38 protein-coding genes, 2 tRNA genes, 2 rRNA genes, 1 pseudogene and 1 riboswitch (1 of these 44 running past the window's edge) are annotated in these 57,671 nt (G+C 40.3%); of the genes and pseudogenes, 11 read left to right on the top strand and 32 right to left on the bottom strand.

Going from position 1 to position 57,671, the window contains the following annotated elements; all coding sequences use genetic code 11:
* The 19 genes from I6758_RS07665 to thrS form a co-directional block, all read right to left on the bottom strand.
* Nucleotides 1-9: the start of a nickel pincer cofactor-dependent isomerase, group 22 gene (locus tag I6758_RS07665; RefSeq protein WP_196604625.1), read on the bottom strand. 1,227 nt of this gene lie to the left of the window's left edge; the window shows 9 of its 1,236 coding nt (coding positions 1-9); its start codon is at nt 7-9; the stop codon falls past the left edge of the window.
* Between the two features lie 370 nt (nt 10-379).
* Nucleotides 380-886 (bottom strand): SMC-Scp complex subunit ScpB, encoded by a 507-nt coding sequence (scpB, locus tag I6758_RS07660; RefSeq protein WP_196604624.1) that lies wholly within the window; start codon nt 884-886, stop codon nt 380-382.
* Nucleotides 876-1,613: a segregation and condensation protein A gene (locus I6758_RS07655; RefSeq protein ID WP_196604623.1), complete on the bottom strand. Its 738-nt coding sequence runs from the start codon at nt 1,611-1,613 to the stop codon at nt 876-878. Before I6758_RS07655 ends, scpB begins: the two co-directional genes overlap by 11 nt.
* 83 nt (nt 1,614-1,696) lie before the next feature.
* Nucleotides 1,697-2,326 (bottom strand): site-2 protease family protein, encoded by a 630-nt coding sequence (locus I6758_RS07650; protein ID WP_196604622.1) that lies wholly within the window; start codon nt 2,324-2,326, stop codon nt 1,697-1,699.
* 23 nt (nt 2,327-2,349) lie between these two features.
* Nucleotides 2,350-2,901: an NUDIX domain-containing protein gene (locus tag I6758_RS07645; RefSeq protein WP_196604629.1), complete on the bottom strand. Its 552-nt coding sequence runs from the start codon at nt 2,899-2,901 to the stop codon at nt 2,350-2,352.
* A 54-nt stretch (nt 2,902-2,955) separates the two neighbouring features.
* On the bottom strand, nt 2,956-4,650 hold the full coding sequence (gene recN, locus I6758_RS07640) for a DNA repair protein RecN (protein ID WP_196604621.1): 1,695 nt from the start codon (nt 4,648-4,650) through the stop codon (nt 2,956-2,958).
* Nucleotides 4,651-4,678: 28 nt separating this feature from the next.
* The gene (gene argR / locus I6758_RS07635) at nt 4,679-5,131 is read right to left on the bottom strand and encodes an arginine repressor (protein ID WP_196604620.1); all 453 of its coding nucleotides are present in this window, start codon (nt 5,129-5,131) and stop codon (nt 4,679-4,681) included.
* A gap of 6 nt (nt 5,132-5,137) precedes the next feature.
* Complete coding sequence (locus I6758_RS07630) at nt 5,138-5,692, bottom strand: tRNA (mnm(5)s(2)U34)-methyltransferase (protein ID WP_196604619.1); 555 nt, start codon at nt 5,690-5,692, stop codon at nt 5,138-5,140.
* Nucleotides 5,676-6,542 (bottom strand): NAD(+)/NADH kinase, encoded by an 867-nt coding sequence (locus tag I6758_RS07625; protein WP_196604618.1) that lies wholly within the window; start codon nt 6,540-6,542, stop codon nt 5,676-5,678. Before I6758_RS07625 ends, I6758_RS07630 begins: the two co-directional genes overlap by 17 nt.
* Before the next feature lie 16 nt (nt 6,543-6,558).
* Nucleotides 6,559-7,374: a TlyA family RNA methyltransferase gene (locus tag I6758_RS07620; protein WP_196604617.1), complete on the bottom strand. Its 816-nt coding sequence runs from the start codon at nt 7,372-7,374 to the stop codon at nt 6,559-6,561.
* Between the two features lie 47 nt (nt 7,375-7,421).
* Entirely contained in the window at nt 7,422-9,299 is a 1,878-nt protein-coding gene (dxs, locus tag I6758_RS07615; protein ID WP_196604616.1) for a 1-deoxy-D-xylulose-5-phosphate synthase, read from the bottom strand.
* 14 nt (nt 9,300-9,313) lie between these two features.
* Entirely contained in the window at nt 9,314-10,189 is an 876-nt protein-coding gene (locus I6758_RS07610; RefSeq protein WP_196604615.1) for a polyprenyl synthetase family protein, read from the bottom strand.
* The gene (gene xseB, locus I6758_RS07605) at nt 10,182-10,430 is read right to left on the bottom strand and encodes an exodeoxyribonuclease VII small subunit (protein WP_196604614.1); all 249 of its coding nucleotides are present in this window, start codon (nt 10,428-10,430) and stop codon (nt 10,182-10,184) included. Before xseB ends, I6758_RS07610 begins: the two co-directional genes overlap by 8 nt.
* The gene (gene xseA, locus I6758_RS07600) at nt 10,405-11,637 is read right to left on the bottom strand and encodes an exodeoxyribonuclease VII large subunit (protein WP_196604613.1); all 1,233 of its coding nucleotides are present in this window, start codon (nt 11,635-11,637) and stop codon (nt 10,405-10,407) included. The genes xseB and xseA overlap by 26 nt, the downstream gene beginning before the upstream one ends.
* Before the next feature lie 46 nt (nt 11,638-11,683).
* Entirely contained in the window at nt 11,684-12,088 is a 405-nt protein-coding gene (gene nusB, locus I6758_RS07595; protein WP_196604612.1) for a transcription antitermination factor NusB, read from the bottom strand.
* A gap of 18 nt (nt 12,089-12,106) precedes the next feature.
* A complete protein-coding gene (locus I6758_RS07590; RefSeq protein ID WP_196604611.1) occupies nt 12,107-12,367 on the bottom strand; it encodes a DUF2273 domain-containing protein in 261 nt (86 codons plus the stop codon).
* A gap of 30 nt (nt 12,368-12,397) precedes the next feature.
* Nucleotides 12,398-12,967 (bottom strand): alkaline shock response membrane anchor protein AmaP, encoded by a 570-nt coding sequence (gene amaP / locus I6758_RS07585; RefSeq protein WP_196604610.1) that lies wholly within the window; start codon nt 12,965-12,967, stop codon nt 12,398-12,400.
* 15 nt (nt 12,968-12,982) lie between these two features.
* Nucleotides 12,983-13,396, bottom strand: coding sequence for an Asp23/Gls24 family envelope stress response protein (locus tag I6758_RS07580; protein WP_370871638.1), 414 nt, complete (start codon nt 13,394-13,396; stop codon nt 12,983-12,985).
* A 209-nt stretch (nt 13,397-13,605) separates the two neighbouring features.
* On the bottom strand, nt 13,606-15,516 hold the full coding sequence (gene thrS, locus I6758_RS07575) for a threonine--tRNA ligase (RefSeq protein ID WP_196604608.1): 1,911 nt from the start codon (nt 15,514-15,516) through the stop codon (nt 13,606-13,608).
* 476 nt (nt 15,517-15,992) lie between these two features.
* On the opposite strand from thrS, the gene miaB reads away from it, so the two are divergent.
* The 4 genes from miaB to I6758_RS07555 are packed head-to-tail and all read left to right on the top strand — an operon-like array spanning nt 15,993 to nt 22,634.
* The gene (gene miaB, locus I6758_RS07570) at nt 15,993-17,324 is read left to right on the top strand and encodes a tRNA (N6-isopentenyl adenosine(37)-C2)-methylthiotransferase MiaB (RefSeq protein WP_196604607.1); all 1,332 of its coding nucleotides are present in this window, start codon (nt 15,993-15,995) and stop codon (nt 17,322-17,324) included.
* Nucleotides 17,308-19,920, top strand: a complete 2,613-nt coding sequence (gene mutS, locus I6758_RS07565; protein ID WP_231038581.1) for a DNA mismatch repair protein MutS — start codon at nt 17,308-17,310, stop codon at nt 19,918-19,920. The genes miaB and mutS overlap by 17 nt, the downstream gene beginning before the upstream one ends.
* A complete protein-coding gene (gene mutL / locus I6758_RS07560; RefSeq protein ID WP_196604606.1) occupies nt 19,917-21,800 on the top strand; it encodes a DNA mismatch repair endonuclease MutL in 1,884 nt (627 codons plus the stop codon). Before mutS ends, mutL begins: the two co-directional genes overlap by 4 nt.
* Nucleotides 21,801-21,845: 45 nt before the next feature.
* On the top strand, nt 21,846-22,634 hold the full coding sequence (locus I6758_RS07555) for a class I SAM-dependent methyltransferase (RefSeq protein WP_196604605.1): 789 nt from the start codon (nt 21,846-21,848) through the stop codon (nt 22,632-22,634).
* Nucleotides 22,635-22,703: 69 nt separating this feature from the next.
* Here the strand turns inward: I6758_RS07555 and I6758_RS07550 are convergent, their stop codons facing one another.
* From I6758_RS07550 to I6758_RS07530, 5 genes and pseudogenes are all read right to left on the bottom strand, one after another.
* The gene (locus tag I6758_RS07550; protein WP_196604604.1) at nt 22,704-24,590 is read right to left on the bottom strand and encodes a type I glutamate--ammonia ligase; all 1,887 of its coding nucleotides are present in this window, start codon (nt 24,588-24,590) and stop codon (nt 22,704-22,706) included.
* A gap of 325 nt (nt 24,591-24,915) precedes the next feature.
* On the bottom strand, nt 24,916-26,250 hold the full coding sequence (locus tag I6758_RS07545; protein ID WP_196604603.1) for an MATE family efflux transporter: 1,335 nt from the start codon (nt 26,248-26,250) through the stop codon (nt 24,916-24,918).
* Nucleotides 26,251-26,381: 131 nt separating this feature from the next.
* Nucleotides 26,382-26,666, bottom strand: a pseudogene (locus I6758_RS15215) (TSUP family transporter); the annotation flags it as partial.
* A gap of 656 nt (nt 26,667-27,322) precedes the next feature.
* Nucleotides 27,323-28,249 carry a sensor domain-containing diguanylate cyclase gene (locus I6758_RS07535; RefSeq protein WP_196604601.1) on the bottom strand — a complete coding sequence of 309 codons (927 nt, stop codon included), beginning with the start codon at nt 28,247-28,249 and terminating at the stop codon, nt 27,323-27,325.
* Nucleotides 28,250-28,835: 586 nt separating this feature from the next.
* Nucleotides 28,836-29,093 (bottom strand): helix-turn-helix transcriptional regulator, encoded by a 258-nt coding sequence (locus I6758_RS07530; protein WP_196604600.1) that lies wholly within the window; start codon nt 29,091-29,093, stop codon nt 28,836-28,838.
* Between the two features lie 126 nt (nt 29,094-29,219).
* Between I6758_RS07530 and I6758_RS07525 the strand changes: the two genes are divergently transcribed.
* A complete protein-coding gene (locus I6758_RS07525) occupies nt 29,220-29,630 on the top strand; it encodes a helix-turn-helix domain-containing protein (protein ID WP_196604599.1) in 411 nt (136 codons plus the stop codon).
* Nucleotides 29,631-29,867: 237 nt separating this feature from the next.
* Complete coding sequence (locus I6758_RS07520) at nt 29,868-31,010, top strand: IS256 family transposase (protein WP_407947359.1); 1,143 nt, start codon at nt 29,868-29,870, stop codon at nt 31,008-31,010.
* Between the two features lie 1,372 nt (nt 31,011-32,382).
* On the opposite strand, the gene I6758_RS07515 is transcribed toward I6758_RS07520, so the two are convergent.
* The 3 genes from I6758_RS07515 to fba form a co-directional block, all read right to left on the bottom strand.
* Entirely contained in the window at nt 32,383-33,687 is a 1,305-nt protein-coding gene (locus tag I6758_RS07515) for an RNA-binding domain-containing protein (protein ID WP_196604598.1), read from the bottom strand.
* Between the two features lie 1,018 nt (nt 33,688-34,705).
* Nucleotides 34,706-36,247, bottom strand: a complete 1,542-nt coding sequence (gene guaA / locus I6758_RS07510; protein WP_307225345.1) for a glutamine-hydrolyzing GMP synthase — start codon at nt 36,245-36,247, stop codon at nt 34,706-34,708.
* A 218-nt stretch (nt 36,248-36,465) separates the two neighbouring features.
* Nucleotides 36,466-37,431, bottom strand: a complete 966-nt coding sequence (gene fba, locus I6758_RS07505; protein WP_196604596.1) for a class II fructose-1,6-bisphosphate aldolase — start codon at nt 37,429-37,431, stop codon at nt 36,466-36,468.
* Between the two features lie 296 nt (nt 37,432-37,727).
* Between fba and typA the strand changes: the two genes are divergently transcribed.
* The 5 genes from typA (at nt 37,728) to rpoC (ending at nt 50,083) form a co-directional block, all read left to right on the top strand.
* Entirely contained in the window at nt 37,728-39,542 is a 1,815-nt protein-coding gene (gene typA / locus I6758_RS07500; protein WP_196604595.1) for a translational GTPase TypA, read from the top strand.
* Nucleotides 39,543-39,648: 106 nt separating this feature from the next.
* Nucleotides 39,649-40,149, top strand: a complete 501-nt coding sequence (locus I6758_RS07495; RefSeq protein WP_196604594.1) for a cell division protein SepF — start codon at nt 39,649-39,651, stop codon at nt 40,147-40,149.
* Between the two features lie 188 nt (nt 40,150-40,337).
* Nucleotides 40,338-40,421: riboswitch (cyclic di-GMP riboswitch) on the top strand.
* Between the two features lie 52 nt (nt 40,422-40,473).
* Nucleotides 40,474-42,153, top strand: coding sequence for a diguanylate cyclase (locus I6758_RS07490; RefSeq protein ID WP_196604593.1), 1,680 nt, complete (start codon nt 40,474-40,476; stop codon nt 42,151-42,153).
* Between the two features lie 224 nt (nt 42,154-42,377).
* A complete protein-coding gene (gene rpoB, locus I6758_RS07485) occupies nt 42,378-46,103 on the top strand; it encodes a DNA-directed RNA polymerase subunit beta (RefSeq protein ID WP_196604592.1) in 3,726 nt (1,241 codons plus the stop codon).
* Between the two features lie 17 nt (nt 46,104-46,120).
* A complete protein-coding gene (rpoC, locus tag I6758_RS07480; RefSeq protein ID WP_196604591.1) occupies nt 46,121-50,083 on the top strand; it encodes a DNA-directed RNA polymerase subunit beta' in 3,963 nt (1,320 codons plus the stop codon).
* A 117-nt stretch (nt 50,084-50,200) separates the two neighbouring features.
* On the opposite strand, the gene addB is transcribed toward rpoC, so the two are convergent.
* From addB to I6758_RS07455, 5 genes are all read right to left on the bottom strand, one after another.
* A complete protein-coding gene (addB, locus tag I6758_RS07475; RefSeq protein ID WP_196604590.1) occupies nt 50,201-53,638 on the bottom strand; it encodes a helicase-exonuclease AddAB subunit AddB in 3,438 nt (1,145 codons plus the stop codon).
* A gap of 95 nt (nt 53,639-53,733) precedes the next feature.
* Nucleotides 53,734-53,809 (bottom strand) — tRNA-Lys (locus tag I6758_RS07470).
* Between the two features lie 6 nt (nt 53,810-53,815).
* Nucleotides 53,816-53,890 (bottom strand) — tRNA-Gln (locus tag I6758_RS07465).
* A 63-nt stretch (nt 53,891-53,953) separates the two neighbouring features.
* A 5S ribosomal RNA gene (gene rrf / locus I6758_RS07460) occupies nt 53,954-54,070 on the bottom strand.
* A gap of 366 nt (nt 54,071-54,436) precedes the next feature.
* A 23S ribosomal RNA gene (locus I6758_RS07455) occupies nt 54,437-57,360 on the bottom strand.
* Nucleotides 57,361-57,671: the final 311 nt, after the last annotated feature.

Below are 57,671 nucleotides of genomic sequence, written 5' to 3'. Positions count from 1 at the left end.
AACAGCCATAACATCCTCCTGAAAATTTATAAAATGATAAAAATACTCAGCAGTAATTACTGCAGACTCTTATCTTATACAGTTAATTTGCTCCTTTTTCACCCCAAAATCAGGATGCCTTTTGCAGGTTAAGCTCATATATCATTGAGATTAATATAATTTACGTTTCACAATGAATAATATTTTCATTTATATGGGGATGAAAAAAATGGCCCTTATCTGATGAGATAAGCACCATTGCTTGTATATGGTCATTATATACAGGTACATAATAATTGTCAATTAAATTTTACTCATCATATTTCTCAAAAGCATATATATTATTCTCTCATTTGCTAAAAAAATAATTTTTCATTAATATAACCGAGTTTTTCATTAATTAAAAAGAAAGTGCCGGCAGCTGTCCAAGATTTGTCAACCCGAAACATTTTAAAAAAGTATTTGTCGTCCCATACATAATAGGACGGCCAACTACTTTCTTACGGCCTACTTCCTGCACTAATTCACGTTCTAAAAGTTTATTTATTATACTGTCCACCCGTACGCCACGGATATTTTCAATTTCCTGCTTTGTTATTGGTTGTTTAAAAGCAATTATAGACAGTGTTTCCAATGCGGGTGCAGACAATTTTTTATCTGTTACTTCTGTTAATTTATTCAGATAAACGGCCATTTCCGGTTTTGTACACATCTGATATGCATCCGCTATTTTTTTTATCATCAGGCCGCTTTTATTTCTATTCATGTCTTCCTGAAGTTCATTGATTAATGCCTCCGCATTTTCCCTGTCAATCTGCAGTATAGCCTCTATCTGCTTGCAGGATAGCGGCTCAGCAGATATAAACAGCATTGCCTCAAGAGGTGCCTTCAGTTTTTCATAAAACATTTTCTTCATCATTCCTCAAAAAAATATATATGGATGAAAAAGAATAATCCTGCCTTATATATATTCTTTTTAATTTTATCAATTCCAGCATAGCCAAAAAAGTGACGATCAGCTCCGCCCGATCAGCATCAGCATCGAATGCCTCTGTAAAAAGTGCGCATTCTTTTTCATTATTTCCAAGCAATGTCAATATTATCAACATCTTATCCTGCACGCTGAATTTATCTTTTGCGACTTTCTGGATTTTTTTATCGGACAGCTGTCCTTCCATAACATTCTGAAAAGCTATCCATAAAGTTTTTATATCCATATTCTGGGGAGGCAGATGCTGAACAGGTCCCAGCTCTGTTTCCCGATAAAAAATCTGCCCCTGTGCTATTGCCATTTCGTCAAGTACATTACTAATTTCCTTAAATTTTCTGTATTCCAAAAGTCGTTCTACCAAATCCTGCCGGGGATCATCTTCCTGTTGATCATCTGTTTCACTTACCAGTTCCGGCAGCAGAATGCGCGATTTTATACGCAGTAATTCCGCAGCCATAAGCAGAAATTCACTTGCTATATCAATATTGAATTCACGGAATTGATCTAAGTATATAAGATACTGTTCTGTTAGAACAGCAACAGGTATATCGTAAATATCAATTTTATTTTTTTCGATCAAATGGAGCAACAAATCCAACGGCCCTTCAAAGGCCTTTAGATGCACTTTATACTCTAAAGACATAAATTTCATCCTGTACTACAATATTACACAGGTTCTCATTTCGCACAAAAATCTGTGTAATATTTTTAATTTAATGAGCTAAATCAAATCAGCAGTGCCATAACTAATCTGATCAAGCTCATAATAGGTATGGTAAACATGCTGAGAAAACTTCCCAGTATATGCGTATTGGCCAACAACAGAAAAATTATAAAAATTGCCATGCTGTACCGTTCAATCTGTGCGTACTGCCTGGCAAGTTCATAAGGCAATATATTCATCAATACTTTTGATCCGTCAAGAGGCGGAATAGGAAGCATATTAAATACCGCAAAATTGACATTATAGATCATCGTCATCAATAAAACCTGCTGTATCCATTGCTGCATATAGCCGAATTTATACAAAAAAGCCAATAATATGCCCGCAGCAAAAGCCGCTGCAATATTAGATGCCGGTCCGGCGAGCGAAACAAGAATATCATCCCGACGCATATTGCGGAAATTTCTTGGATTTATCATTACTGGTCTGGCCCAGCCAAATTTGAATATAAACAAAGCAATCAATCCCCACGGATCAATATGTGCAACAGGATTAAGTGTAAGCCGTCCCTGCAGCCGCGGTGTAAAATCACCGCAATACACCGCCACTCTGGCATGTGCATATTCATGAACCGTCAACGCAATGATAAGACCCGGAATCCCGTAAATCATCTCAGGGCCGAAACCAAACATAAGGACCTCCTATCGCTGAACACTCAGCATTCTTTATTTTTGATCATATTGACCAAGAGTATAGCCGACACAGACTTTGCATCGATTATTTCACCATTATATACCATTTGCACTGCCTTTGCCAAAGGAATCGTCAGCAAATTAAGAAATTCATCCTCATCCGGGTGCATCTGTCCCGCCTTTAGTTCTTCCGCTAAATAAATGTGTATATATTCATTGGAAAAGCCGACAGTAGTCGCCAAGGTCAAAAGCTTTGTATATTTTTCAGAGGTATATCCAGTTTCTTCACTAAGCTCCCGTTTTGCGCATGCCAATGGATCTTCCCCTTTTAAATCAAGTTTTCCTGCCGGTATTTCCAAGGTCACCTGCCTTACGGGATAACGATACTGACGGACCATAATTATATTACCATCAGCTGTATACGGTATAACAGCAGATGCTCCTGGATGTTCTATCCATTCTCTGCTCGCATAGCGTCCATTAGGCAGTTCAACTTCGTCTTTTTTTACATGGAGGAGGTCTCCGTCAAAAACATTTACAGAAGCTATTTTTTTTTCAATAAGATCTTCATACATATATTTCATCTCCAAATCAAATATATTTTTCATTATATGCTGCTTATAAGAAAGTTATTTTTCCATTCTTTTTTTCTTCAGTCTGGCATTATTAAGCATTTCCATGGCATTATCAAGAGAAGCTGCTGTGATATCGATACCTGATGCCATGCGAGCTATCTCATTGAGCTGCTCTCCCGATGAAAGTTTCTTAATGCGTGTAACTGTATGTTCTTTTTGGACAGTTTTATCAATATAAAAATGGGCATCAGCCATACAGGCTATCTGAGGCAGGTGAGTTATACACAGCACCTGTTTGAATGCTGCTATCTTGGCTATTCTTTCAGCTACCATTTGCGCGGTCTTCCCGCCTATGCCCGCATCGATTTCATCAAATACCATCACACCGACATGATCGTCTGCCGCAGTCACGGTTTTTATTGCCAAGGCAATACGTGATAATTCACCTCCGGAAGCCGTCCTTTGAAGCGGCTTACATTCTTCGCCAACATTAGCGCAGAATAATATCTGAGCTGTTTCTGTACCTGTTTTACTATATTCCTGTGTATCTTTAAACTGGATAGCAAACTGTGCATTATGCATTCCCAGATCAAGCAGCTGTTCTTTCACTCGTTTGGAAAGCTCATCTGCAGCTTTTTTGCGTACAGCTTTGAGTTCAGCAGCGGCTTTTTCAAGTTCTTTCTCTGCTAAATCAGCATCCGACTGCATATCCTTTATTATGACATCGTAATTTTCCATTTCATCCAGTTCATCTTTTATCTTTTTTTGATAAGCCAGAACATTATCAACTTCCGGTCCATACTTCCGGCAAAGTCTTTCAATATCATCACTGCGCCGTAAAAGCATGTTTAAGACAGTCGGATCATAATCAATATCATCGATGTAATCGCGTACTTCGTAGCTGATTTCCTGAAGCTGTATATATGCATCATCCGCTATTTTTTTAGCAGTCGCAAAATTTTTATCATATTTCAAGAGTGCATCAAGATTCTTCTTAATGCCTGACAGTGCAATTAAAACTGTCTCTCCATTATTGTCATCGGCAAGCAGCGAGTAGGTGGATTTTACTAAATTGGCTATTTTTTCCGTATTAGTTATCTTTTTTATTTTTTCTTCAATTTCCCTATCTTCATCCGGCTGGATCGCGATTGCTTCTATTTCATCATTTTGCCAGCGCAGCATCTCCATATGTTCCGTATAATTTTGAGAAGCCGCTTTTTTTTCATTCAGTTTTTTTGTAATCTCCCTATATTGCCCATATGCTTTTATATATGTTTCCATATATTTTTCAAAATCCGGCACTGCCCTGTCAACTAAGGCAAGCTGTTCTTCCGGCCGCAGAAGGGATTGATTTTCATTTTGTCCGTGAATATCGATCATAAGCTCACTAAGTGCCTTCAACGCCGCTGCAGTGACCTGACAGCCATTTATCTGAATTATATTTCTCCCGTTTCTGTTTATCTGCCTGACTATAATCAGCTCATTTGCTTCATCAAGGATAGCATTATTTTCAAGAAAGCTGTGTACGTCATCATTATCAATGGTACAAACAGCTTCAATACGCAAATAACTGCCGCCATTCCTTATAACATCAATATTAGAACGCTGCCCCATAAGCAATCCCAGTGCACCAAGCAGCAGTGATTTGCCGGCCCCGGTTTCACCAGTCAGTATATTAAGCCCATCGTCAAAATTGACTTGCAAATGATCAATAAGCGCAAGATTCCATACAGTCAATGTTTTCAGCATGCTGACCTATCCCTCTTTACAAAATACATCAAGATATAAATTTTTCCAGTTTTTTCATCACTTTTTCCACGGCAGATAACGGTTTTATAATAACCAATATATTATCGTCACCTGCGACAGTCCCGATTATCTCTGGCCACTTTGCATAATCTAAAGTCGAAGCAACAGCGTTTGCCGCTCCCGGCAGTGTCTTTACTACAATTATATTTTCACTGTAATCTATGTTGATGACACTGTCATGAAAAATACGTTCCATACGGTTCTTTGAAAAAAAGAATTTTTTGTCGGAAGGACAGGCATACCTATAGCGTCCGTCATCAGTAGGTATTTTTATCAGCATCATTTCCTTGATATCTCTCGAAACAGTAGCCTGCGTAACGTCAATATGGTGATTTCGCAATGCTTCGGCCAGCTCTTCCTGTGTTTCAATAATCGAGTTTTCTATAATGCTTTTAATTTTTTCATGTCTCAGTGATTTCACGTAAATTCACCCCTGTTTTTCTATCCAGCACATCGCCGGAGCATTAGTATGGTTATGCAATTTATACCAGCACGCCGTAAAAATATGCTTATCCATCATCTTCGTATATTCAAGCAGCTTCAAATATTCATTATACCCTTCTGCATGTCCGGGATAGGCCAAAATTGAAATTATGCCGTTGATTTTCAACAAATCTTTTACCGCATCTATAGTTTTCAATACTGTATCTGCATGTGTGGTTATTTCGTGCGATGCCCCAGGTAAATATCCCAGATTAAAAATCACCGCATCAGCCTTGTGCTTCACATATTTTTTCATATTTATATGCGAATCACATATGTAAGATATATTTTTCTCATATTTCTTAGTTTTTTCCTTTGTTTTTTCTATAGCTTCTTTTTGGATATCAAAAGCATAAATATGTGCATACTTGGCATTATTTGCTAGAAACAACGTGTCGGACCCATTGCCGCAGGTGGCATCTACAAGAAGATCTGCGTTTTTTACCGCTTCTTTCAGAAGACATTGGTTGATTTGAATAGCATTACTGAGCATCTGCATTTGTATTGCTCCGAATTAACTTATTCAAAAGTATTTTATAATAATTTTTATCATCAAATTTAATGATTTTAGCAGAAAAAGGCGCTCTGCATATCATCACCTGTTCATCCGATGAAATAGGATATACGTCTTGTCCGTCAAAAGTCAGTATTACATCCTGACTGGTATCTTTCACCTTTATATTTATCTCTTCTGTTTCATTTATTATCATTGGTCTCACATAAAAGGTATGCGGGCATATAGGGGTGACTAAAAGCACCTTTACTTTCGGATTTATTATTGGTCCTCCCGCTGAAAGGGAATAAGCGGTAGACCCTGTGGCAGTGGATACAATCAGACCATCGGCACGATAACTCGGTACCTTGTAAGAATCAAATTCCAATTCAAGCCCCACCATCCTGGCCACCCCTGCACTTGTCAAAACGATATCGTTTACTGCATAACCCGCCAGTTTGAGTGCATTGTCCTTCTTTATGTAACCGGCGAGCATAAGACGCTGCTCAATGTTATAATTGCCGTTCAATATCTTGATCAGTTTATTTTCCAGCTCGCTCACTTCAATGTCCGCCAGAAACCCTAAAGTTCCTATGTTTATCCCACATACGGGTATATCGTGAGGTGCAAGCAGCCTGCACACTCCCAGCAGCGTCCCGTCTCCGCCTATACTGATGCCGACATCGATATCCGCATTAAGAATATTTTTTACGCCAATATCTTTGCAGCTGAAAAGCTCTGCCATTTCCTGGGGCAGAAACACATCGGCATTTTGTTTTTCAAAAAATATCCTCATTCTGTCAAGAATATCTTTGCTGGCCTTTTTTTTACAATTCGGGAAAATACCTATTCTCATTTTTTTGCCTCTATTATTATTTTATATCAAGCATCTTATGCGCCTCTGAAACAACACAGCTTATACTGTCATCATTAAGGACACATCTTGTCGGCATATCAGCATTATTCAGATATATAAGATATTCTATATTACCTTCCGGCCCCTTAACCGGTGAAAAAGTTATTCCTTCAATTTTAAGGCCTGTCTCTACAGCAAAATCAGCTATTTTTCTTATAACATTCTCATGGATGCGCGGGTCCTTAACCACGCCTTTTTTACCGACGTTTTCCCGCCCTGCCTCAAACTGAGGTTTTATAAGGGCCGCTATCTTCCCATTTTCAACGAGCAGAGTCTTTGCCACAGGAAGCACCTTGGTAAGCGATATGAATGCCACATCAATAGATGCGAAGTCCGCGTATTCCCCCAAATCAGCCGGTTTAACAAAACGTATATTTGTTCTTTCCATATTTACTACACGATCATCTGTACGCAGACACCACGCCAGCTGCCCGTAGCCAACATCAATAGCAAACACCTTTTTTGCACCATTCTTCAATGCACAATCCGTAAAACCGCCAGTCGACGCACCTATATCAATACATACTTTATCAGTCAATTCTATCGAAAAAGCCTCTATAGCCTTTTCCAGCTTCAGCCCGCCCCGGCTCACATAACCTATATTGTCTCCCAGTATACGTATCGGCAGTTCCGGATCTATCAGCGTACCTGCTTTATCTATCTTCCGCTCATCTACCAAGACCAGCCCTGCCATTATGGTTGTCTTAGCTCTCTCGCGACTTTGGACCAATCCCTTTTCGACCAAGACAACATCTAATCTTTGCTTGCTCATCAACTCTATCCTCTCCGATATATTTATATACAGGGAGATAAGCCCCTTTACTTTATCGAATTTTCCCTTATCACGGAAATTATTCCCTCAGCTGTGAGATTATTTTCCTGCAAAAGTTCGCTGCGCGCTCCCTGGCAAATGAATTGGTCGGGCAACCCCATACATTTTATCTTAGGCGGCATTGCATCATTTCTGCTTAAAATTTCCAATACAGCCGATCCAAACCCTCCTGCCAGTACGTTTTCTTCCACAGTAAGGATAAACCGCTTTGTTCTTCCCAGCTCCGCAAACATATTTTCATCCATCGGTTTAATAAATCTGGCATTCACTACACTGCAGGCGATCCCCTCGTCAGATAATTTTTGTGCGGCCTTTCTTGCCGGATGTACCATCGTTCCTACAGCTATTATAACGGTATCACCTGCTGACTCAGTTATAATTTCTGCCTTGCCAATATCGACAGTCTGCACACCAGCGTCTAAGTTCACTCCACAGGCCTGCCCCCGCGGATATCGGATCACCGCCGGACTTTTACAGCCCGCAGCCGTATACATCATACGGCGCAATTCATTTTCATCTTTAGGAGCCATCATCAATATGCCTGGGATATTTCGCAGAAAAGAATAGTCAAATACGCCATGATGTGTCGGTCCGTCCTCTCCCACTATGCCCGCCCGGTCCAAACAAATGGTAACAGGCAGATTCTGTAAGCAGATATCATGTAAAATCTGATCATAGCCTCGCTGCGCAAATGTGGAATAAAGTGCCACAAACGGTTTCTTCCCTGCGGCGGCCAGCCCGGCAGCCATAGTGAGAGCATGTTCCTCTGCTATGCCCACATCAAAAAAACGTTCAGGATATTTTTGCGAAAAAGGAGTCAGCCCGGTTCCTCCCGGCATAGCGGCAGTAATAGCTACTATATCCTTATCCACTTCCGCCATTTTCAATAACATCTCACTGAAAATCTGTGTATATGTTGGTATATTTGAAATTTTTCCCAGCGATTCGCCTGTTTGAATGTCAAAACGTCCTATGCCGTGAAATTTATCCGGTTTCTTTTCCGCCGGCATATACCCTTTTCCTTTTTTAGTGATGACATGCAGCAATACCGGTCCCTGCATATTATTTATTCCCTGCAGCACCTCTATAAGCTTTGGCATATCATTTCCGTCGACAGGACCTATATATGACAATCCCATTTCCTCGAAAAGATTTCCTGCGACCAGAACATTCTTGATACTGTCTTTAAGCAAGCTGGCAGTTTTATAAACTCTATCGCCTACTTTAGGTAAATGCTGCAGCAGAGTGCCAACATCTTTTTTCACTTTCGTATATTCAGGCGCAATTCGTATTTTGTCCAGATAACGGGAAAGAGCTCCGACATTTTTTGATATAGACATTTCATTATCGTTTAAAATAATAACAATATCTTTTTTTAAGGCGCCGGCATTATTCAACGCCTCAAAGGCCTCTCCTCCCGTCAAAGCTCCGTCGCCGATTACAGCGACGACCTTGTATGTTTGTCTGTCAATATCTCTGGCACAGGCCATGCCAAGTGCAGCAGAAATGGATGTACTCGCGTGACCCGTGCCAAAAGCATCATATTTACTCTCAGTTATCTTAGGGAAACCTGTTATTCCGCCTTTTTTCCTTAATGTATGAAATTTATCACGCCGTCCGGTCAGAATCTTATGTGCATAAGCCTGATGACCCACATCCCAGATAATTTTATCCGTGGGAAAATCAAATACCTTATAAAGCGCTATTGTTAATTCGACAACTCCCAGACTGGATGCAAGATGACCTCCATTTTCAGCTGCCACATCAATAATCAGCTTACGTATCTCCTCTGCGAGCTGCAATAGTTGATTTTGTAAAAGCAGTTTCAAATCATCGGGCTGCTTTATGTTATTTAAAATATCCAAGAGCGCACTTCCTTTTAATTTTGCCTGTCCAACAGCTTTTTTACCAATCCGCGGAGGAATTCAGCTTTACTGCCAAATGGTTCCAGGGCTTCTACAGCATTGGCTATAGATTTTTCTGCCATTTTCCTTGCTTCACTCAGAGAAAGTAGTGATACATAAGTGGATTTGTGATTTTTTTCATCACTGCCCACCGGTTTGCCAATTTTTTCATCGTCTCCGATTACATCCAGTATGTCGTCAGTAATTTGGAAAGCCAGTCCAAATTCATCGGCATATCTTGTGAGCGACGCCAATTCATTCTGATCCGCTTTGGCCAAAATACCGCCTGTTCTTATCGCCGCACGAAACAATGCACCTGTTTTTGCAGAATGCAGTTTTCTCAATTCGTCCAATTCAATATGCCTGTTTTCCGCCGACAGATCAAGAGCCTGCCCGCCTACCATGCCTTCCGGCCCTGCAGCTCTGCTTATTTCTAAAGATATCCGCAGCAGAACAGAAGGATCTACGGCATGCTCAGAAGCAATTACTTCAAATGCCATTGTCAGCAATGCATCGCCCGCCAGAACAGCCATCGCATCACCGTATACTTTATGATTTGTCAGCTTACCGCGGCGGTAATCATCATTATCCATTGCAGGAAGATCATCATGGATAAGAGAATATGTATGAATCATTTCCATGGCGCAGGCAATACGCACATACTTATCACCATTCGCGCCCACAGCATCAGCCGCGGCCATCAGCATAACCGGTCTAAGCCTTTTCCCGCCGGCTTTCAGGCTATAATTCATGGAATCTGCCAGAACTGCATTCAATGCTGTTTTTTCTGAATATAAATGCGACAATGCCTCATTTATTAAAGAAACTTTATGCTGCATATATTCATTCATTATCATTTTCTCCCGCGTCTATATTGACGGGAACTTGTTCACCGGAAGCACTCAATTCCCAAAGGCCGCTTATTTCTTTATCGGCATTTTCAAGTTCACCGCGGCAAAATTTGATAAGATCAGTGCTTTCCCTGTACTTTTTCAAAATATCATCCAAAGCCAGTTCCCCTTTTTCCAATTCATTTACCAAACCCTCAAGTCTGTCAACAGCTTCCTCAAAGCTTTTCTTTTTCCTTGCCATTATATTGCATATCCTTCACTATATCTTCAACAGAAGTTAAAACCTGCCCATCTGCCAAAATAATTTTCAGTTTATCATTTTTACTCAAGAGAGAAACACTGTTTATGATCACCTTATCTTTATATATCAAAGAATATCCTCTCTTCATAGCAGCCTCCGGGTCTAGCAGAGAAGCCTTCCCTTCTAAGACAGCCAATGCACTTTTTTTTATTTCCATCTGCCTGCGCAATGAATTGTCTAATCCGGCAAAGAGCTGATCCATCTGCTGATGTCTGCTGCCTAAAAGATAATAGCTGTCTTTAAAAACAATGCTGTTAATGCATTTGTTCAAGCGTTCATGCAGGACAGTAAAATTTTTGCGCATAATATTCATTATATTTTTTTCCAGAAAGGATAATCTTTGCAGCCATTCTTCCCTGGAGGGGATGCACAATTCAGCGGCATGCGACGGTGTTGCCGCACGAACATCACTGACAAAATCAATCAGTGTGAAATCAGTTTCATGCCCAACCGCAGAAATAACGGGTACAGCGGAAGAGTATACTGCTCGTACTACACCTTCATCATTGAACGGCCACAAATCTTCCATTGAACCGCCTCCGCGCCCGATTATAATAACATCACACAGATTTCTATGCTGATTGAAATACTTCAGGGCGGCAACCAGCTGTTCAGATGAAGCCTTTCCTTGAACAGGGACCGGGAAAAGCAGCAATTTCACAGAGGGATCACGTCTGAAAGCCACACGGAATATATCATGAAGTACCGCTCCGGTTTTCGACGTAATAATGCCAACACATTTAGGATGCACTGGCAGGTTTTTTTTATGGGCGGGAGAAAACAAACCTTCCTCTTCCAACTGATTTTTCAGCTGCTCATACCGCACACTCAAAGCACCGGCACCATCTGCTATCAATTGCTCTATATATAACTGATAAGTACCATCCCGTTCATATACGCTGATACTGCCACACGCTATGACCATTAGACCATTTTCAGGCCTGAACCGCAGTTTCTGCGCAAAACGGCGAAAAATGACACTTTTTATGGCAGCTTTATCATCTTTCAAAGTAAGATAGCAATGCCCGGACGAATGCAGTTTGAAATTTGATATTTCACCACGTATCATTACCTTTTTTAAATTATCATCAGCAGACATTATCTCACTGATATAAGAATTTATTTGACTAACACTATAAACAGCCATAAATATTCCTTTTAAGCAAAAAGCCGGGCTTCTGCCCGGCTTTAATTCATTTTCTGACGATAGAACCCAAAACGCCGTTAATAAAACGACTGGAATCATCTGTTCCAAATTGTTTGGCCAGTTCAACAGCCTCATTTATTATTATTTTGGGAGTCAAATCCGCACTGCCAAATTCCAGTTCATAAACAGCGATGCGCAGGATATTTCTGTCCACCGCCGGCATTCTGTCAAGATGCCAGTCCCCTGATACTGCACCTATTTTACTGTCAATATATGCCTTATTGTCTATTGTTCCGTCCACTAGATTATGCATATACAAAAAATCCCGCTCTTTCAGAACCTTTGTAAGACCCAAAACACCGTCAATAGCATTTTCCTTGTTAAGGATGCTGTTAAGATCAAGCTGAAACAGCGTTTGCAAAGCTACACAGCGAGCCTGCCTTCGACTCATAAATAAAAATTTCTCCTTTTAGCGACGAAATACAGGCGGAATAAATTTTTGTATATAATCAAGAATATTTTCCGCAGTTTCTAATAAATCGTCATTTCTGTCTATTTTATTGCCTATGAACAATCCTATTCCGATAAAAAACAAAACAAAAAGTGTTTTAAAAAAACCAAAAATTAAAATGGATAAACTTATTATCAAACCCAGAAAAATTCCCAAACTTTTTCCGCGGTGATTATCCCAAAGGAATTTTATACATTTTTTCCAAGAAAAGTTTTCCATAATTTACTCCAAGTCAATTATCAAGCCATATCAAATTACACGTTTCTTTTTGCTGCCGCTGGCGGATATATTATCTATAATTATATCCATAGAAACATCATCCAGTCCCATGTAAAGCGCTAACTGACTCTTAATGTTCTTTTGTATCTCATCAGATATATCAACAGCACTGTACTCCTGCCCAAGCATCAGCTTTATTTTAAGATCCGTAGTCAAATCATCATGGTCTGCTTTTTTCAAAAACCTGACTTTCACCTTCACATCGCGTACTCCGGGCATACCAGAACATAGCTTTGTGCAAAAACCAAGTATAGCTCCTTTGGAAATTTTCACATCACCCTGCGCGCCGTGTACAATGATCCCTTCACCGCCCAGATCTCTATCTCTTTTTGATGCAAAACAATTTCCCATAAGTTCAATACTGATAAGAAAAACCAAGGCAGCAGCGACTATCGTTTCTGCCCGTCCCAGAATATAAAGCAGATCGTTCCATAAATCATCAGGCGGAACAACACCTGTACATAAAACAATAACTCCCAGTGACAGCAAAGCGATACATGCGGTGTAAAAAAACAATAAGAATCGATTTATAATCCCCATTGAAAAGCCTCTTTCTCAGCGGACACGAACGACTTCTTCCCTTTCTTCCTTTTCTTCAGGAGGAAAGCCTACGCCCTGTACATGAATATTTATTTCTACTACATGCAGTCCTGTCATCATTTCAATAGCCTTTTTAACATTTTCTTGTACAAGCAGAGCGATATCAGGAATACGCGCACCATATTTTACAATAAGATATAAATCAACAGCAGCTTCCTGTTCCCCTACTTCAACCTTAACACCTTTAGAAAAATTCTTTCTGCCGAGCATCTCAGCTATTCCGCCGACCAGACCGCCGCTCATGCCGTCAACGCCCTCTATTTCTGTTGCTGCGAGACCTGCAATAATGCTGACGACCTCATCAGCTATACGGATGGAACCCAAGCCTGTTTTCTTATCTTTTTTGTCTGCAATAGTATCCATTGTCATCTCTCCTTTTACACTTGACGTATATTATTCCTGCCTTATTATATCAAATGCTGTATGAATATACAACTTCATTCTGTTTTTATAAAAAAGATTCCATATAATTATACACGCTTCATGTTAAACAGAAAATGACACAGACATCTTGCCTGCGTCATTTCCTGCTTAGAAAAAAAAGATGAAGAAAACCGTATTTTTCTTTCAGACGGCAATCACTTTTTTTCCTCTATTTGTTTCTGCAGCATTGCTATAAATTCATCTGTCTGCATCGTTTCTGTCGACTGTTCACCGTGTTTTCGTACAGACACATTATTTTCTTCAAGTTCCTTATCGCCGACGATCAAAATATACGGAATTTTTTTCACCTGACATTCCCGCATTTTATAACCGACTTTTTCATTTCTATCATCGACTTCTACCCGAAGTCCAAGATCAAACATTTTCTTTTTCAACGAATATGCATAATCAGCATTTTTATCGGTAATCGGCAGGATCTTTATCTGAACAGGTGCAAGCCATGCGGGAAAAGCACCAGCGTAGTGTTCGATCAATATCCCGATAAAGCGTTCAATACTTCCATATACTACACGATGAACCATAACAGGACGATGCTTCTGTCCGTCTTCACCGGTATATGTCATTTCAAATTTCTCCGGCATGAGCATATCAAGCTGTATTGTGCCGCACTGCCATGTACGTCCAAGTGAATCAGTAAGATGAAAATCGATCTTCGGTCCGTAAAAAGCACCGTCACCTTCATTGACCACATACTCCAGTCCGCGGTGTTCAAGTGCGCTTTTCAGTGCCGCCGTTGATTTTTCCCACACTTCATCCGACCCCATAGAATCATCGGGACGCGTGCTCAATTCGGCATGATAAGACAACCCAAATGTGCTGTATACTTCGTCAAACAAATCTATCGTATGCTGTATTTCCTCTTCAATTTGTGATGGTAGCATAAATATGTGCGCATCATCCTGCGTGAAGTTGCGAACGCGCATCAAACCGTGCAAAGCTCCTGACAATTCATGTCTGTGCACCAGCCCCAGCTCCGCGGTTCTGAGTGGCAGCTCACGATAACTGTGCGGCTGAGTCTTATAAATGAGTATCCCGCCGGGACAATTCATAGGTTTTATTGCATAATCTTCATCATCGATTTTCGTAAAATACATATTTTCTTTGTAATGGTCCCAATGACCGGATTGTTCCCATAAATGTCGGTTTAAAATTATCGGGGTTTTGATTTCCTGATAGCCATAACGGCGATGAACTGAACGCCAGTAATTGATAAGCTCATTTCTTATGACCATTCCGTTTGGATGAAAAAAGGGAAAACCCGGACCTTCTTCATGCAGGCTGAACAGATCCAGCTCCTTGCCAAGCTTCCTGTGGTCGCGCCGCGCTGCTTCTTCAAGCATATGCAAATATGCATCAAGATCCGCTTTCTTTTCAAATGCCGTTCCGTAGATACGCTGAAGCATTTTATTTTTTGCATCACCGCGCCAATATGCACCGGTGACATTCTGCAGTTTAATTGCTTTTATTTTTCCTGTCGAAACGAGATGAGGGCCTGCGCAAAGATCAGTAAATTCCCCCTGCGTATATAAAGTTATCAGTGCGTCTTCCGGTAAATCCTTTATGAGCATTACCTTATATATCTCGCCTTTTTCTTCAAACATTCTTATTGCTTCTGCTCTTTGCACTTCACTTCTTACAATCGGCAGGTTTTCTTTGACTATTTTTTCCATTTCTTTCTGGATTTTGTCCAAATCAGCCTGCCCAAGCTGTTTTTCCATATCTATATCATAATAAAATCCGTTATCAATTGCAGGTCCAATGGCCAGCTGCACATTTTTATCTCCATAAATACGCTTTACGGCTTGTGCCAGAACATGAGAAGCACTATGTCTTAATGCCCAGCGTCCATCCGCATCATCAAATGTCATAAATTCAACACGGCAGTCCCTTGTAAGCGGCGTCATCAAATCCGAATTACTGCCGTCTATCTTTGCGGACAATACCTTTTTTGCCAGACTGTTGCTGATTTTTTTCAGAAACTCCAGAACCGTTGTATTCTTCTCGATCTCTTTTACACTGCCGTCTTTTAATGTAATTTTTATCATTATCTTCTGCCTCCCGTTATAATCAAATAACTTTTTTTTAAATCTAAAATAAAAAATCCCCGTCTCCATATGAATAATATTCATGCAGAGACGAGGTTGTATTCACTCGCGGTCCCACTCTGCTTGCCGTCTAAAATCAACGGCCAGCTCATGCATCTTCTAACGATGATGAATCGATGCGGCATACTTAAATTTCCCCCGCATAGCTTAAAAGTGGTAATTCAGCAGATATTTTAAGGTACTCGCAGCAAACGCACCTCTCTCTGAAAAATATCACCGCTTAATCATGTCTTTCGCATATCTGATTACTGTATTATTTGATTGTTGATTATAGCACCTGCATATATTGATGTCAATTCATAATCAAAAATTTTCAACGAACGTGCATTTTTTATATATTGCATTCCATATAATATCTAGTTTATAATAATATATTACGAAGAAATTAAAGTAAGAACCTGCAGGGGTAATAATTAATGATACACTATAAATATATGATCTTAACTTACGGCTGTCAAATGAATGAAAGCGATTCGCAAAGGATGGGAACACAGCTCGAAATACTGGGCTATGAAAAGACACTAGTCTTAGATGAAGCCGATGTAATACTACTCAATACCTGCTGCGTCAGAGAAAGCGCAGAAAATAAAATATACGGAAAAATCGGCGAAATAAAGCATTTAAAACAGGCTAAACACGAACTTATTTTCGGTATAGTCGGCTGCATGGCACAAAAAGAAGGTGAAGCCTTATTCAAAAGAGCGCCGCATATAGATTTCGTTTTAGGCACAAATAATATTCATGAACTTAACAATATCATAAACGATATCAAGCTGTCCCGCCACCATATGACCAAGCTGGCACCAGCCGACGGCGGTATACCTCAGGAAGTTTTACCGCCTTCCGGAAATTCACTTTCGGTATGGATCCCTATTATGTACGGCTGCAATAATTTTTGTACCTACTGCATTGTTCCTTATGTAAGAGGCCGGGAACACAGCCGCCCAATGCATTCTATAATAGAAGAAACGAAAAAATACAGTGCTGATGGTGTGAAAGAAATAACACTGCTGGGGCAGAATGTCAATTCATACGGTAAGGATATGCCCGAAGGTGATTTTGCCGACCTTTTATATGAACTGGATAAAATCGACGGCATAGAACGAATCCGTTACATGACTTCTCACCCGCGTGATTTAAATGATAAAGTGATTGAAACCATAAAAAACAGCCGGCATATCTGCACTCACTTCCACCTTCCTGTTCAATATGGCAGCGACCGTATCTTGAAAGCCATGAACAGAGGATATTCTCTTGAATATTATCGAAAGCTCGCAGAAAAGGTACGCAAGGCTATACCCGAATGCAGTCTCACGACAGACCTTATAATCGGTTTTCCCGGAGAAACAGATGCAGACTTTGAACAAATGCTCACTTTTCTCAGGCAGATGCGTTATGATGCGGCATATACCTTTTTATATTCCAAAAGATCCGGCACACCGGCAGCCACTATGGACAATCAGGTGTCCGACTCCGTGAAAAAGAATCGTTTGAATCAGCTTATGTCAATTCAGAACGAAATCAGTCTGCAAATAAACGAAGCTTTTATAAATAAGACTGTTCAGGTCATGGTCGAGGGACCGAGCAGAACTGATGCGTCGGTCTATACAGGCCGTACTTCCACAAATAAAATCGTTCTTTGGCAAAAGAATGGAACAGAAAAGGCTGGAGATATCCTCAATGTACGGATCACGCATCCACAAACTTGGATATTAAAAGGTGAGGCACAATATGCTAAAGAAAAATAATGAACGACTCAGCAGCCAGGAAATAACACCAATGATGCAGCAATATTATGAAATGAAAGGACAGTCAGGTGAAGCCATTCTATTTTTTCGGCTTGGTGATTTTTACGAAATGTTTGATGAGGATGCACAGACCGCTTCAAGAGAATTGGAACTTACTCTGACAGCCAGAAGTAAAATACCTATGTGCGGCATTCCTTATCACGCTGCCGAAAGTTATATAAACAGACTTATCAATAAAGGCTATAAGGTTGCCATCTGCGAACAAATCGGTGATCCTAAAGCTAAAGGCCTTACCAAAAGAGAAATCATAAAAATAATCACCCCGGGAACAGTTATGGATGAGTCGGCCCTGCCCGGACTGCAGAATAATTATATTGTTCTTATTCACGAAAGTGAGAATATACTTATTTTGTCCGGAGCTGATATATCAACGGGTGAATGCTTTTACAGTGTCTATGAAGGTCCTGATCGCTGCCAGACACTGTGCGATGAACTTTATCGGCTGATGATGGCTGAATTGCTTATTATAAGCGGGTTGTCCTGTGCAGAAAAAATTCTTGAATTTTTAAATCTGCATATTCCTAAATGCGTTGTAACTAAAATTGCTGCTGTGTCTGCAGCCGTGGACGACCGCATCACTGAACATTTTGCTGCACCTGACCGTCCCGCCAAAACCATTGCTTCTGCCGCTATCGCTTCATTACTTGATTACCTGCATGCGGCGGCAAAAACAGATCTCAGTCACTTGAACCATCTCACATACCTTGACGCCTCTGCCAATCTGGTCATTGATACCTACACCCTGCGAAATTTAGAAATAACACATAATCTCCACGACGGCGGCAAAAGCGGCACTTTGTTTTCTGTATTGGATTTTACCGGTACTGCAATGGGAAGCCGCAAGCTTTCAAAATGGCTGGAATATCCATTGCTTGACAGGTATAAAATTGAACAGCGTCTTGATGCCGTGGAGGAACTGTCCAAGGATTTTTCACGCAGAGAACAGCTCTCTCTTCTGTTGAAATCCATATATGATTTTGAAAGATTACTTACCCGCGTAGAGGTCGGCTCAGCAAATGCCCGAGATATGCTGGCCTTAAAAAAATCGCTCTATACACTGCCTGAACTGAAGGATTCTCTGCACGGCAGCACCGCTGCCTTTTTACAATCAATAGATAAAAATATAAAAACCTATAGTGAATTGGTTGATTTGCTTGAAAAATCCATTGACGATAATCCCGGTTTTCTTTTGCGGGACGGCGGCATAATAAAGGACGGTTTTGACGAAGAACTCGATGAATATCGGCATCTGGCCTCAGACAGCCAGACATTGCTTCAGCAGATGGAAAATGAACAGAAGCAGCAAACCGGCATAAAATCTTTGAAAATAAGCTATAATAAGGTTTTCGGTTATTTCATCGAGATACGCAAGAGCAATCTGGAGCAGGTCCCGGCTGATTATATACGCAAACAGACTTTAGTAAATACAGAAAGATACATAACTCCGGAGTTAAAAGAATTTGAAACAAAAATACTCGGTGCACAAGAGAAGATTCTTCAAATAGAATACAGACTGTTCGCGGAAATACGTGAAGAAGTAAAAAAGCACGTGTCAAGTATTCAAACGACTGCGCAGAATATAGCCTGTCTTGATGTCATAACGTCGTTTGCCGCGGCAGCCGCCGCTTACAATTATATACGGCCGACTTTAAATGGCAGAGGCGGCATATCGATAAAAGACGGCCGTCATCCGCTTATCGAGCGCATCTTAACACGAGAGCTCTTTGTTCCAAATGATACTATGCTTGACAATGGCGAAAACGAAATCCTCATCATAACCGGCCCCAATATGGCCGGGAAATCCACATATATGCGCCAGACAGCACTCCTGACGTTAATGGCCCAAGCAGGAAGTTTCATTCCTGCCAGAGAGGCTGTTATATCTCCCGTCGACAGAATATTCACCCGTATAGGTGCCAGTGATGATCTGGCGAGCGGTCAAAGTACGTTTATGGTTGAAATGAACGAGGTAGCTCACATTTTAAAATACGCTACAAAAAACAGTCTCATTATTCTCGATGAAATAGGCAGAGGGACCAGCACCTTCGACGGAATGAGCATTGCCCGCGCAGTAATCGAGTATATACGTGATAAAGTAAACGCTAAAACGCTCTTTGCCACTCATTATCATGAACTCACAGACCTGGCCGATGAAAAACATGTCAAAAATTATTGTGTGGCCGTGAAAGAAAAGGGCAGCAAGGTTTCGTTCCTGCGGCGGATAATCAGCGGCAGTGCAGACAAATCTTACGGCATCCATGTCGCTAAACTGGCCGGACTGCCTAAGGCAGTTACTGATCGGGCAGAAAAAATATTGGTCGGCCTTGAAGCTGCGGATACCAGAAAAAAATTTCAAGCGGTAAATGACAACCCTCCAAAAAAAAACTCGGCACCGCCCGTTATGGACACACTGTTTGCTTCTGCCCTGAACACGGAGCTGCTGAATATTGACATAACTACCATGACTCCGTTAGAGGCAATGAATATACTTTATAAACTGCAACAGCAGGCAAGAAGGGAGACCGGAAAATTATGAGCAGTATCCATGTGCTTGACGAAAATACTATAAATAAAATAGCGGCCGGTGAAGTTGTTGAACGCCCTTCCTCCGTTGTCAAAGAGCTCATGGAAAATTCAATTGACGCCGGTGCCAGCAAGATCGACGTAGAGATAATGGCAGGCGGAACAAGTTTTATAAGAATAACAGATAATGGCAGAGCCATGACCCGCGAAGATGTTCAGGTTGCCATTCTTCGGCATGCAACAAGTAAAATCACCGCAGTTGGCGATCTTGAAAAGATAGCCACACTTGGTTTTCGCGGAGAAGCCCTTCCTTCAATAGCTGCCGTTTCCAGATTCTCCATTCTTACGCGAAGAGCACAGGATGAGCTCGGCACCAGTGTTAAAATCATCGGGGGAAAACTTGAAGATATCGGAGAAGCGGGATGCGGAATAGGTACGACAATAAAGGTAGAGGATCTTTTTTTCAATACTCCCGCCAGAAAAAAATTCTTAAAAACCACCTCCACCGAAACAAATAAAATAAATGATTATGTTATCAAGCTGGCTTTTTCCAATCCCCAAATAGCCGTAAAACTCATCAGCAACAATAAAATCACCGTCATTACTCCCGGAACAGGCTCACTAAAAGATACGATCACAGGCATATACGGCAGAACCGTCGGTCAGGAACTGCTTACGCTTGGCTTTAATGACGAAGACGTAAAAATAACAGGTTATATAAGCAAACCGGCTGTCATAAGGAGCAGCCGGACGTGGCAGACTTTTATAGTCAACGGCAGAATAATCACCAGCCGGATGATAAGCCGCGCGATAGACAATGCTTATCATTCTTTATTGCCAAAATCTGGTTATCCCTTAGCAGTCCTTAATATTGAGGTCGCCAAAAACACTATAGACATAAATGTTCATCCGCAAAAAATCGAACTAAAATTTGCCGATGAGGGCCGGCTGTTTAAAGCTGTCTATAAAACAATACTTGATGCTGTCCGTCCCGCTCAAAGTGATGATGCAAAGACACTTGACGCCTTTGCCGCACCTGCAGATTTTATCCGTCCCCGCTATGAAGAGCCCATGCTGCATAGCGTATCCGCGCCCAACAGCGAAACTCCAGAAACTTCATCTGCATTAATGATCCATGAAACTAATCACAGCGGTGGTCTGCATTCCGAAGACACATCTTTTCTGCGAGAAGCTGACGCAGATGATTTCAAAATGGCAAAAGAACAAATTTATGCTATGAAAAACACTGCCGTCATCTCACAGAATATGCAAAATGAAAATATTCTTGCTGATACCCAAACCGATCCGCAGCTTTCTGCTGCCAGAGAACTTTTTCCGCTTGGTCAGATTGATCTGTGCTACATCATAGCACAGGGAGAAGACGGTATGTATATAATAGATCAGCATGCCGCGCACGAACGAATACTCTATGACAGATTTGGCCTTGCAAAGGATCGCATTGTTTCTCAGCAGCTCTTGGTACATCTTCTTTTGAATCTTTCTTCTGCAGAATACGATCTGCTGGAAGAAAACAGGGAAATTCTGTACAAATTGGGATTTAATGCCGAATCATCAGGCCCGCAGCAATTCAGACTTATGGAGATACCGGCAGATATCCCTATGGATGAGGCTGAAAACACAATACGAGACATACTTGCTTCATTAAATGAAATGCACACACCCACACCGCAGGAAATACGGCATGCCTGTCTGGCAACAGCAGCATGCAGGGCAGCTATCAAAGCAGGTGACAAATTGACCTTGCAGCAAATGAAAATAATTCTCGACGAATTGGCTCATACCAGACTGCCCTATACCTGTCCGCACGGCAGACCCACAACCATTAAATTTGAGCATCGTGATCTAGCGAAAATGTTCAAACGAATACAATAATATTTTCCCTGGGAAAATACGTCCACAAGGTGCTATATAACATTTATGAATAATTTTTTTATCACTACCGGCCGTCGAACAGACGGAAACTGTATAGTCAAAGCTCATTCTCTTGCCGAAAAATATAATATGCATTTTATTTATCGGAACAATGAACCGTTGGCGCAAATAAAAAAAAGACACAACTGCCAAACAGTCATTATTGTAAAAAGAGAACGCATAAGTATTGCCACATCTTCCGGTGAACTTTTTTTTCATCCAAATATGGCACAATTGCGAATAAAAAGACTTCTGAAAAATGAAAAGGACAATATGCTCACGGCAATGGATCTCAAAAAGGGAATGTCCGTGCTTGACTGCACATTGGGGTTCGCCACTGATGCGCTTATCAGTGCATTCAGAAGCGGTACTCTCGTTATAGGTCTTGAAGCCGATCCTCTTTTAGCTCTCATTGCAGAGGAAGGACTCCGTGCAGCTGATTTTTCTGTAAAAGAATTGACAAAAGCTGCACATAATATAAAAGTAATAAATGTAAATCATGAAGAATATTTACAAAAGCTGCCCGATAAAAGCATTGATGTAGTTTATTTCGATCCTATGTTCCGCCACCCTCTTATGGACAGTCTCAGTCTCACTCCCTTGCGTATTTTAGCCGATACAGCACCTGTAACAAAAAAAAGCATAGATGAAGCCTGCCGTATTGCTAAACATCGGGTCGTACTGAAAGAAAACAGCAAAAGCAATGAATTTGATCGACTTGGGTTTTCTTCCATTTGCGGTGGCCGATATAGTCCCATCCACTACGGAATTATTAAAATAGGAAAGTATGTATAATAAACAAATCCTCTGCATTTCCTGATTTATTAAAAAACAGGAAATGCAGAGGATTTTTATGCTAAATCATTAAATCATATTCATTTTATAATCAGAATAAAGAGCTTTTAACTCTTCCATCTTATCATACATTTCAATCTGAAGTCCTGATGCTGTCGCAAAATCATTTTCATCTAATGACTTGATCAAAAGAGTAAACAATGATTTTTCATCAATACTGTCTTTTGCCAGATAGCAGCGGATACCATTGATCTTATTCCAGTTGTAAGCATCCTGATCCGTCACGAAAGTCGATGCAATTTCCTTACAGGCACTGACAATAACACGATTTTCCGGAATTATACGGCTGATAATTTCCGTTTTCCAACGTATAAGCTCACCGGAAACAAATGCATCAATGATCTGATCACGCAACGCCCCGCCAGCAGTAACCACAGCACGTTTTTCCGGGAAATTCTTCAAAGCCTGCAGATTTTCCCATACAGTAGCAGGTGGAATAGAGAACAGATGATCGCGTTCTTCCTGTGTATAATCTTCAAAAACATCGTCTTCACTGCGATAAGCACGATCTTTTTCAAGATACCCTGCTACAGTGCCTGCTTCCTTGGAAAGTTCATCAAGAAGTTCATCCGTTGTTTTATTGACAGCATATTTTACACCGTCGAGTATAGCAGAGTAAATAGCAGCCAAGGCAACATAAGTATTGGTATAAGGATTACATGCGCGCAATTCAAAACGAGTTGCCATAGGACTTTTTATATCACGTACAAGACCTGCAAGAATGGTACGATTACGGGAAGGCACTTCAGGCTTATGACCCAGTGAAGTAACAATACATATAGGTGCTTCAAATCCCGGTTTCAAACGATTAAGAGAATCATTTGTAGAAGAAACGAAAGGATTAATGACTTCATAATTTTTAAGCAGCCCCATAATGGCACCATAACCAACGGAACTCATGAAATCCTTTGTCATTTCTTTAGGAGAAAAGAGATTTATTACCTTGCCGCTTTTCAGCTTAGCAGCCATCCCAATATGAGTATGTTCACCATTACCGGCAAGACCGATCATCGGTTTAGCCTTGAAATTGACTTCAAGTCCGTTAGCACGGAAAACTTCTTTTACAAGTGTCCGGACGAACAATTCATTATCTGCCGCTTGGACAGCATTAGCAAATTTCCAATCTATTTCTATCTGTTCGCAGACATGGTTCATATTACCGGAAGCATCCATATGCCCCTTCATGCCGCCAACTTCTTTATGTCCCATTTCAGGTTCCAGACCGTAAGCCTGCATTGCAAGGATCGTCTGTTCCAGCGCAGAACGAACAGCACCGCGTGTACGCTGCCAATACTGTTCCTGCATGACCTGCGATGCACTCATTTCAGGAATATCAGCTTCAGCCAACGGTGTTTTAACCCAGAACTCAAGTTCGGTAGCCGACGTGAAAATAATATCTTCAACGTCACTGCCCTTAATATGTTCCAATCCGGAAACAACATCTTTTTTAGCGAATAAGCTAAGTAATTCTTTTTTGACAAATGCAAGCGTATCAGTCAAAACGGCTCGTGAATCGACTCTTTTATCTTCATGGATAAGGAACGAAGGTATGCGGAGTGTGCCGATAGGTTTTTCAAGTTCTTCATCAAAATTTTCCATATTATAGTCAATAAACCAATTAACTGCGGAGTCAACCGGCATATCAACCTTAGCATTATTCAATGTTGCAATATTAGTCAGAACGACAGAAGAACCATCTGTTTGAACAGCAGAACCTTCATAGAATTTGTCTATATCCTCTAAAAAAACCTGTATAGGGATTTTTTCGTCTGTATCGTTACCTGCCAAATCAATACCGACTAATGAAACAAATTTGATTTCAGGGTGTTCTTTCAATTTGCTAAGAATGTCCTCTTTTGTAGAATTCGCGGGGATAACGAAAAGTAAATCGTCCATAAGAAAACCACCTTTAAATTTAAAAATTAAGCAATAAAAAAACCATATGAATATATCAATCCTGCACTACCCGTGAAGAAATGAAATTACCATATGGCGCCATTGCCTTGTTAACATCTTTACGATACATATATTAGCATACATACATAACTTTGTCTAGCATTTTATAGTAGTTTTTGAAAGTATTCAGCTAAAAATCATAAAAATATAAGAAAAAAGAGTAAATATGTTAATTATCTTAGAAAAATAGTCCTGTTGTCCCCATAAATATTAAGATAAGTTTAGATGCTTAACATAACTTGTCCGCCGGCTTAATATATTTATATCAAATAAGATGCCTGTTTTTCCATTTTCCGCTGTGCCAGCGGTATATGAAAACCAAAGCTCTTATGCATTCATCACATGCCATGCCTATCCATATGCCTACTAATCCCATCTGCATGACAATACCTAAAAAATATGCCATACCGACAGCAATGCTCCACATGCATATAATACCGACAATCACAGGTGTACGAATATCTCCGGCTGCCTGTAAGGAGGCTACCATAACTATATTGACGCCGCGTCCCAATTCAAGAAAAATTTCTACAAATAAAATAGCATGCCCCAATGCCAGGATATCACGGTCACTTGTAAAAACGCGCAATATATAATCACTGCCTGTATAAAACACAATTGTCATCACCAGACATATAAAAACCGAAAGAGTAGCCGTATACCAGACTTTTCGGCCTACCTCCTTCGATCTGCCGGCACCTATCAGATAGCCGACAATGATCTGCGCGGCAGAAGACAAAGCTATAGAATAAATATAGCAAAACGTTGCCAGGATATAAACATACACTTTAGTATTTATAACAGCCAGTCCGAACATATTGACCATCTTCATGATAGTCATCTGTGACAACTGATATGACAGCGTTTCTCCTCCGGAAGGAATACCAATGGAAAGCACTTGTTTTAGGGTTTTCCAGGGGAAAGGATGCAGATACCGCCATGACATTTTGACATTGAGATATCGGCGAAATATATAGAACAATAATACCAATCCCAAAAATTTACTGCAGTTTGTGGAAATGGATACACCGAAAACTCCTAAAGCGGGAATAGGACCAATGCCAAAAATGAGAACAGAATTGCTGAGGATGTGGAAAACATTTATGAAAAGGGATATAAGCATAGTAGTTTTCGTCCATGAATGTCCTCTGAAGCAGGCAACAAGAGAAAAATACAGACCTTGAAAGACTATTCCGCCTGCCACTATGCTGAAATACAAATTGGTTTCTTCCATAATTGCTTCCGGCACTTGCAGCCATTGAAAAAGCTGCTCGCGAAAAAGGAGCAGAAAAAAACTGGCCGTCAAACTGAAAACACCATTAAAAGCAAAGGAAACCGTACATATTTCCTCAATTTTTTGTTTATTTTTAGCACCGAAATATTGGGCTATAAGGATAGTTGTGGCCGTACTGATTACGGTAAGCAGCAGAATTATCACATTCATAACTTGATTTGCATTAGCCACAGCCGCAACAGAAGCCTGAGAGTAACGGCTGATCATGAACTGATCGACATTACCGATCATCATTTGCAGAAATACTTCAACAAAGATCGGCCAACTCATTTTTAGTATGGATGGTGTAAATGTATTTTTCGTCATATTATTATAGATATTCCTTTGGCATGAAAATTTAGCAGCTTGTTACCCTAATTGAAGCAGGTATCGAAATAATATTGTGTCCTATACGTCAAAGAAACCGCATGAAATTTTACTTTCACACGGCTGAAAAATCAATAACTTATATAAGAATAAATGAATCTCAAACCCATTATCAGGATAACATAAGCAGTATATTTAGTCAAAGACGCAGCCTTTAACATTAAGGAAAACTTTACACCAAACTGCGCACCAAGCACAGCTCCCACACCTGTAAAAATCGCAGGCCCCCAAAGAATATGCCCAAGCAATGCATGTGAAAACATTCCGCTGAGAGCAGAAATGGCTAAAATACATGTAGACGTGGCCACTGCTGTATGTATAGGAAATTTTAGAATATAGATCATAAACGGAACGAAAGGTAATCCTCCTTTTTATTTTATAGGTTCAAAATTAACCGTTTTAACATGTACCGAAAGTTTTTTCATTTCTTTAAAAAACACTATATCTGAAAGCTTGCTCTTTGTTCCCTGGATATAATTTTTTTCAGTTATTTCCTGAAGACTTTGTTTTATTATCGGCAAATTTGAAGAATCAATTAACCAAAGACCGCTAAAATTTAATCATAGCATGACGATGCAGATCAATAAATTCATAAGCATCCTTTTTTTTATTCACAGCATTTCCTCCCAGAAAAAAACGCTGCCTGCACTACCCCCAGGATAGTATAAGCAACGCTGCTTTGTGTATTAATAGTTATGCTCTGACACACTCAATCGCTCAACCACTAAAAGAACAGGCTTTATTAAAAATAGAAGCATATATTAATACAATATATCTGTCAATAAAAACAGAAGTAATAATTGAAATTATACTGTATACATAAAATCAAACTCCGAAGATGTTCTTAATTTTCTGCTCGCAAATAAAACCTTCAAGCTGATTTTATATTGCATCGGCTTGAAGGCGTATATAACTATTAGAGAGCAGTCAACTATCTACTCAATATTAAAAAAATCTGATACTGGTTTTTTAATCAATTCCAAGGCTTTAATTGCTTCAACACATTATTCTGCTATTCATATAAGCATTCAACTCTGTTTCGTCCATTACTCTTTGCCATATACATAGCCTTATCGGCATCTTTTTTAATATCAGATATTGTTTTATGATATGGTTTATTAGCTGAAACGCCAATACTGACAGTAACGCGAACAACTATATTCTCTGTCCTAAACTCTGATTTCTCAATGCACGTTCGTATTTTTTCTGCCAAAACGACTGCACCATAACAATTAGTATTTGGTAAGTAGACCGCGATTTCCTCACCGCCCACTCTCCCCACGATATCACTTTTTCTGCAATTTCTGACTATAGCTCCGGCCACTTTCCTTAAAACCATATCGCCAATCGAATGCCCATATGTATCATTTACCTTTTTAAAATAATCTATATCAATAAAAATAACAGAAAATGGGGCATTTTCCCTTAATCCTACCTTTATTAATTTATTGCATATCTCACTGAAAGCATTTTTATTAAGCAAATTTGTTAATCCATCGCGCGAAACCATTACTTTTAATTGTTCATTCAGTTTGGCTAACCGATGTTCCGCATTCTTATTTTCGCTTATATCTGTTAATACCGCTAACTCTGCAAATGCAAAACCGGAGACATTTCGTAAAGGAGCAACAACTACTTTATATATTCTGCCATTAAGTGCCAATTCATGCGCCGGCATGTTTTTCCCCTGATCAAAAAGTTCAAAATCACGCTTAATATTTTCACGCACTTTTTCGTTCAAATCCGTGATTTCAGATTCGATTAAACTATCCTTTTTGGATGTGGCATTACAGTCCACCAGGAATTGGCCATTAGATATGCAATTTCCCTTCCTATCAATTAATACCACAGTAACTGGAATAGTTTCAATCAACTGCTTAAGTGTGATAAACTCTCCGCCGACTTCAATAAAATTTTTCTCATTTTTACAGTATTTCATAGTTAACTCCAATATGCAAATTTTATTGTCAGATAGCTATAATATATATGATATTAATTATTCTTTAAATAATAACCTTTTACTATTATTTAGTCAAACACTTTTTCACTTAAATTAAATCTCTGCATTTCTGCATTAATGAAGACTTTCTTTTATAATCTCATTTCCTATATCAGTTGACAATGTCCATGATTTCAATACTCGTGCTTCTTATATCTTTATCCGAATAGATCACTTTCGTATCTCAGACAGTAGAAATAATATTGTTCAACAATTATAGACACCACGTACTTTTCCAGCCTATTTCATAATGCATACCTTTTTACAGTTTTAGAGCCTGCGAGCTTAACATGTTACTTGATGATTTAGTGTCGGCATTTTAAAGGATTATCCGCCACTCGTATATACACTTTCATGCTGATTTAGTTTATGTATAAACTAACCTTATACAATTGCATTGTCTCAATTTGCATTATTCAGTTAATTTATTTTATCCATGATTCACGCCCACTGAAAACAAGTGGCGTCGACATTATTCAAGCAGCATTCCCATTGTCCATATGCTGAATAATTATTTCTTAATCTCCTAGCGGTTTAATCTTTTTATTTTCTTCACCTCTGTACCTATTTCTTTTTCGTAAGTACTTTTAGTACATAAATTACTTATAAAAATATTATCTATACTGCTATTTAATATTATAGCAATTTTACTGGCTATTTCTAATGATGGTGTTCGTTTTCCTTGTTCTATAAAAGCAATATACCTTACAGTAACACCAATTGCATTTGCCAATTCTTGCTTAGTGAGATTGTTTTTTTCTCTGATTATTTTTAATTTATTCATCTTATTACTCCTTTTCATGTACTAATAGTACATGAATTTTTGTACATAGTCAATAGGATTTCAAAAAAAAATGTAGTACTTTAATATAAAAGAACTTATTGTTCATATTTCAGAAAGGTGCATAATATGATTGCCAAACGTATAAAAACTTTGCGCTCTGAGCAAAATCTGACCCAAAGGGAATTATCTGCTCGTTTAAATTTGACACCTAAAATGATTTCTTTTTATGAGCTTGGGCAAAGGACGCCTCCGAGTGATATTATTATAAAATTGACAGAAATTTTTAACGTATCAGCTGATTATTTATTAGGTAAAACAGATATTAAAGAAAGTGCAGATAATATTCTAAATGAAGGTAATAAAAATGAATTTGCCAAAAAAGATACCATGGACTTAGCAAAATTTCTTGATCAAACCGAAATAATGTTTGATGGTGAAGTTCATAAATTAGATTTCGAATCTCGGCAAAGACTCAGAAATGCGTTGGAATTCGCATTTTATGAGGCAAAAAAAATGAATAAACGTAAAAAGGATTGATTTACTGAGAGTTCTTCAAGTTTTATGTAAACACTAAAAGCTAATATAAAGGGACTGTAACTAATTATGTGTAAATAGAAAAAATAAACTATTCCTCCTGGATTAATGTTAGAATAAATATTAATTCAGGAGGCTTTTATTATGGCTAGACAAAGAAGACTTTCCCCAGAACGTAAAGAATTTCTCCAAAAACTGCTGAGTGCATATCAACCGGAAGATGCGCAGGGTGTTTAGAACATGTTCAAGGACCTTCTCGGAGATACGCTGCAAACCATGCTGGAGACTGAGATGGACGATCATCTTGGTTACTCCAAATACGACTATAAAAACAAGGATACGGATGATAGTCGGAACGGTTACAGCAAGAAAATCGTGACGTCTACGATGGGGAATATTGCTCTCGACATTCCTCGTGATCGGAAAGGTGAGTTCCATCCGCAGGCTGTGAAGAAGAATCAGACGGACGTTTCCAATATTGAGGACCAAGTATTGTCCATGTATGCCAAGGGGATGACCACCCGGGATATCACTGCTCATCTTAAAGAAATCTATGGCGTGGATGCTTCTGCTGAAATGATTTCCCGCATGACAGAGCGTATTCTCCCGATTGCTAAACAATGGCAGAACAGACCGCTGGCCAAGAAATACACAATTGTCTTCATGGATGCTGTCCATTTTCATGTCAGACAGGATCAGGTTGTAAAAAAGGCGGTCTATGTCGCCATTGGAACTCGTCTGGATGCTTCCGTGAGGTTCCTTGGCCTTTGGATTGGCGGCAACGAAAGTGCAAAATACTGGATTGGCATCCTGAACGAAATCAGGAACCGGGGAACGGAAGATATTTTTATTATCTCCGTTGACCGTTTGGCCGGATTTGCCGATGCCATTGGCACAGTTTATCCTGAGGCAGAAGTACAACGCTGCATAGTCCACCAGATCCGTTATACGACCAAATTCGTCTATTATAAAGACATGAAACCATTTGTCCAAGATCTGAAGGAAATTTACCAGGCGCCCACCCTGGAACAAGCAGAGGTGGCCCTAGACGCCTTGGAAGAAAAATGGAACGATAAATATCCCTCTTCGGTTCAGTCATGGCGAAATAACTGGCCGCAGCTATCCACTTACTTCAAATACCCATTGGAAATAAGAAAGATGATTTATACGACGAACCAGATTGAAAATTTCAATCGTCAGTTACGGAAAGTCTCTAAGAACCGGACGATTTTTCCTACAGATGATTCCTTATTTAAGCTGCTCTATCTGGCGACCATAGAGATCACCAAGAAGTGGAGCGGCCGCAACCGCGCCTGGAATAAAATTATTTCCCAGCTTTGCATTTATTTCGATAACCGTATCGAACCAGCTGATTTGGAATGACGACAAAAAATAGCCCGGCTGCTGATTAACAACCGAGGCAACTAGTGCCATTATGTTGGCATATATTTTTCGTAATTTTTGAATTTCCAGCATTAATCCATGGAGTTTACACAGAATGGGTTACACTCTCAATATAAATTTAATTGGATTGTCAACACTTATTTGGACAACTTTTATAAGGTCAATCGCCTAAATTCGAGAGTTCTTCAAGTTTTGTATAAACACTAAAAGCTAATATAAAATTAATAGTAATATAATTTAAGGGTATTGCTTGTAAAAGTGATGCCCTTTAAACATCTCTTTCTAAAAGGCGTTCTTCAAAATAGATATCCAGCTGTGCCCTTATTTGACTCCAGTCTTGTCGCCGTCCAGTCCATTTTTTAGTAATGTCCATCATTGCTAAATACAACATTTTTAGGAGGCTGTCGTCTGAAGGGAAAATCGTCCTGGATTTGCATAAAGTCTTCCATACAAGCTACAAATGCAGCATTTTCTTTTCTTGGAATACACCAATAGGCATTTAAATGTGGTTTGATTTCGTTTTTTTCAGTGCCTTACAAATTGTTTCCGGGCAAACATGTTCTACGATGTGTAATCCCATAGCTTTAGCAGCGATCATTTTTAAACTCCAACGACTATGCCCTGCAGGTGCTTCACTACATGCTATCTGCAAAATTCCAGCTTCCGCTTCGCCGTCGACAATGGGCGATATTTGAGGGATTGAATTCCGTCTATATTACATGGTTTTTTCAAAACCGAGGTCAAATATTCTTTAGAAACTCTAATTATGGTTTGTGCTGTAGTATGAAGCTCTTCAGCAAGCTTCCTCTGATTTGGGGTCTTTTCCATCAAGGGCTAATAAGATATTGTCTCTTTTTACCAGCCTTGCCGAAGTTTTTCCCTTAGATAATATTTGTAATAATTTTTTTCGTTCTTCTGTGGTTAAGTTAATCTGGTACTCATGCTTCATTTACCATCATATCCTCAATCACATTTTACTATACTTGTTTAATAATTCAAAGTAGATGACACACTAGGTTGAACATCATAGGATTCCACAAGTTCATCAGTTTATGCCATCTGCTGAAGGAGGGTGTAAATTTGAAAGTAATCGTCCACCCTCCTCGGAGTCGGAGGGATTGCGCGATTTGCAAAAAAAGATTGCGGTCGTTCATGCCGAAGCAGTCTTGAAGTACATAGCCAAGTTGCCCTGCTCCAAAGAACAAAATCTAGAATTAGTTTCCAATATCCAAAACGTTTTTAAAGACTAAAATAAGCAAGAGAAGGCATTTAAACCACTTCTCCTGCTTATTTTTTTGATAGTAGTAAGACAATTTTCTTCGTTTGGATTTTCATAATTACCTAAACATATTTATGAGCAAGGCCGATAATGTGTGGTTTTTCCCTTACCTTCTTGAATCAGCTGCCCATTTTTTATCATTTTTTTTAGCAGGCGTCCACTGGTTGTCTGTCCGATCTCTAACAGCTTTTCAACTTTCTTCCGTGTTACCATGCCCTGTTTTTTTGCCAGTTGGATTACTTTTTCCTCCTGGCTGTCGTCTTCAGTGCTTAGCTGTTTCTGCTCAGTCTGCGCATTAAGATTTGGCAGGATAAGCTTAAAAACATTATCGGATGTTTCAATCTGCGGTGTCTTTCCACTGACTTCATAAGCATTCATAATCTTTCGCATGCCAGTTCCGTAGGCTTCAATCAGCTCCAAACGATAGAATATATTTGCCAGCTTTGTGTTACGACAAACAGAAATACCCATCAACACATCCTTCAATGTTACCCCGGAAACAAGGCCTCCAATTGAGGTAAATTCTATTCTGTCACTATAGATACTGATAAGCGTACTGGCCCTAAACGAGTATTCCCGGTGTACCAGGGAATTTAACAGAGCCTCTCTGACAGCTACCTCCGGATAATCCCTGGTATCGATACGCCGCAGTTTATCAAACGTAGAGCGCGTCTGATTGTGAAAATCAATATAATCATAAACCTCTTCCATCTGCTTAAACAGAGAGCCGGAAAACTCCTTCCGGTCTTTGAATACACTTTGATTTGTTCCTTCAAAAACAGCAGCCTTAATGGTATGTACGCATTGTTCAGAAAGAAGTAATCCAAGATTGGTATATATGCCATCCTGACTGATCATTCCCAATGTTTTCATTTGAATCGGTCCAAACAAAATATTTCTTTCTGAAAATTCTTTTTGTGCCGCCTCGAAAGTCAATTCCTGCTCGATTGACCGTATTTCCTCAAAGCTGTCTCCATCGGTTTCTTTAATCATTCGCCGTATTGCGGTATCTGTAGCAGGTACAGAAGAATAGCCCTGCCTGACATAAACACCTTCGGGACGCAACCCTTTTTTTGCAATATAATAAGGACGCTGCGTTCCGCGCTGAATCTCAACGGCAATAATGCTCTTTTCCTCTACTTTCAATGTTTCATAATGAAGAAACATTGTCAAATCCGGCTTAATTGCGTCGCACACCATGTTACTGATCTGCAAAGCTGCCCCATCCGGATCATCTACACCGATAACTTCACTATCATCCCGAACACCAATGTAAAGTTTCCCGCCCTCGCAGTTTGCAAAGGCGATGATCTCTTTTTTTATATCGTCTACAATGATCGTTTTCAATTCTACAGTTTCGCTTTCCTGAAAGACCATTTGCACACCTCCCAAAAACTTTCTAATTACATCCTAACCGTTCTAACCATTCCTGTCAATAATCTGGTTAGAATGGTTAGTATATTTAGTAAATGGCTATAAGAACTTCTTATTTGGCAAGTTTCCTGCTATCCGGATTTTCTGCTGAGTGAGATAGAAAAAGCTAAGCTCTTTATTGCCGTTGACATTCTACTATTCATTACCAAACAATTTCACCCAGGTACTTTTCAACATTTGAATACTGTCATTCTCCCATTTGTTAACCGTATAGACATGAAATTCATACAGATTGCCAAAATCTTCTTTCGTTAGACCCAGGCTTTGACACAATGCACGTATTTGCTGACCTTGTCCATTGTATAAAAAGGTTATACTGATCAAGCAGGGCTGTAATTTCAATGCCAAAAAACTCGACGATTTTACTTAGCTTGTCCAAAGGATAGGGAATTTTACTGTTCTCCTGTTCATAAGCACAGTAAGTAGCGCGGTGAATCCAGTTCTGTCAGCAACATCTTGTTGCCGCAGTGCGATAACAGCGCAGCTTGTCCGCTACTGTGACAATGCCAGCCGGGTCATGATATTAAATATTAAACCTTTGAACTTCAAGCAATTTGCGTGGCTCCGGTAATCGGAAGCTGTGAATACATAAGGCGCATAGGTAACGCTTCCGTTACAATGGCAGGTCATTATATGCATATGGTTGCTAAGGTGCATGAACGGGTGCCATTTTCCCCAAAAGCATAAAAGAAAATATCACCATGTCGTGGGGCACTGCCATTTATTCTGCAAAGGGCATTTTTCTTTATTCTCTCTGGCTTTGCCAGTTATGCCCGCCACTCCATGGTGAACGCTCTCTTTTCGCAAGCAGAAATCCCTGTATTTACGCGGGTTTAGGGTAAAAAAAGACCTTGCATAAGCTTCGTTAAAAGCTTTAATACAAGGTCTTTTTGTCTATGTCGGCAGGCTAGCCATTTTTGCCCTTTGGCGGATAAATGGCAGTGCCTCGAGACAAATTATTTTATTCCCACTCAATAGTAGCAGGAGGTTTCGATGTTATATCATAGACCACTCTATTGACTCCGGGCACTTCATTTACTATCCGGCGTGATACTTTATCGAGTACTTCATAAGGTATCTGCGCCCATTCAGAAGTCATTGCATCGGAGCTTGTAACAGCACGCAAGGCAATTGTATGACAATATGTACGGCTGTCACCCATGACACCGACTGATTTTATATTTGGCAAACACGCAAAATATTGCCATATTTTTTCAGAAAGACCGGCAGCGGCTATTTCTTCACGGAAAATAGCGTCGGCTTCACGTGTAACGGCTAATTTATCTTCTGTCACCTCTCCGAGGACACGTATGGCAAGTCCGGGTCCCGGAAATGGCTGACGCCATACCAGATCATGAGGAATACCTAATTTTTCGCCGACTGCACGCACTTCATCCTTAAAAAGTTCACGCAGTGGTTCAATAAGCTCGAATTGCATATCCTCAGGCAGCCCGCCTACATTATGATGGCTTTTTATCGTAGCAGAAGTCTTTGTACCACTCTCAACTACATCCGGATAAATTGTTCCCTGCACAAGGAAATCCATTTTCCCTAATTTATCGGCTTCTTCTTCAAATACGCGGATAAATTCTTCACCTATTATTTTTCTCTTTCTTTCAGGATCGGAAATGCCTTTTAATTTCCCCAAAAATCTATCGCGGGCATCAACACGAATAAAATTCATATCAAATTGATTTTTGAAGATTTGTTCAACTTGGTCACCTTCATTTTTGCGCAGCAACCCATGATCAACGAAAATACATACTAATTGTTTGCCGACAGCCTTGTGCGTCATCACAGCAGCCACCGAAGAATCGACTCCGCCGGAAAGAGCGCAGAGGACTTTTTTTCCGCCGACAATTTCTTTTATTTGTTTGATCTTGCTTTCAGCAAAGGATGTCATATTCCAGCTGCCTTTTACATTACATACATTAAACAGAAAGTTTTGCAGCATCTTTTTTCCGAAAGGTGTATGTTCTACTTCAGGATGAAACTGAACACCGTAGATTTTGCGTTTTTCATCAGCCATTGCGGCGACAGGTGCAGCCTTTGTCGTAGCCAATATTTTAAAATTTTCCGGAGCTTTTGCTACATAATCTCTATGGCTCATCCAACAAGTATCAGCATTATCGATTTCGCCAAAAATAATATCATTCTTTTCCAGTTGTATTGAGGTTTTGCCGTATTCTCCTGAATCAGCATGTTCCACTATACCACCGAGTTCATTGGCAATAATTTGATGCCCGTAGCAAATACCGAGCACAGGTACATCTATGTCAAATAATCCTTTTACGGCCTGAGGGGTATCTTTGGCATAAACACTGGCAGGCCCGCCCGTAAGAATTATTCCTTTTGGATTTTTTGCCTTAATTTTATCAAGTGTATAATCATAAGGTACTATTTGGCAGTAGACTCCGCATTCTCTGACCCGCCTGGCTATAAGCTGATTATACTGTCCGCCAAAATCAATAACAAGTACTAGTTCATTACTGTCTGTCAAAATAAATCCTCCTAATTATAAATGTAGCTGCAGTAACAAGAACAATTAGCTCTGCTGCAATTAGCTTTATCCGAAAGTCTACTATATTATCTTTCAAATAGCAACAGCAATGCAATATAAATAATGCTCCCTTTACAGCAACAGTTTACTATGTAATACTGTCTGCTGTAAAAAGAGCAGTTAAAAGAATAATTTTATTCTCTTTTTATGCTGATCTCAGTTTAAGCTTTGTTATTGCAGCCAAGGACATCAGTAATTTTATGTTTAACAAGTTCCTTAATGTAAGCTCTGGCTGGTGTAAGATACTGGCGCGGATCAAAGTGATCCGGATGTACCGTCAAATGTTCACGAATACCTGCTGTCAAAGCCAGACGCAGATCTGAATCAATATTAATCTTGCAGACTGCCAATTTAGCAGCTTTTCTGAGTTGTTCTTCCGGAATACCGACAGCATCAGCTAATTTACCGCCATTTTTATTGATGATATCGACATATTTAGGAATGACAGATGAAGCACCATGCAATACTATAGGAAAATTAGGAAGTCTTTTTTCAATTTCTGACAGTATGTCAAAACGGAGTGGAGGCGGAACTAAAACACCATCTGCATTTTTAGTGCACTGTTCCGGCGTAAATTTAAAAGCACCATGGCTCGTACCGATTGCAATAGCCAGTGAATCCACACCTGTTGATTTTACGAAATCTTCAACTTCTTCAGGCTGTGTATAGGAAGAATCTTCAGAAGATACGTTTACATCATCTTCTATCCCGGCAAGTCTTCCCAATTCACCTTCGACTACTACGCCCTTCTTATGAGCATATTCTACAACACGTTTAGTAAGTTCAATATTATCCTTAAAACTATGCTTTGAACCGTCAATCATGACAGAAGTAAAACCGCCATCAATACAGGATTTGCAAATATCGAAATCAGCACCATGGTCAAGATGCAAAGCGATTGGCAAATCAGTATCTTCGATAGCTGCCTCTACAAGTTTTGTAAGATAAACATGTTTAGCATATTTACGGGCACCAGCTGATACCTGAAGAATAAGAGGAGCATTTTCTTCTTTGCCCGCTTCAGTGATGCCTTGAATAATTTCCATGTTGTTTACATTGAAAGCGCCGATAGCATAGCCGCCTTCATAGGCTTTTTTGAACATTTCTGTAGTTGTTACTTTTGCCATTAATGATACCTCCAAATTTATAATCTGAGCAACCTTATAAATTATAACACACTTGCAGTATCTTTGCATAATGCTTCAGCCATAATTGTCAAAATTTTTCCATATTCAGCAAGATGATTTTCATATCCATTTATCAATATTATTTGTTGTCATCACTTAAATAGTATTGATTTATCTTGGAAGGAAATTCTAAAGATGCTGTTTTTAAATTATTGACACCGCTGAATATTTATAATATCATAGTGAAGATATACAGTTAACATTGAGATTATTTCCTGGAGGAATGTATTTAAATTATGAGTACGAATGAAAAACTTAGAAATATTGCTATAATTGCTCATGTCGATCACGGCAAAACAACACTGGTTGACGCTATGCTTAGACAGAGTCATGTTTTTCGTGCCAATGAGCAGATAGCAGAACGTGTCATGGATTCCAATGATTTGGAAAGAGAACGCGGTATTACTATACTGTCAAAAAACACTGCTGTTATGTTCGGTGATATAAAAATAAATATAGTAGATACACCCGGTCATGCTGACTTTGGCGGAGAAGTGGAACGCGTTTTAAACATGGTCGACGGCGTACTCTTGTTGGTGGATGCATTTGAGGGTCCTATGCCGCAAACAAAATATGTTCTTAGAAAAGCTTTAGAACAAAAATTGAAACCCATAGTTGTAATAAATAAAATTGACCGTCCCGACCAGCGTGTGGATGATGTCTATGATGAAGTCTTAGAACTTTTCATGGAACTGGGTGCGGATGATGATCAGCTCGATTTCCCGGTTGTATACGCTGCTGCACGCGATGGTATCGCCAAGCTTTCCATGGACGATGAAAGCGATAATTTGGAACCTCTGATGAATCTTCTGATAAAAGAAATCCCCGCACCAAAGGGTGATGCTGACGGACCTTTGCAAATAATGGTGACTACACTGGACGCAGATGAATATGTAGGGCGTGTAGCAATTGGACGTATTATCCGCGGTCATGCCAGAGAAGCTCAAAATGTTGTGATAATAAGCGGTGATGACCAGAAAAAGGCAAAAATTGGGCAGCTTTTTGTTTATCAAGGACTTAAAAGAGTTCCTGTAAAAGAAGCCGGTCTCGGTGAAATAGTTGCTGTAACTGGATTGGGTGATGTAAGTATAGGCCATACTATAGCTGATGCAGAACAACCAGAAGCATTACCTACAATAAATATAGATGAACCTACACTTTCCATGACCTTCGGTGTAAATACCAGTCCTTTTGCCGGCAAGGAAGGTGAATTTATTACTTCCCGTCATTTACGTGACCGCCTGTATAAAGAAACTGAAACAAATGTCAGTCTCAAAGTTGAAGAAACTGATTCTGCCGATACATTCAAAGTATCGGGCCGCGGTGAACTTCATCTGTCAATTTTAATAGAAACCATGCGTCGGGAAGGATTTGAATTACAAATCGGTAAACCTGAAGTAATCTACAAAACAATAAACGGACAGCTTTGTGAACCGATGGAAAATCTTTCTATTGAGGTTCCTCAGGAATTTATGGGAACTGTAATGGAATCACTGGGTACACGTAAGGCTGAACTTTCCAATATGGTAGAGCTTTCCGGTTATCTTAGAATGGAATTTACTATTCCTGCTCGCGGTCTCATTGGTTTTAGATCCGAGTTTTTGACTAATACTAAAGGCAACGGCATTATGAATCATGTGTTCCACGGTTATGTTCCTTATAAGGGAGACATATCCGGACGCGCCCGTGGTTCTTTGGTTGCTTTTGAACAGGGTGAAACCACTTCTTACGGAATCTATACTTTACAAGATCGCGGTACAATGTTTATCTCACCAAATCAACATATATATGAAGGCATGATAGTCGGTGAAAACAGCCGCGATATTGATATTGATATCAATCCATGCAAGAAAAAGAATGTATCAAACATGCGCACAAGTTCTTCTGATGAGGCAATAAGGCTTACCCCTCCGCGTATCTTAAGCCTTGAACAGGCTTTGGAATATATAAATAAAGATGAACTGGTCGAAGTTACCCCGCAAAGTGTGCGTTTGCGTAAATCTGTACTTGATAAACAGCGGCGCGGTCGTATGAGAAAAAGTTCGAAATAAAATTAAAAATTTTTTTCGATCTAGAAGGATTTTATTCTTGTTCGTAGAATACAAATAAACAATAAATATATTCTGGTGTGTTTTGTGATGAGTGGGGGTGATTTTATTGAAATTGATAAACAAAATAGCCAATATCTTAATGCCAATAGAAGAAGTGGATGAGTCGTTCGATTCTGTTACTGCCGAACAACGGGATCGGTCAGAGTCTTCTTCTTTGGAAGAAAAACGACAGTTTGATAAACAGGAACCAGTGCCATCAGAGGCTGAGTCATCTCCAATATCGTCTGTTCGCTCTCGTTTATCTGTACATGCCAATAAAGTTTCTGATATGAAAATTTTTATCTTTAAAATTAATGCATTCGACGAAGTAAAATCTATAGCTGATGCATTAAAACAAAAACGCGCTGCACTTGTAAATTATGAAAAAGTTGATACTGAAACGCAAAAACGCATTTGTGATTTTATCAATGGTGTTTGTTATGTACTCAACGGTGAAGTTAAACGTATATCAAACACAATGGTTCTATATGCACCAGAAAATATTACTATCGGCAATGGTGTCATTAGAGGTGCAGATGGTATGTTCAGAAATGATATAGCCAGCTGAATTTCTTGATATTATCCTGATCGTTATGGGCTTTCTTTTACTCTCAAGGAAAGCCCGTTTTGTTTATTTATATATATAATTCATGAGTTTTTTAGTTCAAATGGTGTACATATGAAACAAAAGTTTTGATCTGCCCGCTATATATCTGAAATTTTATGTGAAATTTTATTTTGTATACCGTTTATATAAAATATTGTTGGCAAACTTGCTGAAAGGCAAGGACGCAAAGCCTTGGGTCTACCGAGATAATCCATGATTGCCAGGCTGCATTATTTATTAGTGCAGTCTGGCTTTTTATTTGAATGAATAATCTGGAGGTATAGAATGTACGTCTTGCATATAGGACGAGATAGGCTTTTTTCAAAAAAATTACAGAATTTAGTGGTAAAAAGTGGTTTTATATATAAATATACAGTATCTCTGGAAGATACCTGTCATGAAATAAACAAAAACAATTTTTATTTGATAATTATTGACAGAGATGTCCATACACCTTATATAGTAAAAATGATACGCAAAAATAATTTTACTGCATACAACCAAATCATTGTAGTTTCGCCGGATGATGATTTCAATATAAAAAAATATTATTTTAAGTTAGGCATAATGGCCTATTTTTATAAAAAGAATTTTGACAGCAACAGATTTTGCAACTATCTAAAAACATTAAATGATGAAATAAAAATCATCACTACTTTGAAATCAATGAAAATTGCAGTCGTTGATGATAATCCTTTTGCACTTGATGTGATAAAGGACTTTTTTTTATTGCATAATATAAAAAATGTAGATTATTATCAAAACTCTTTGGATTTTTTACGAGAAAAACAACGCTTCGATCTTTGCTTTATTGACTTGGTAATGCCTGTTTATGACGGAGAAACTTTAGTCCGTCATACCCGTGAAACCAATAAGGACACTATAATTATTATCATTACAGGCTACAATAATGAAAAAAACATTACGCACTGTCTAAATATAGGTGCTGATGATTTTATGCTCAAACCATTGGATTTTACTATATTCATGTCCAGGATAAATTCATGTATAAGCCGGCATAAATTAAATAACGATCTGCAAAAAGACAGCGAAAAACTTTTTGAACTGGCCACAAGAGACGCTCTCACTAACCTCTATAACAGAACATACTTTCTGGATGCATATAAACGTAAAGTTGCCGAAACACTGAGGACTAAAGAAAAGTTTTCTCTGATTTTATTGGATATAGATCATTTCAAAAATATTAATGATGAATATGGTCATCTAAAGGGTGACTACGTGCTCAGGGAAACGGCAGCTCTGCTGGAGCGTAATCTACGCCAGTCAGATATTTTGTGCAGATGGGGCGGTGAAGAATTTATCATTCTCTTAGGGCATACAGATATCAGTAAAGCTGCTATTGTAGCAGAAAATATGCGCAAAATCATTGAAAACAACGCTTTAACCGGTCTGCGCTCCATTACTGCCAGCTTTGGTGTCATAGAGTATTCTATAAATATAAGTTCGAAAAAAAACTTCACTTTTTTGGATAATTCTCTGTATCTGGCAAAATCTATCGGCAGAAATAAAATTATCTGTAACGGAGATCTGCGTTTGTTTAATCAAGAAAAAATCAGTGAAATAGAATGGAATCCTTTTTTTAAAAGTGGCAATCCAATTATTGATAATGACAATAGCATGTTGATCAACATGTCTAACGATCTTATAAAAAAGTGCCATTTCCCAGATCAATTTAAAGATACAGCTTTGCTAAAAAAAATAATTTTCACCGTTGACGCTCATTTCAAAAGAGAAGAAAATATTATTAAAACAATAGGCTATGAAAAATATGAAGAACATAAATCAACTCATAGAAGTTTGGTGCTAAATGCAATAAAAATGCACGATGCCGTTGACAACGGCAGTGAAACAATGGTAAATGCTATAAAATATGTTATAGAAGAAGCTATTATCGGTCACGTCATAAAATCTGACTTTGATTTTTTCCCGCTGCTGCGTCAATAATTTTACTTGACCATGAACAAACGCTGTGCTATAATTGATTATTACAGAATGGCTAATTATCCTCAAAAGAGAAATATCTCTTGAGGATAAAATATATCAGGCGGGGTGTACAATGAAATATTATGAAATTGAGAGAGCAAGGTGTGAAAAATAATAACGGCCTTGCCTTTTTAATGTTCGTTTATTGCTTTATTATTGTTTAAATGTGCTGAGGGGTGAAAATTTTGTTTAAACCTGTTCCTGTGGGAAAAAGAACAAGGTATAGCTACGCCAAAATTAAAGAAGTTATGGATATGCCGCATTTGCTGGATATCCAGAGAAATTCATATGAATGGTTTATGAAAGATGGGCTTAAGGAGATTTTCCATGATATATCACCAATACAGGATTTCACAGGAAACCTTGTATTGTCGTTCGAAAATTTTTCTTTAGGCGATCCTAAATATGCTATTGATGAATGTAAAGAACGTGATACGACCTATGCTGCACCATTACGTGTTAATGTGCGCCTTATTAATAATGAAACTGGTGAAATAAAAGAACAGGAAGTATTCATGGGTGATTTTCCGTTAATGACGGAAACCGGTACATTTATTATAAATGGAGCTGAGCGTGTCATAGTAAGTCAGCTGGTGCGCTCTCCTGGTGCTTATTACGGAGTGGCAACTGACTCAACTGGCAAACAGTTGTATAGTTCTACGCTTATTCCTAACCGCGGCGCGTGGATAGAGCTGGAAAATGATGCTAATGATGTGATTTCTGTGAGAATAGACCGGACGCGCAAACTTCCTGTTACTATTCTTATAAGAGCACTTGGCATCAGTTCCAACCCCGCTATTGCGGAGCTTTTTGATAACGATCCCCGTATCGTCAATACAATGGAACGTGACAGTGCTGTTTCAAAAGAAGAAGCACTCGTTGAGATATATAAAAGGCTGCGTCCCGGAGAACCGCCGACAATTGAGAATTCACAGGCCCTTCTGGACGGACTTTTCTTTGATCCTAAAAGATATGACCTTGCTACAGTTGGCCGTTATAAGGTCACAAAAAAGCTTGGCTGGAAACGACGCCTCACTGGGCATGAGCTCACACAGCCGCTTGTTGATCGTACGACCGGCGAAATAGTTGTTCCGGCGGATACCCTAATTGATATGTCTATGCTTGAATCTATAAACGTAGAACAAGAAAAGAATATTTTTGGTGACGGTGAAATGATATCTTTCTACGTAAAAAGCAAGACAGATAAGCCAATGAAAATGATCTGCTCACCGACACTTGAATATCATCACAGAACTATTACTATAGAGGATATAATGGCATCAATAAATTATCTTCTTAATCTGATGGACGGTATAGGCTCTACTGACGATATAGATCATCTGGGAAATCGTCGTGTGCGTTCTGTTGGTGAGCTTCTGCAAAACCAATTCCGTATTGGTCTTTCAAGAATGGAACGTGTTGTCAGAGAAAGAATGACTATTCAAGACAATGAAGTTATAACGCCCCAGGCGCTTATCAATATACGCCCTGTAGTTGCTGCGATAAAAGAATTTTTTGGTTCAAGTCAGCTGTCTCAGTTTATGGATCAGCACAATCCGCTCAGTGAATTGACGCATAAGCGCCGTCTAAGCGCATTGGGTCCTGGCGGACTATCACGAGAACGTGCAGGATTTGAAGTTCGTGATGTTCATAACTCACATTATGGACGCATGTGTCCTATTGAAACTCCTGAAGGACCTAATATCGGACTTATTGGTTCTCTATCCACATATGCTCGTGTGAATCGTTTTGGTTTTATGGAAACACCTTATCGTAAAGTTGATAAAATCAATAAAAAGGTCACAAATGAAGTATATTATCTCACTGCGGACGAGGAAGATGACATCGTCATCGCTCAGGCTAATGAAAAATTGAATGAAAATGATTGGTTTTTATCAAATCGTGTTACCGCTCGTTTTCATGAAGAAACAAGTCTCATGCCTGTTGATTCTGTTGATTATATGGATGTTTCACCTAAGCAGGTAGTTTCTATAGCAACCGCAATGATCCCTTTCCTTGAAAATGATGATGCCAATCGTGCCTTAATGGGCGCAAATATGCAGCGTCAAGCAGTACCACTGCTTCGTACGCAGGCACCTTTAGTCGGAACAGGAATGGAATATAAGGCCGCCTGTGATTCGGGTGTAATGGTTTTGGCTAAAAATGCAGGCACAATTTCAAAAGTCACTGCCGATCAGATCGTTGTCCGCAAGGAAAACGGCGATCATGATATATATAAACTCCAGAAATATCTGCGTTCCAATCAGGGCACCTGCATTAATCAGATGCCAATCGTTTACAAGGGTGATAGTGTATATAAGGGACAGCCTATTGCAGACGGACCGGCAACTGATCACGGTGAACTTGCTCTTGGCTACAACATAATAGTAGCATTTATGCCATGGGAAGGTTACAACTATGAAGATGCTATTCTTCTCAGCGAGAAATTGGTAAAAGAAGATATTTATACCTCTATTCATATCGAAGAATATGAATGCGATGCCCGTGATACAAAATTAGGTGCGGAAGAAATAACACGTGACATGCCTAATGTTGCCGAAGAAGCTCTCAAAGATCTTGATGAAAAAGGTATCATCCGCATAGGTGCTGAGGTTCGTCCTGGTGATATATTGGTTGGCAAGGTAACTCCTAAGGGAGAAACTGAGCTCACTGCAGAAGAAAGACTGCTGCGTGCCATATTTGGTGAAAAAGCACGAGAAGTCAGGGACACATCACTGCGCGTTCCGCATGGTGAAGCAGGCAAAATTGTCGATGTAAAAATTTTCAGCAGAGAGAATAACGATGAATTACCACCCGGTGTAAACCAACTTGTTCGTGTATATATAGCCCAAAAGCGTAAAATAGCTGTCGGCGATAAAATGGCTGGCCGTCATGGCAATAAAGGGGTCGTATCACGTGTCATGCGTGAAGAAGATATGCCTTTCCTGCCAGATGGAACGCCTGTAAATATCGTTTTGAATCCTCTTGGTGTCCCTTCGCGTATGAACATAGGACAGGTGTTAGAAACGCATCTTGGCATGGCAGTACGTGAACTTGGCATGCAGATAAACGCGGGCGACCTTTCCGTGGAAAAACGATTGAGAGAAATCGGTTATGATTTTGATGCTTATGATATGCCTAAACCCGATACCGCTGGATTGCATATAGCAACGCCTGTATTTGATGGTGCAAAGGAAACTGAAGTATTTGAAACACTTCACGCATCAGGTTTTTCTAATGATGGCAAAACCATCCTCTATGACGGACGTACCGGTGAACCTTTCGAAAATCCTGTAACTGTCGGCTGCGTATATATGCTTAAACTTCATCATCTTGTTGATGATAAAATTCATGCCCGTTCCACAGGGCCGTATTCACTTGTAACTCAGCAGCCTCTCGGTGGTAAAGCTCAGTTTGGTGGACAGCGTTTTGGTGAAATGGAAGTTTGGGCTCTTGAAGCGTATGGAGCTGCATATACATTGCAGGAAATATTGACCGTGAAGTCAGATGATGTAGTCGGCCGTGTAAAAACCTACGAATCCATCGTTAAAGGTGAAAACATACCGGAACCGGGCGTCCCTGAATCATTTAAGGTTCTTATTAAAGAACTGCAGAGTATCGGCCTTGATATAAAAGTTCTTTCTGAGGACGCTCAGGAAATTATGATTCATGACACGGATGAAGATATTATCGATGCATCTAATGACAACTCGGCAATCCCCACTAAACCGCCGACTGAAGAAAAACCTAATCAACCTGAACCTCAAAAGCAGGAAAATAATATTGTAGATGACGATGACATTATTGCAGAATTAGGCAATATGACAAATGAAGAAGATATGGGCGAAACTGGCAGAAACAGTTCATCAAATGCTGATAATATGACAGATGATGACGATTATAATGAATAGAGGGGAGTGACTACCCTTTGTTGGATGTCAATAATTTTGATTCCATGCGCATAGGGATTGCATCACCGGATAAAATCAGAGAATGGTCTTACGGTGAAGTAAAAAAACCGGAAACTATAAATTATCGTACACTAAAACCTGAACGAGACGGCCTGTTCTGTGAGAAAATATTTGGTCCTACCCGTGACTGGGAATGTCATTGCGGTAAATATAAGCGAATCCGGTATAAAGGTGTTATCTGTGACCGTTGCGGTGTTGAAGTTACTCGGGCAAAAGTTCGTCGTGAACGGATGGGGCATATAGAACTTGCAGCTCCAGTATCACACATTTGGTATTTTAAAGGTATTCCAAGCCGCATGGGGCTCATTCTTGATGTATCACCCCGTTCACTGGAAAAAGTATTATATTTTGCCTCATATATAGTTCTCGATGCCGGTGATACGCCTCTTATGAAAAAACAACTTTTAACTGAAAATGAATTTCATGAATACAGCACAAAATATGGCAGCAATTTCAAAGTTGGAATGGGTGCCGAATCAGTAAAACAACTGCTTGATGAATTAGACTTGGACAAAATGAGCGTTGACCTTCGTGCCGAGCTTAATTCTTCCAGCGGACAAAGAAAGATACGTGCTATACGGCGTTTAGAGGTTGTTGAAGCTTTCCGTAAATCAGGTAATAGACCTTCATGGATGATAATGGATGTAGTGCCTGTCATACCTCCTGAATTGCGCCCTATGGTACAGCTTGACGGTGGCCGCTTTGCCACTTCTGATCTCAATGATTTATATCGCCGTGTCATCAACCGCAATAACCGCTTAAAAAGACTTCTTGATCTTGGTGCGCCGGATATTATTGTGCGCAATGAAAAACGTATGCTTCAAGAAGCGGTAGATGCATTGATTGATAATGGACGCCGCGGACGTCCTGTAACAGGTCCTGGCAACCGTCCGTTAAAATCTTTGAGTGATATGCTGAAAGGTAAACAGGGTCGTTTCCGTCAGAATCTACTTGGCAAGCGTGTCGATTATTCAGGCCGTTCAGTTATAGTAGTAGGCCCTGAATTGAAATTACATCAGTGCGGCCTGCCGAAGGAAATGGCATTGGAATTATTTAAGCCATTTGTCATGAAAAAACTTGTCAATGCCGGTATTGCTCATAATATAAAATCCGCAAAACGCATGGTAGAACGTGTGCGTCCCGAGGTTTGGGATGTTTTGGAAGAAGTAATCAAGGAACATCCTGTATTGCTTAACCGTGCCCCGACGCTTCATCGTCTTGGCATTCAGGCATTTGAACCTGTTTTGACAGAAGGTCGTGCATTAAAACTGCATCCTTTGGCCTGTACAGCTTACAACGCTGACTTTGATGGTGACCAGATGGCTATCCATCTTCCGCTTTCCGCCGAAGCACAGGCTGAAGCACGTATATTAATGCTTGCGGCAAACCATATATTGGCTCCAAAAGACGGACGGCCAATAATCGTTCCTACACAGGATATGGTGCTGGGCTCTTATTACCTGACTATTATTCGTCCCGGTGCATTGGGTGAGGGAAAAATATTCACCGGTATTAATGAAGCTATTTTGGCTTATCAGCATAAGGCTCTCGCTCTTCAGTCTGAAATAAAGGTGCGCATTGAAAATTACGGCATGGTAAAAACTTCATTAGGACGCATGATTTTCAATGAAATCCTCCCTGAAAAGATAAGATATTTTTATAAAGATAAAAATACCGCGGAATGGTGTCTCGGTATTCGCATGGATAAGAAAGAATTGGGTAAGCTTGTTGCTAAATGTTACGAAAAATTGGGCGGCAGTCAAACTTCGGTAGTCATAGACAGTGTAAAAAATCTTGGCTATCATTATGCTTGTATTGCAGGCATGACAGTTGCCATTTCTGATATTATAGTTCCTTCAGAAAAGAAAGAAATAATCGCAGCAACTGAAGGTGTAGTAAATAAAGTTGAACGCCAATTTAACCGCGGTCTTATTACCGAAGAGGAACGACATAAAAATGTGTGTGATCTGTGGACCAAAGCTACTGACGACGTAACTGATGCTATGATGAATAATATGGATGCTTTTAATCCTATTTTTATGATGGCGGATTCAGGCGCCCGTGGTAATAAACAACAGATGCGTCAATTGGCGGGCATGCGCGGTCTTATGGCAGATCCATCCGGTAACATTATTGAATTACCAATCAAAGCTAATTTTCGTGAAGGACTTACCGTATCTGATTACTTCATTTCTTCACATGGGGCTCGTAAAGGATTGGCAGATACGGCACTTCGTACTGCTGATTCCGGCTATCTTACCCGCCGTCTTGTCGATGTAGCACAGGATGTCATCGTTCGTGAGGAAGATTGTGATGTCGTCGGTATCAACCTGGTGCGCGAACGAGCAAAATTGGCTCCATCATCATCAAATGCTATCTCCATGCTGGCCCCCACACTGATTAGTCGCATTTTAGCGCAGGATATAACAGATCCAAAAACATCTGAATTAATTATTGGGGCTGACACTGTTCTTGATGAAGAAAAACTTAAACTCATAGGCGCGCACTGTGTGTCACAGATAATATTGAAAGGCTCTTCCAATGCTGATATATGTGCAGGAAGCGCTGTTTCCACCGAAACCATTTTACTTGGTGCACCCGAAGAAGGCGTACGCGCATCTATAAAAAAAGCCATGATGCATGAAATGCTCGGCAAAAATATAACTGAAGATGTACGTGCAGGTGATGGCACCATACTTCTAAAAGCTGATACCTCGCTGACAGAAAGCAATATAGAATCTATTCTCAATAGCGATTCTAAAGAAGTGAAAGTCCGCAATAATGCTATCCGTGGTATTGAAGTTGAAGCCATAAAAGAAGGAAACGGCGTCATTGAATCGCTTAAAGAACGTATTGTTGGCCGTGTTCTGGCAGAAGAAATCGTGGATTCTTCTACAGGCAAAAAAATAGCTTTACTTAATGAAACGATAACAGATGACCTTGCAGATAAGATCTGTGCCGTTCGTGAAAAAGTTTCAATAAGAAGTGTGCTTACATGCAAATCGCAATTTGGTGTATGTATAAAATGCTATGGTCGTGATTTGGCAAATGCTACACAGGTTGATATTGGTGAAGCTGTCGGTATCATTGCTGCACAATCCATAGGTGAACCTGGCACTCAGCTCACAATGCGTACTTTCCATACCGGAGGCGTTGCAGGAGAAGACATTACTCAAGGTCTGCCTCGTGTAGAAGAACTGTTTGAAGCACGCAAACCTAAACATCATGCAGTCATTTCTGAAATTGAGGGTGATGTGGTAATCACAGAAGACAAGGGTATGCGCATAGTAATTATAACGCCTGAATCGGGTGATCCTCGCGAATATCAGATTCCATATGGTGCCAGATTGATCGTACGTGATAAAATGTCTGTTAAACCGGGAGATAAGCTTACTGAAGGCTCTATTAATCCACACGATATCCTGAGAGTATGCGGTCTGAAAGAAACGCAGCGATACCTTGTTTATGAAGTTCAGAAAGTTTATAAGTCCCAAGGTGTTGAAATAAATGACAAGCATATTGAAGTTATGGTGCGTCAGATGTTGCATAAGGTTAAAATAGAAGACTCCGGCAACACTGAATTTTTACCTGGTGAATATGTAGATATAAATACCTTTGAAGCCGCAAATGCCAAAACCATTGAACATGATGGCATGCCAGCAGTGGCACGTCCTATACTGCTGGGTATCACCAAAGCCTCTCTGGCCACTGATTCCTTCCTTTCCGCAGCATCATTCCAAGAAACTACACGTGTCCTTACCGATGCTGCTATCAAGGGAAAAGTGGATCCGTTGATAGGCTTAAAGGAAAATGTTATTATCGGTAAACTTATTCCTGCAGGTACAGGCATGAGCCGATACCGTAATATTCAGGTCAAAAGTCTCCTTGACCAGACAGCAGTCGATAATAGTGTAAGCTAAAATAATAAAAAAACCACCTTTTGTTTTTATGAAGCGGCGCCATAAATTGGACATGAAAATCCAAACTTATGGCGCCGCTTATTACAAAAGGTGGTTTTTTGTTGCAACACTTTAATTTTACTGTCTATTATCGAATTGCTGATTATTTATTATTTTTTTCATAATAAGCTCATCCGTTTCACCCGGCAGATCATTATATCTATATCCGGGTACTGCAGCATCAAAACGGCAGAAAGATATATATGGACAAAACATGCAGGCCGTTTTTTTATTCATTTTATATGGCGTAGGAGAGATTTCACCTGCCAAAATATGGTTTCCTGTATCGACCAGCATCTCACTCATATGTCTAAGCAATGCACCAAACTCCTCTTCTGTTTTTATACTGGTGCGGCTTGCCTTGCTTATCGATCCGTCCTTATTGAATTTTACCTTGATAAATAATGATGAATCGTCTATTTTCTTTATTATATTTTCATCCAGCAAGACCCATCCTGACATACGCATTTGTCTCGCTATTTCTGTCTTTATTTTACCTTCCGGCATTTCTTTATCAAAAGTGAGAAGTGTACTTTTTAAAAAACAATATAATATTCCCGCAGGCAGCACAGGCCCCAAAGTGGCAGAAGAGTTCTGCACCGCTAACATGTAGGTCAGCAGCTGAAGCTTTAGTCCATGGTAAACTTCAGCAATATTTATATATGCATTGCCGGATTTATAATCTATAATAAGAAAATACTGCCCGCTTCTATCTACATCTATACGATCAATCTGTCCCGAAATATTTATCTTATAACCATCCTCAAGGTCATAGATCAACGGGGGCAAATCAATTTTTTCACGTCCGAATGCCTTTTCTACGGCAATAGGAGAGAATTCGCTGTGCTCTGAAAAATCACAAAGCCTGTCTATAGCCATTTCTGCTGCCTTGGCTATCCTTTTAGTCAAGTGCTTATATTGCCCGCTGCTTAAAAGAATTTTATTTTGCAGCCTGACGGCTAATTCAGAAACTATATTCTGGCACAATTCATGTCTTTCCTCTTTAGATACATCATTCCATCGTTTTTTCAGCGTCAACAATGTTTCACCGAAAGTGCGCATTGTTTCATGCAGGAGTACTCCTCTGTCAGGTGCAGAAAAATTAAATTCTGTTCTCTCTGTCAAACTCAATGCATAATGAGCAAAATGTTTAAAAGGGCAATTGTGGAATTGTTCAAAACGTGTAACACTGCCCTTGAGAAAGCCATTTTTTGTATAGAGCATAGAGGCAGACTGCCTTGACAAAAATGTATCAGATGCCTGTACAAAGAGGCCTGACAAAGCAACAAACAAATCTTTTTGAAAAGATGTTTTCGTTAATAACCAATTGTATACATCAAACCAAAAATCAGCTATCCTTCCTTTTTCCTTATATTGACGCAGCGCAGTAGTCAAATAAGAAATACTGCGGCGACCTGTTACTACTCTTCTTTTTTCGTTTTTATCGGAATAATTTTCCAAAAGTATGGATATATGCTGATTCTTCTTCAAAGAAAACATAAAATATAATCTTTCAATCAAAGGCGAGCGGCTCAAAGAACCTCCATCGGTATCCGATAATGGATAAGATATCCATAAATATTCACGACTCAAGGTGAACGCTTTATATAATAAAAATTTTTCAAAGAAATTATCCTCACCTGCCCCAGCGGAAAGGTTGACTCCTGCTCCATGAAGGCAAAGCCTGTCAAGATCATTTAACAGTCCCTCGTTTTTTACATGCTGCGGCATGCTTCCCTCATTTGCTCCTAAAATATAGATTGCTTTTTTATTTTCCAAACTATTTTGTTCAAAAGAAGCTATAGTAACGTAATCTATCCCCGGAGGTATAAGCGCAATTTGCAGTGCCTCCAATCCGTCACTTAAAATTTCTGCATATGCACTCAGTGTGAATACTTCTTCGCCGCATGTCTCTATAAGTTGATCCATAAAATCAATAACATCATGCCATATTTGCTGCTGTTCCTTTGCTATTAACAAAGCCCCGCTGTCTTCTGCCCGTTTCTGCCATAATGAAAGCTTCTCCGGAACATGCAGCTCAATTAAAAATTTATAAATAACTTCAGTTACACTGCGTACAGTTTCTGATGAATGCAGATTTTCAGCCAATTGCTGCAAGGGTGCGATTAATTGCCGCCGGACAGCATTTATCTTATCAAAAAAAACTTTTTCTTCCTGCGACAGCTGCTGTTCTGCAAGAGGGCTCCTGGAATATTGCCAATCAGTCGATGAAAGCCAATTCTTTTTCCCCCTTATGCCAAACTCTAAAATATAATTTTCCAACATGTCAACATCATCACGTGTAGCTGGAAAAAAATCTGTCTTAAAACAACGCAGTAAAGGTTCATATTGCCAAGTACGAACAGCTTCAAGACAAGATCGCAGCAGCTCAGCAAGAGGATGATGAATAAAAAGTCTCTTTCTATCACTGAAAAAGGGGATCTGATAGTCATGAAATACGGCATGCAGAAGATCATCATATGTTTTTTCACGAATAACAATCCCTATATCGCTGAATACATAATTTTCTTCACGGCACAAGCGCAATATATCTATTGCCACAGCTTCTGCTTCAAGACGACGATTAGCTGCTTCTGCAATAATAAGCCCTTCTGATGATTCCGATTTTTTCACTGGAAAAATAAACATATTAGCAGCTATCATTCTTTGGGCCGGTTTCAAAAAACGATGAAACTGCTCAAGTTTGGTAATTTTGGTTTCGAGATTTAATTGATCGCAAATTTCTTTTATTTCTTTAAAGGTAATATATTGTCGATGAAATAGGGCAGTTTCCTCATTATTTGCAGTATCGCCAAGATCATTTATGCATAAAGTCAAATGAACAGATGATGCTTTTTTAAATAATGAAAGAAGTACACTTTGCTCCTGCGGATTAAAAAAAGTAAAGCCATCAATCCATATTTCAGAATTTTCCAGCCATTTTGCTGACCTTATTTTAGAAGCAGTCAGATCTAGAATATCTTCCGCATCAGTATAACAATTACTGGACAAAGAAATATATTCACCATAAAGCAATACAATATCAGCTAATTTTTGCTGCAAAATTTTATCAGGTATAGCAGGTATAGCTGACTGCAAAGCCGTCGGTGTTATCTTATATGTTTTCAATTCCTCAATGACAGTGCATAAAAAAGAAACAAAATTACGTTGTTGTGCTGCTCGGGCAAAAAAAGTAAGTTCACTTCGATGTGCAAGAATAATTTTTGCCAGAATCAGATTTTTACCTGTTTCTGTAATACGTGATTTTGTTACTCCACCTTCTTGAGTCAAGATATATTGACAAAGTCGACGAAATCCAAAAACAAAAACCCTTGAAAATCCTCCTTTATCGTTCATCAGAACAGCCAGCTTGCGTTCAATTTCAAAAGTCATGTGTTCCGGTAAAACTAAGAAAAGCGGAGTTCCTTCCGGCATTGTTTCCAATCTGTCTCTTATATTCTGCAAGCAGCGATCTGTTTTTCCCGCACCTGAAGGACCAATAATAAATTCAAACAAATTGTTCACCTTCATTTTCAATTGACAAAAAGCCAGCAGGATAATCCCTACTGGCTTCTATTAAGCTCGAAAAAAATTCAAGCATGTATTTAAAATGGTGGCTCACCCGAGATTCGAACTCGGGACACCCTGATTAAAAGTCAGGTGCTCTGCCAACTGAGCTAGTGAACCATAAAATGGCTGGGGTAGCTGGACTCGAACCAACGAATGCGGGAGTCAAAGTCCCGTGCCTTACCGCTTGGCTATACCCCAATCATGTCATACGATTAGAAAAAGCAATATCAGGTTATCAAAATGACAACCTGATATAAACTGAACCGGCAGCAACCTAATCTCCCAGGGGGCTGCCCCCCAAGTACCTTCGGCCTGTGGATGCTTAACTACTGTGTTCGGAATGGGAACAGGTGGATCCATCCAGGTATCGCCACCAGATGCTTCAGATCTTACTGCTTTAGCAGTCTAGAGATGAAGTACGCAAAGTGAGCATCGCGAACGACGCGTTTCCTTGCCCTTCTTAGTGCTTCAGCACTTAGAAATAAAGTACGCAGAGTGAACGCTAGTGAACGCGCGTTTCCTCTAAAATTATCTTAATGCTTTAGCATTGAGATAATCAGCACGCAAAGTGAGTTTACGAACGCCGCGTTTCCTCAAACGTTCTTTTCTGCACCTTAGTGCTCATATATAAAGTAAACCAGGAACTAATCTGCTGCTTTCCCTTTACCTATATACTTTCATGAGTGATCTTGCACACTCAAAACTTCACAGAAGAAATCAGGACCAAACATTTATAGATGAAATTAAGTTAAGCTCTCGGCTTATTAGTACCAGTCCGCTTCGTATGTCACCATACTTCTACTCCCGGCCTATCTACCTCGTCATCTTCAAGGTGCCTTCCAAGCCTTACGGCTCTGGGAAACCTCATCTTAAGGCAGGTTTCACGCTTAGATGCTTTCAGCGTTTATCCTTTCCGAACGTAGCTACCCAACTGTACCCCTGGCGGGATAATTGGTACACCATTGGTTCGTCCACTCCGGTCCTCTCGTACTAGGAGCAGCCCCCTTCAAGTTTCTTTCGCCCGCGATGGATATGGACCGAACTGTCTCACGACGTTCTGAACCCAGCTCACGTACCACTTTAATGGGCGAACAGCCCAACCCTTGGGACCTGCTTCAGCCCCAGGATGTGATGAGCCGACATCGAGGTGCCAAACCTCCCCGTCGATATGGACTCTTGGGAGAGATTAGCCTGTTATCCCCAGGGTAGCTTTTATCCGTTGAGCGATGGCCCTTCCACGCGGTACCACCGGATCACTAAGCCCTGCTTTCGCACCTGCTCGACTTGTTGGTCTCGCAGTCAAGCTCCCTTCTGCCTTTGCACTCTTTGCGCGATTTCTGGCCGCGCTGAGGGAACCTTTGGGCGCCTCCGTTACTCTTTCGGAGGCGACCGCCCCAGTCAAACTGCCCGCCTGGTACTGTCTTGAAGATCGTTACTCTTTCAGTTAGATGCCCGTTAAATAAAGGGTGGTATCCCAACAATGACTCCTCACTGACTTGCGCCAATGTATCTAAGTCTCCCACCTATCCTGTACGTTATTTACCGAATATCAATGCCAGGTTACAGTAAAGCTCCATGGGGTCTTTCTGTCCAGTCGCGGGTAACCTGCATCTTCACAGGTATTTCAATTTCACCGGGTCCCTCGTTGAGACAGTGCCCAAGTCGTTACACCTTTCGTGCGGGTCGGAACTTACCCGACAAGGAATTTCGCTACCTTAGGACCGTTATAGTTACGGCCGCCGTTTACCGGGGCTTCAATTCGGGGCTTCGGATTGCTCCTGACTCCTCTTCTTAACCTTCCGGCACCGGGCAGGTGTCAGCACCTATACGTCAGATTTCTCTTTCGCAGGCACCTGTGTTTGTGCTAAACAGTCGCTTGGGCCTCTCTTGTGCCACCGCCTTCAGCTCCACCCGTTCGGGTTTCACCGTCTGCGGCTATCCTTTTCCCGAAGTTACGGATATATTTTGCCGAGTTCCTTAACGAGGGTTGTCCCGCGCACCTTAGGATTCTCTCCGCGCCTACCTGTGTCGGTTTTGGTACGGGCACTTCTTCTCTCACTAGAAGCTTTTCTCGACAGCGTAGCTCGTTTGAATTCGGTTCCTCCGTAGATTCACCTATCTATCACTTCTCAGCCTTCTCACATGGCGGATTTGCCTGCCATGCAGCCTACCGGCTTCGACGCGCTCTTCCATTCGCGCGCTCAAACTGCTTTCTGTGTCACTCCTTCGTTCAATCGATCCGAAGTGGTACAGGAATTTTTGCCTGTTGTCCATCGCCTATGCTTTGTGCCTCGGCTTAGGTCCCGACTTACCCTGGGACGACGAGCGTTGCCCAGGAATCCTTAGGCTTTCGGTGGAACAGATTCTCACTGTTCTTTTCGTTACTCATACCGGCATTCTCTCTGCTGTACGCTCCAATGCTCCTTACGGTACATCTTCAGTCGCATACAGTATGCTCCCCTACCCAGTATATATTTCTATATCCTGCCACGGCTTCGGTTCTGTGCTTGAGCCCCGGTCATCTTCGGCGCAGAGCCTCTCGACCAGTGAGCTATTACGCACTCTTTTAATGGTGGCTGCTTCTGAGCCAACATCCTGGTTGTTTATGAAGTCCTACATCCTTTTCCACTTAGCACAGCATTTGGGACCTTAGCCGGTGATCTGGGCTGTTTCCCTTTCGACTACGGGTCTTATCACTCGCAGTCTGACTCCCAAGTATTTTATTACAGCCATTCGTAGTTTGACTAGGGTCGGTAGGCTTTACGCCCCCTTGCCTGATCAGTGCTCTACCGTCTGTAATCTTCCCTTGAGGCTAGCCCTAAAGCTATTTCGGGGAGTACCAGCTATCTCCGCGTTCGATTGGCATTTCACCCCTATGCACACCTCATCCCAAAGTTTTTCAACACTCACGGGTTCGGTCCTCCACGCATTTTTACCTGCGCTTCAACCTGGACATGCATAGATCACTGCGGTTTCGGGTCTACACCATATTACTTAACGCCCTATTAAGACTCGCTTTCGCTTCGGCTCCGTGTCTTCCACTTAACCTCGCAATATAATGTAACTCGCCGGTTCATTCTTCAATAGGCACGCCGTCGCTCTCTTACGGAGCTTCGACTGCTTGTAGACATACGGTTTCAGGTTCTATTTCACTCCCCTTCCGGGGTTCTTTTCACCTTTCCCTCACGGTACTATGCGCTATCGGTCGCCAGTTAGTGTTTTGCCTTGGAGGGTGGTCCCCCCAGCTTCTCGCAAGGTTTCTCGTGCCCCGCGATACTCTGGATCCCGGCCCTTAAGTTCCGCTTTTCGCCTACGGGGGTTTTACCTCCTATGCCTGACCTTTCCAAGTCATTCGGCTAAACGTTCCTTAATTTCTGCCGGTCCTCAACCCCGTATCACCGAAGTGTTACGGTTTGGGCATCTGCCCATTTCGCTCGCCGCTACTTTGGGTATCTCGTTTGATTTCTCTTCCTCCGGGTACTTAGATGTTTCAGTTCCCCGGGTTTACCTTCCTTTCGGATGTCAGAACTTCTTCTGACGGGTTGCCCCATTCGGATATGTACGGATCACTAGATGCTTGCTCTTCCCCGTACCTTTTCGCAGCTTACCGCGTCCTTCGTCGGCTCCTGGCGCCAAGGCATCCACCGTATGCCCTTATTCGCTTAACTTCGTCAAACCTGCCGTTAATACCATTTTGCTTCGTCAGTGCTTTGCTTCACTCATCAGCGTATATTAATACACTTTCTTCATTCAGCTTTGCCCTTCCTTGCATTATGATGTTTCTTGCAGCTTTGCCGTTACATTCTAAGATCACTCTTAAAATGTCACCTTTTAGCTTAAGTTCATATGTTTCGTCTTAGCTTTTGTTTTTAGTTTCCTAATTGTGCTTGGTCCAACTATTCCCCGCCATTCTCTAGAAAATGTTTTTTCACAAGTTTGGCATTGGTGATAATTGTTCTTTGCTTTCTCAATGTGCAAT

This window comes from Pectinatus haikarae, assembly GCF_015732185.1.
Classification (GTDB): Bacteria; Bacillota; Negativicutes; order Selenomonadales; family Selenomonadaceae; genus Pectinatus; species Pectinatus haikarae.
This window is presented reverse-complemented; position numbering and strand designations above follow the sequence as displayed.

Bases quoted from the DNA above. Each gene is read 5' to 3' on its own strand.
- I6758_RS07650 (WP_196604622.1), bottom strand. From the start codon at position 2,326: ATGTTTGGTTTCGGCCCTGAGATGATTTACGGGATTCCGGGTCTTATC.
- I6758_RS07630 (WP_196604619.1), bottom strand. From the start codon at position 5,692: ATGCAGATGCTCAGTAATGCTATTCAAATCAACCAATGTCTTCTGAAA.
- I6758_RS07620 (WP_196604617.1), bottom strand. From the start codon at position 7,374: ATGAGCAAGCAAAGATTAGATGTTGTCTTGGTCGAAAAGGGATTGGTC.
- I6758_RS07625 (WP_196604618.1), bottom strand. From the start codon at position 6,542: ATGAGAATAGGTATTTTCCCGAATTGTAAAAAAAAGGCCAGCAAAGAT.
- scpB (WP_196604624.1), bottom strand. From the start codon at position 886: ATGTTTTATGAAAAACTGAAGGCACCTCTTGAGGCAATGCTGTTTATA.
- I6758_RS07610 (WP_196604615.1), bottom strand. From the start codon at position 10,189: ATGAATGAATATATGCAGCATAAAGTTTCTTTAATAAATGAGGCATTG.
- xseB (WP_196604614.1), bottom strand. From the start codon at position 10,430: ATGGCAAGGAAAAAGAAAAGCTTTGAGGAAGCTGTTGACAGACTTGAG.
- I6758_RS07515 (WP_196604598.1), bottom strand. From the start codon at position 33,687: ATGGTCTTTCAGGAAAGCGAAACTGTAGAATTGAAAACGATCATTGTA.
- I6758_RS07555 (WP_196604605.1), top strand. From the start codon at position 21,846: ATGAATAATTTTTTTATCACTACCGGCCGTCGAACAGACGGAAACTGT.
- I6758_RS07545 (WP_196604603.1), bottom strand. From the start codon at position 26,250: ATGACGAAAAATACATTTACACCATCCATACTAAAAATGAGTTGGCCG.
- I6758_RS07580 (WP_370871638.1), bottom strand. From the start codon at position 13,396: ATGACAATGGATACTATTGCAGACAAAAAAGATAAGAAAACAGGCTTG.
- xseA (WP_196604613.1), bottom strand. From the start codon at position 11,637: ATGGCTGTTTATAGTGTTAGTCAAATAAATTCTTATATCAGTGAGATA.
- I6758_RS07530 (WP_196604600.1), bottom strand. From the start codon at position 29,093: ATGAATAAATTAAAAATAATCAGAGAAAAAAACAATCTCACTAAGCAA.
- miaB (WP_196604607.1), top strand. From the start codon at position 15,993: ATGATACACTATAAATATATGATCTTAACTTACGGCTGTCAAATGAAT.
- I6758_RS07550 (WP_196604604.1), bottom strand. From the start codon at position 24,590: ATGGACGATTTACTTTTCGTTATCCCCGCGAATTCTACAAAAGAGGAC.
- I6758_RS07535 (WP_196604601.1), bottom strand. From the start codon at position 28,249: ATGAAATACTGTAAAAATGAGAAAAATTTTATTGAAGTCGGCGGAGAG.
- I6758_RS07590 (WP_196604611.1), bottom strand. From the start codon at position 12,367: ATGGAAAACTTTTCTTGGAAAAAATGTATAAAATTCCTTTGGGATAAT.
- I6758_RS07655 (WP_196604623.1), bottom strand. From the start codon at position 1,613: ATGTCTTTAGAGTATAAAGTGCATCTAAAGGCCTTTGAAGGGCCGTTG.
- I6758_RS07520 (WP_407947359.1), top strand. From the start codon at position 29,868: ATGTTCAAGGACCTTCTCGGAGATACGCTGCAAACCATGCTGGAGACT.
- I6758_RS07490 (WP_196604593.1), top strand. From the start codon at position 40,474: ATGTACGTCTTGCATATAGGACGAGATAGGCTTTTTTCAAAAAAATTA.
- mutL (WP_196604606.1), top strand. From the start codon at position 19,917: ATGAGCAGTATCCATGTGCTTGACGAAAATACTATAAATAAAATAGCG.
- I6758_RS07645 (WP_196604629.1), bottom strand. From the start codon at position 2,901: ATGTATGAAGATCTTATTGAAAAAAAAATAGCTTCTGTAAATGTTTTT.
- recN (WP_196604621.1), bottom strand. From the start codon at position 4,650: ATGCTGAAAACATTGACTGTATGGAATCTTGCGCTTATTGATCATTTG.
- I6758_RS07525 (WP_196604599.1), top strand. From the start codon at position 29,220: ATGATTGCCAAACGTATAAAAACTTTGCGCTCTGAGCAAAATCTGACC.
- thrS (WP_196604608.1), bottom strand. From the start codon at position 15,516: ATGATAAAAATTACATTAAAAGACGGCAGTGTAAAAGAGATCGAGAAG.
- fba (WP_196604596.1), bottom strand. From the start codon at position 37,431: ATGGCAAAAGTAACAACTACAGAAATGTTCAAAAAAGCCTATGAAGGC.
- typA (WP_196604595.1), top strand. From the start codon at position 37,728: ATGAGTACGAATGAAAAACTTAGAAATATTGCTATAATTGCTCATGTC.
- nusB (WP_196604612.1), bottom strand. From the start codon at position 12,088: ATGAGTCGAAGGCAGGCTCGCTGTGTAGCTTTGCAAACGCTGTTTCAG.
- mutS (WP_231038581.1), top strand. From the start codon at position 17,308: ATGCTAAAGAAAAATAATGAACGACTCAGCAGCCAGGAAATAACACCA.
- amaP (WP_196604610.1), bottom strand. From the start codon at position 12,967: ATGGGGATTATAAATCGATTCTTATTGTTTTTTTACACCGCATGTATC.